The following is a 57671-nucleotide window of genomic DNA, read 5'->3' as shown; positions in this document are numbered from 1 at the left end:
CGCTGCCGACTCGCTTTGCATTGCCATCTCGCAATCGGGCCGTTCGCCCGACCTGCTGGCTTCGGTTGAGGCCCACCGCAAGGCCGGCGCCTATGTCGTTGCCCTGGTCAACGATGAGGACTCACCGCTTGCCGCCCTGGCCGATGAACTGCTGCCGCTGAAGGCCGGACCGGAAAAATCGGTCGCCGCCACCAAGTCCTACATCACCTCCCTGGCCGGACTGGCCGCCATCGTCGCTGCCTGGTCGGACGACCGTGACCTGTCGGACGGCCTGAGCCACCTGCCGGGCCAGCTCGACAAGGCGTTCGCGCTCGACTGGTCGGCGGCCCTTCCGGCGCTGACCCCGGCGCGCAACCTGTTCGTTATCGGCCGCGGCTATGGCTTTGCCGTTGCCCAGGAGGCAGCGCTGAAGCTGAAGGAGACCTGCGCCCTGCACGCTGAGGCCTTCTCGGCTGCCGAGGTCCGCCACGGCCCGATGGCCATCGTCAATGACGGCTTCCCGATCCTCGCCTTCGCCACCTCCGACACGGCCGGCGACGGCGTACGCGACGTCTGCGCCGAGTTCGCCCAACGCGGCGCGTCGGTCCTGCTGGCCAATCCTGCCAAAGACCTGGACATCGGGATTGCCGGCACCACCCACCTGCCGGCGCTCAGCGCCGTCGCCGCTCTGGAACCCATTCTTCAGATCGCCAGCTTCTATCGCCTGGCCAACAGCCTGTCCCTGGCGCGCGGCCTCAACCCCGATTCTCCGCCGCACCTCAACAAAGTGACCAAGACCGTATGAGCAATTCAGGAAAAGTGGTCGCCACGTTTACGTCAGGAATTGCGACCCGGAAACAATCATGGGCATTTTCGCCCGAAGGCGAAATATGCTCATGAGCTCTGTAACCTTCACCAACGCGCAGGTCGTGACACCGGTTGGCATTGTCGCCGGGTCGCTGGTTTGCGACGGCGAGACCATCGTCGACATCGGAGACGTGCGTGCGCAGGGTCGAATCATCGACGCCGGCGGCGGCTATCTGCTGCCCGGCTTCATCGATACCCAGGTTAATGGCGGCGGTGGCGTGCTGTTCAACGACCAGACCGATGTCGACGGCATCGCCGCCATCGGCCGGGCCCACCGCACCTATGGCACCACCGGTTTCCTGCCGACCCTCATCAGCGACGAATTGAATGTCATCGACAGCGCCATGCGCGCCGTCGAGAAGGCCATGGCTTCGGGCGTGCCCGGGGTACTGGGCATCCATATCGAAGGCCCCTTTATCAGCAAGCAGCGCAAGGGCATCCATAACCCCGAGATGTTCCGCACGCTCGACGCTGAATCCAAGGCCCTGCTGAAAAGTCTTAAGGCCGGCAAGACTCTGGTCACCCTGGCGCCCGAAAACTGTACGCCTGAGGATATTCACGAACTGACCACAGCCGGGGTGATCATCGCCGCCGGCCACACCAATGCCACCTACGACCAGACGGTATCGGCGCTAAAGGCCGGGGTGACCGGTTTCACGCATTTGTTCAACGCCATGTCGCCACTGACTCACCGGGCCCCGGGCGTGGTCGGCGCGGCTTTGGAAGACCCCGACAGCTGGTGCGGTCTGATCGCCGACGGCCGCCATGTCGACTGGGCGGTGCTGCGCATTGCCCTGCGCGCCAAGCCCTTCGACCGCTTCATGCTGGTGACGGACGCCATGCCGACGGTAGGTTCGGACACCAAGACCTTCGTGCTCAACGGCCAGGCGATCCATGTCGAAAACGGCGTCTGCATCGGGCCGGACGGGACGCTTGCCGGTTCGGACCTGGACATGGCGACGGCCTTGCGCAACACCGTGCAAAAGGTCGGCGTGCCGATCGAACAGGCGGCGGTGATGGCAGCGGGAGCTCCGGCGGCTTTCCTGGGGCTTCAGGCGGCGCGTGGCGCTTTGGCACCGGGCCAACGGGCGGATATCGTGTGGCTGGATAGGGATCTTCAGGTCCGTGGCACCTTTATCGGTGCAAAAACCGACGAAGCGGTGGCGGCTTAAGCAAAGGAAAGCTGGTCCACAGATTTCACAGATTTCACAGATTTCACAGATTTCACAGATTTTTTCAGATTGAGTTCTCTCCCTGCAAGTCTACAGGGCAATCCGCTAAGGTGGACGCCGCCGCACGTGCGCTCCCGTTTTCGGATAAATTGCGCGACAAAAACGAAAACGTAGAGCCGGGTTTTGATTCCATCAAAACACATTCCACTCAACTGCGAGATGGAAAGTCTACCAAAAGCCATTCCGCTCCAGGTAGCGGCATTTCAAATGCGCGAAGCGCAAATCTGTGCAATCTGTGTAATCCGTGGATCGACTTACTGAAGACCCGGGGCCGTCGACGTATCAGGCAATAATATCAGGACGGATCTTGTCTTCGAGCGTCGACATCCTGTCGCGCAGGGCCAGCTTCTTGCGCTTCATCCGTGCGATCAGGATCTGATCCGGCACCGGCATGGTCTCCAAAGCCTGGATGGCGTCGTCGAGATCCTTGTGCTCCTGGCGCAGCAGGGCCAGTTCGCCGCGCCAGGCGACGGTCTCGGCTGAGATCGGCAGTTCCCGTACCCGCGGATCCAGGTCGTCCGGCTGGATATCCGGCACCAGTTCCAGGCGCGATTCGCCGTCCTGGCGCTGGGCCACCCGGCGTTCAACGTCCCCCTTCGTCACGTCGCCATCCGTCTTGACCAGATGCAGCCCGTCGCCGCCGCGCAAGGATCGGATGTTTGTGTCGTCATGCATGTGGAACGACTCCCAGCTTGCCCAAGAGTTAATGTCTGCTTAAGGGGTTGATGCGCAAGGACAATCGGAAAAGGTCCGACGGCCGCCAGCCGCCACACTATAGCGCAAATTTTAACCCTTGGTAAGGGCCTGACTGAGTTGCACCAGGGCTTTGTCATCACGGTCTGGCGACCACGCCCCTGCCACCGGCCTCAGTGCCTCCGAAATGGCCGTCGCCTGGTCGCCGGGCGGTAGCAGGGCGCCGGGAACCACCAGCTCTGTCAGTTGCGCCATAAGGGCTTTTTCGGCTTCGAGCTCAGTTGCCTTGACCAGATTGCGCACCGTCATCCGATCGCGGTCATCGCCATCATGGAGCGCCGCCTTCATCCGCCGCCTGACCTTACGTAAAGGAACAATCACCTCGTCCGACCAGACCCGGGCGATGGCGGCGGCCTGGCTGGCCAGGTCATCACCGATTCGCACCCCGTGAACGCCAGCCCAGGCGGCCCACAGCAGCAGCGGAACATTGTGCCCGCCTTCGTCCTGCAGACGCAGGCAGGCCTCAGCGACGCTGCCCCGGCCATAGACGGCAACCGCCCAATCCCAGAAGGGCTCAGCCATCACCGCGCATACCCTGCCAGCGCTTGATATCGACGTCGATACCAAACAGGTCCAATACCCGACCGACGCTCTGGGTGACGATCTCGTCGACCGTCTGCGGGCGGGTATAGAGGGCCGGCATCGGCGGGGCGACGATCGCACCCATCTCGGTCACCGCCGCCATGGAGCGCAGATGGCCCAGATGCAGGGGACTTTCGCGCACCATCAGCACCAGCCGCCGGCGCTCCTTCAAACAGACATCGGCCGCCCGCGAGACCAGGCTGGACGTCACGCCCGTGGCGATTTCGCTCAGAGATTTAATCGAACACGGCGCCACCAGCATACCCAGTGTACGGAACGATCCTGAGGCGATGGTTGCGCCAATATCGCCCGGTTTATAGACCACATCGGCAAGGCCCTGGATATCGCTTAAGGAAAAGTCTGTTTCGGCGCTGAGACTTAACGCGGCAGCCCGGGAAACGACAAGGTGCGTTTCTACCCCAGCGTGTTTCAGCAGTCTCAATGCAGTTATACCGTACACGGAACCTGAAGCACCGCTTATGGCAACAATAAGTTTTTGATTGTGTTCGACTTTGGACAAGATTTCAGCACTCCGCTACCCAAGGCAGCCTTAATAAGCCATGCACCGTGTATCTCAAGCATCTGTGAACGAATGTAACTTATCGTGACTTCACATTCGCCTCCCGCGGGTGTTCCAATAGCCGCTTCCGGACACGGGGTCCGGAGCCCCCCTGAGACATGAGGATCCGCCGTATGTCCATCGAAGCGAGAGTTCGTGAACTCGACCATCGTCACCAAAACCTGAAAACGATTATTGCGCGTGAAGAACGCAGTCCTTCCGTTGACTCCTTATACCTTACGGAGTTGAAGCGGAAGAAGCTTAAGCTCAAGGAAGAACTTGAACGCATGAAGGCCCACATCCGACAGGATGTCGACGTACCTATGCTGCAGTGACGGCAGCGGCGCCGGGATGGCGCCGCCCTGGAGCAGGGTTTTGATGGAATCAATGCCCCGCTCCAGGTTTTCTTCGCGCAATTTTTCCGAAAAGTGGCGCCCCCTTATCGGACTGCGCTCTGGAATTTGAAAGACGAAAGACCCCCGGAGCGAAGACGCTGCCGGGGGTTTTTATTCCGTGTACAAGCTCCGCATACAAACGTGTCAGGTATACTTGACAGCCCGGCGACGATCTGTCAGGTTAACCTGACAGTCAACGTTACAGGGGAGCCGTTATGCCGGCCTTTATTGTTAAACCGACCTTTCTCGATCACGCCCTCGAGGGCCGTCACGCCTTTTGGCGCTACCTGGTCGCCGTTCTGATCGCTTTTGTCATCCAGACCGTGGTCTCGGTGGTTTACGTCATGGTGGTCGTCGCTTCCGGCGTCTCCATGGCCGACCTGCAGTCACGATTGACAGATCCGTCCCAGCCCATGATCTTTTTCCCGTTGATTGCCATCAGCTTCGGCGCATGGCTGATCGGCTTTGGTCTTGGCGTTATGTGGCTTCACCGCAAAAGCCCGATGCGCCTGCTGGGCAACTGGACCTGGGCCGGTTTCGTCCTGGGCCTGGTGGTCTGGCTGGTTGTGCTGATCGCAAATGTTGCCGTGGACTATGGCTTGCGGCCTGAAGGCTTTACCCTGCGGCTGACTCCGGTGGATCCCATCGTTATCGGCTTGATCGTCGTCGCCCTTTTTATTCAAACCTTCGCGGAAGAATACATTTTTCGCGGCTACGTGACCCAGGGCCTGTTGAAGATCAACCGCAATATCTGGTTCGTCACCCTGGTCGGCGGCCTGATCTTCGGGGCCCTGCATATTCCCAATGGCATCCCGCAAGCCGTCTCAGCCGGCGCCATGGGCATCGCCTTTACCTGGATCACGCTGCGAACGGGCAGCATCGCCTTTGCGGCCGGTGCCCACTTTATCAACAACCTCTTTGGCGCCGTGATTGTGGTCTCCGGTGTAGACGTCTTCAAGGGTGCGCCCGGACTGATCACGCAAACGACGCCAGATCTGTTGTGGTGGGATGTCGGCTTCGCCGCCGTGGCCATGGTCTTGATCGTCCTGGTGCTGGCGCGACGCCTCCCCCCCATGGTCGACGTCGCGCCAAAATCCGGTGCGCTGGGCGAACTCCAGACTGACAAGTAAATGCGCAACACCGTCAGGGACTTACGCATGCAGCGCGGCTGGAGTCAGGGCGAACTGGGCGAGCGACTGGGGGTATCACGCCAGGCCGTCAACGCTATTGAAGTGGGCAAGCACGATCCCAGTCTCGAGCTTGCCTTCAAACTGGCCTACCTTTTCAATCTGCCGCTGGAGGCGCTCTTCCAGCCGGCCTTTACTGCACAGGACATCAAAGATGCTCAAGGAGAATGAAGCAGGCGAAAAGCCTGCGCTGTGGAAGCGTTTCGCCCTCATCGCTGTCATGGCCGGCTCGGGCGCCCTGGTCGGATTTGGTGGCGGTCGGTTCCTCAAGACCTCGGCAAGTGATCGACCCTGGTCGGACGAGTTGTCGCTGGTCATTGCCCTGGCCCTGTGCGGACTCGGTGTGCTTACCCTCATAAGCCGGGGGATCGAGCCGTTGGGCTGCCTGATAACCCAGTCGGACTCAAAGCGGCTGGAACCCTTGATGAAGCGGCTGTTGTGGCTACAGGGCCTGACCCTCGTGCTGGCCGGTCTGGTGTTGGGCGCTGTGCCGCTCCTATCGAAGGCAGCCATCGAAAACGGCATGGCGATCGGGCTGTATGCGGTATTGGCGCTGGTGTTTGCCGCCCAGAGCGGCGTCAACCTGCTTTTGTGGCGGCACGGTGACGAATTTCACCGTCGCACCATGCTGGAAACGGGCGCCGTCAACTTCTGGGTTTTGCAGGGCGCCCTGTTCTTGTGGGCTGCCGCCGAACGGCTAAGCCTTGTGCCGCCGCTGAGCAGCTGGGACCTGATGACGGTGACTATGGCTGTCTATCTGGTCCTATCGTCCTACATTGCCTGGCGGTTGGGCCGGAGTTGATCGCCCCCGAATGCGGGCGGCATGAAGACTGCGCCGCAGATAAATCACTTCGCGCCATCCGGCTGACTTTGGAAGGTGCAGGCCAAAAAGTACGGCAGACCAACGGCCGTTACCTGTGATCAATCGATAGTAAGAGGCCCCCTTGTCTTATGCCTATCAACGAAAAGATTGACACATCGACAGTAGGGAGACCCCTCCGCCTCGACGCGCTTCGCCCTTTGGGCTCGCTTGCTCGGCACCTCCCCATTTGAAATGGGGAGGAGAAGAAACCATTGAACATATTCTTTTTCTCCTCCCCATCCCTTCGATGGGGAGCGGGGTGGCCCGTGCCATGGCGAGCAAGCGGAGATCGAAGATCGTAGCGCTGCCTGCCGGCGAGGCTCGAGACGGAGGGGTCTCCTTGCGGAAAGAATGTCAAAGTCAAAGTGGGTTGGTATTACTGTAGATGTCTCAGTGTTTTCGTTGGTTGGTACGACATCCAGGTCCAGATCCGCCCAAGCCAAGGTCAGGCCATCTTCACGGTGCGAATGGAGAACTGCGACACCAGTTTCGACACGCCCGGCATGGTCGACAGCACGTCGCGGTGCACATCTTCATAGGACAGGCTTTCACGCAACACGATCTTGAGCAGGTAATCGGCCTCGCCCGACATCAGATGGCATTCCTCGATGGCGGCGCAGGCGATGGCGGCGCGTTCGAACTTTTCAAAGGTTTCGCGGCGCTGGTCCTGCAGCGTGACATGGACGAAGACCGTCCCCTGCTTACCCTGGACGTTTTCGGCGATCACGGCGCGATAACCCGCGATAACGCCTTTCTGTTCGAGTATCTTGACCCGGCGGTGGGCGGCCGACGGCGACAGGCCAACGGCCTCGCCCAGGCCGGCCGAAGTGGCGCGTGCATTACCACGCAGAACCTTGATCAGTTCACGGTCAAAGGAATCGAGATCGGAAAATTTATCGCTACCCGCCATGATTTTGAATTTATATCCAACGTGCTGGCGAGGCAATGCTAAAAATTTCGAGGATTTACCGCTTATGACGCGATATAATTGACTTCAAGGGAAACGAAACGATCGTCAGAAGATCGCGAAGAAAACTCTGTCCGGTACGTAGGCGCGTACCGGGCGGCATAATGCAAAAGTCAGGCCGTCAAACAGCCAAGTCGTTCAACAGCCAAGACTTTAAATTGTAAGCGTAAAGCCCATTGCCGCCTGAGGCGTACCGGCGCCCGCGGTAAATATTTGTTTTTTCGCACTTCTAACCGAAAGTGGCAGCCACGTTTCGGGAAGTGCTCGCCCAGGAGCCACACCATGAAGATCAGCGTCCCCAAGGAAATCAAGAACCACGAATACCGCGTCGGCCTGGTACCGCACGCCGTCGCCGAACTGACCCACCAGGGTCATGAGGTCTTCGTCGAAACCCAGGCCGGGGCCGGGATCGGTTTTTCTGACCAGGACTATAGCGACGCTGGCGCCACCATCCTGGCCACCGCTGAGGAGACTTTCGACGCCGGTGAGATGATCGTCAAGGTCAAGGAACCGCAACTGCACGAATGCGCCCGCCTGAAGCCCTCCCAGACCCTGTTCACCTACCTTCACCTCGCGGCCGACAAGCCCCAGGCCGAGGCCCTGATGGCGTCCGGCGCCACGTGCATCGCCTATGAGACCGTCACCGAGGCCGCCGGCGGCCTGCCGCTGCTGCGCCCGATGTCCGAAGTCGCCGGCCGCATCTCGGTCCATGTCGGCGCCACATATTTGCATAAGGCCTTCGGCGGCCGCGGAGTCCTGCTGGGCGGCGTGCCGGGCGTGGCGCCGGCAAAGGTCGTTATCATCGGCGGCGGCGTTTCGGGCATCAATGCCGCCCAGATGGCGGTCGGCCTCCACGCCGATGTCACCCTGTTCGACATCTCCGGCGCCAAGCTGATCGAGATCGACCAGCTGTTCCACGGTCGCGTCAAGACCGCCTATTCGTCCAAGGGCGCCCTCGCGGAAGCCATCCGCGACGCCGATCTGGTCATCGGCGCCGTGCTGATCCCGGGCGCGGCGGCACCGAAACTGATCACCCGCGACATGCTGAAGACCATGAAGCAGGGCGCGGTTCTGGTCGACATTGCTATCGACCAGGGCGGCTGTTTCGAAACCTCGCATCCGACGACGCATCAGGATCCAATTTATCTGGTCGACGGCATTGTCCACTACTGCGTCGCCAATATGCCGGGCGCCGTGGCGCGAACCTCGACCCTTGCCCTCAACAACGCCACGCTTCCATTCGTGCTGAAGATGGCGCGCATGGGCGTGTCGGCGGCGCTGGCAGCCGATCTGCACCTGCGCAACGGCCTGAACGTCGCCAATGGCAAGATCACCTATCAGGCCGTCGCCGAAGCCCTGGACCTGCCGTTCGCGGCCTGAGGCCGACAGCCGGCGTTCTTTGCCGAAACAAAAAATGCGCCTCGCATGATCCATCTGCCGACGGCGTTCGTAAGGCAACTGCCCAACAAGATCCGGCCCTCCCTATTCTGGCCGGTGATGGCGCCCAGGGACGTCTCCCCTCCCTGGGCGCGTTTTTTATGCCCCCGGTTGCGCCGGACTCTTGCGAAAATTTAGCTTGGAAAAACGCCGTTTCTGCAACATAGTCTTGCGTTAAGCCGCAAAAAGACGGCTGTCGATTCGAGAAAAGGGGAAACAATGGCCCGACCGCCTCAGATACGCCGGATCGGCGTCGACGAGCTGGAGATCGTGCGCGAACTGGCGCTGGTCATCTGGCCCAAATGCTATCGCAACATCATCGCGCCCGACCGGGTCGACGCCATGCTGGCCGTGCTCTACGCCGCCGAAAATCTGGAAGACGAGATGATCCGCCAGGGCCACGTCTTCTGGGTCGTACGCTATGGCGACCTCGATGTCGGCTATGCCTCGGCCTACAAGGAAGGCGACCGTCTGTGGCTGAAAAAGCTGTATGTTCGCGATGACCACCGCGGCCTGGGCCTTGGCAAGGCCTTGATCCAGGCGGCCCTCGACCACTTCCAGGCTGACCGGATTTCGAGCTCGCCGCCGGTCGAGCTGGCGCTGTATGTCAATAAGGACAATACTCCGGCCATTGACTACTACCTGCGCTCCGGCTTCCAGGTCGAGGCCGAGGTCCCCGTTCAAATGGGGCCCTATGGCTTTACCGACTATGTTATGCACAAGGCAATTTAATCGCGCTTATGCTGCGCTTATGATTTGAGTACAGAAGCTTACATGTTTCAAACTTTACTTAAACGACAATCATAATCATTATCGATTCATTAATTATGCACGCAGATCGGGAGATTTGCGCGGTCAATATCGCGTTATCGGGTAGACCTGCTCTTTTTGCCGCCGTATTTTCATGCTACAAATATTAATGCTGCATTCATTACAGTTAACACTTTGTTACTGCGGCAAGGCAGGCGTCAGACCTGCTGTTATAGCATTTACTGTGCCGGGACAGATCAGCTCCGGACAGACCTCATAGCCAGTCGCCCAGCCAATCCACCCCACCCAAGAACGTGGAGCCCTCTGATGTCAAGTCATGCCCAAGGACCCGTTCAGGTCCGATCCGTTACCCTCGACGAACTCGACGACGTCCGCGAACTCGCCATGATCATCTGGACAAAACACCACCGTTGCACCATCGCTCCGGTCGATATGGACGAGACCGTCAGCACCCTGTTTGATCTCGATCAGATGGAAGAGGACATGCGCGACCGGGGTTTTGCCCACTTCATCGCCCAGGTCGGCCGCGTCGATGTCGGCTTTGCCTCGGCTCACCTCGAGGGCAGCCGCGTGGTCATCACCCACCTCTATGTCATGAACGATTTCCGCGGCTACGGCCTGGGAAGAGCGCTGGTCCGCGCCGCGCAGGATCACTTCGCCGCGGCCCGAGACGTTGTCATTCTGGTTCATAAGGGCGACGACGGCTCGGTAGATTTCTGCCTGCGTTCGGGCTTCGCCGTGGCGCGTGAGATCAGCAGCGAATTCGGTGACTATGCCTTTACCGACTACGTCATGCACAAATACCTTAAACCTAGCCATATGGTCTTGGCCGCATGAGAGACTGTTTGTAAAAGGGTGACGCTGGCCTGCAAACGGCGGTTTTCTTCGCTTCCGGTGCTCACGTACTTGGGTACGCTCCGCTCCGGGTCTCGGAACCAGCCCTTTTTGGCTCAGCCTGACCCATTTTCAAAACAGTCTCGAAGCTCGGCCGCTGTCGGCCCATCGAACATTCCGTGCCATGCCAGAAAGTGCAGTTGCAGGAAGAGCGCCGCGCCCGGCAGGAAGGTCAGGGCCTCGACCACATGCTACAACATGACGACCACAATCCGGCTATTGAGCTGAAGTGAGCGAATACCCAGCGTCATTTTTGATGCTGACGCCGGGTATTCGTCCCGTTTCTACCAGACGATATGCCCCAGGACATCGGCAGTGTTCACGCCTTGCAGGGTGATGACATTGCCGCCGCCCAGATTGATGACGGTATCGCTGCCGACCTGGGTGACCAGGCCGTTATTGGCGACACCGTGCGTGTAGGCATTGATGTTGAGGCTATCGCCGTCTGCACCATTGAAGTCGGTCACCGTGTCGGCACGGCTGCCGGCTTCGAACAGGAAGATGTCCGCACCCTGCCCGCCGGTCAGGATGTCCGCCCCGCCCTTGCCGTTAAGCGTATTGTTACCGGCGTTGCCAATCAGGCTGTTGAACTGACTGTTGCCGGTGGCGTCGATGTTGTCGGCGCCGGTCAGTTGCAGGGTTTCGACCAGGCGCCCCAATAGAGAGTAGCTGACACTGGAGAAGATCAGGTCCGTGCCTTCGCCGGCATTTTCGACAACATTGTCGGCCGTGTTCTGAACATAGTAGGTGTCGTTACCCAGGCCGCCGGTCAATCTGTTGATCCCGTCATTGCCCATCAGGACGTTGTTCAGCCCGTTGCCCGTGGCTCTGATGTTGGCTGAACCCGTCAGGGTCAGGTTTTCCAGGTGATCGCCCAGGGTGAAGGTCGCCGAGGACAGGACGGTGTCGGTACCCTGATTGAGCCCTTCAGTCACGGTTTCCGACGACAGGTTGACGACATAGGTGTCATTGCCGTCGCCGCCGGCGAAGGTATCGTAGCCCGCGCCACCATCCAGCAGATTGTTGCCGGCATTGCCATTCAGCATGTTGGCCACGCTGTTGCCGATGGCGTCGATATGGGCCGAACCGGTCAGGGTCAGGGTCTCGACATGGCGGCCGTTCAGGTCGTAGCTGACCGAAGCGAAGACGACATCTGCGCCCTCACCCGAGACTTCGACGACATCGTCACCCACCGTCTGGACGTAGTAGCTGTCGTCACCCAGACCACCCGTCATGACGTTGACCGCGCTGTTGCCGGTCAGGCTGTTACCCAGGCTGTTGCCGGTGCCATTGATCGTGGCGACTCCCGTCAGCACCAGGTTTTCGAGGTTGGCGCCCAGGGAGAATGTCGCCGCCGAGCGCACAGTATCGATACCCTCATCGGCGTTTTCGTTGACGACATCGCCGATGGTGTTGACCGAGAAGGTGTCGTTGCCCGCTCCGCCCGACATAGTGTCGTTACCCGCGCCGCCGTCGATCAGGTTATGGCCGGCATTGCCATTCAGGGTGTTGGCCAAGCTGTTGCCGGTAGCGGTCAGATCGGTCGATCCGGTAAGGGTCAGGGCTTCGACCGCGCGTCCGGCCAGGCTGTAGCTGACCGAAGCGACGATCGCGTCCGTCCCCTCGCCCGATGCCTCGACGACCGTGTCGCCAGCATTCTGGACGACATAGGTGTCGTTGCCCAGGCCGCCGCTCAGCGCGTTGTTACCCGCGTTGCCGGTCAGAACATTGTCGCCAGCGTTGCCGGTGCCGTTGATGGCCGCCGCACCGGTCAGGGTCAGGTTTTCAACATGGGCGGTGAGACCATAGGTGATCGAAGCCTCAACCGTATCCGTGCCTTCGTCGGCAAGTTCCACCACGGTATCGCCGTCAGCGATGACATAGGTGTCGTTGCCGGCGCCGCCGGACAGGGTATCAAGACCCGTGCCGCCATCCAGGCTGTCGTGACCGCTCAGGCCGCGCACAACCTCATCCAGACCGGAGCCCGTCAGGGTATTGTCACCGCCGTCACCCTGGACCAGGTGATACAAGGTCAGCGAGACCGTGGCGACATTGCTGTCGGCATAGCCGTCATTGGCGCGGAAGGTGAAGCTGTCCGGACCATAGTAGCCAGCGTCCGGCGTATAGGTGAAGGCGCCGGTCGCCGCATCAAAGGCCGTGATCGTGCCATGAGCCGGTCCGGAGACGATGCTGTAGGTCAGGGCGTCGTTCTCGGCGTCGCTCGCGGCGATGGTGCCTGCGATGACTTCGCCCTCGACGCCATTGCCGATGGTCTGGCTGGCGGCCACCGGAGCGACCTGCAGAATGGCTGCGATATCGAAGGTGCCATCTGCAAACTGAATGTTCTCGACGCCGCTGACCGTATCGACGCCGTCGGTGCCGTGGACGGTGTAGACACCGCCCGAAACCGTGACGTGATAGGCGCTGCGCAGACCACTGACCGCAACCGTGTCGTCGCCCAGTCCACCGGTGAGGGTGTCATCGCCCGCACCGCCGCTCAGGAGGTTATCGCCGTCATTGCCGGTGATCAGGTTGTTCAGCGCATTGCCAGTGCCGTTGATATGGCCGGGCCCTTGCAGGCTGAGGTTCTCGACGTGAGCCGCCAGGACGTAGTCGGCCGCATCGGACAGGACCAGATCCGTCCCGCCGCCGTCGCTCTCGACGATCAGGTCGGCAGCGTCGTCAACGGCATAGGTGTCGTTTCCGCTGCCGCCGGCCAGGTTGTCCGCCGCAGAACCCCCGTTCAGAACGTCTTCGCCATTGCCGCCTGACAACTGGTCGGCGTCGTCATCACCGATCAGGGTGTCATTGCCGTCGAAACCGGTCAGGGTGTCCTGGCCGCCGAAGCCACGCAGGAAGTCGTTGCCCGATGTGCCGGTCTTGTTGTCGGCGATCGCGCTGCCGTCGATAATGATGCCGAAGTTCGAGGCCGTGACATCGATCAACTGGTCAGCGAACTGCAGGTACTCGACGCCCGAGAAATGGTCGGTGCCTTCGTCGCCATTTTCCGGGAAGTTGTCGACGATGATGTAGCCGCCGGCCTGGTCGGAAACGATCGTGTACTGATCGCGCGCCCCGGCGAAGATCGCCGTATCGCTGCCGTCGTCGCCCGACAAGGTGTCATTGCCGGCACCGCCGGTCAGGACGTCGTCGCCCGTACCGCCAGTGATGTCATCATGGCCGCCGTTGCCGGAGACCGTATCGTTATCAGCCCCACCACTCAGCGTGTCGGCACTGCCGCCGCCCGTCACGACGTCCGCGCCGGCGTCGCCGGACAGGGTACCGCTGCCCGAAAGCGAGTCGTTGCCCTCTGCGCCAGTGAGCGTGCCTGAGCCGCTGATGGCATCATGACCGTCGCCGCCGTCCAGCGTACCGGTGCCGGACAGGGTGTCGTTGCCAGCACCACCGCTTAAGGTGTTGTCGCCGCTGGCATCGCTGAGGTTGTCGGCACCGTCATCGCCGGCCAGGCCGTCGTCGCCGGTTCCACCGCTGACGACGTCATCGCCTTCACTGCCCCAGATAAAGTCGCTGCCGGCGCCCCCGTCCAGCGTGTCGTTGCCGGCATCGCCGTTCAAGACGTCGCTGCTGTTGCCGCCGAACAGGTTGTCATCGCCATCGTCGCCATGCAGGGTATCGACGCCGTCACCGCCTTCGGCCCGGTCATCGCCGTCGCCGCCGCTCACCGCGTCGTGGCCCAGGCCGCCCAGCAGAACATCGCTTCCGAGGCCGCCGGCCAGGCTGTCGTTACCGGCACCGCCGTCGCCATGGTCATGGCCGTCTCCGGCCGCGATATCGTCGTTGCCGTCACCGCCGAACAGCAGGTCGTTGCCGGCCAGACCCGTGACTGTGTCGTTGCCGAGGCCGCCCGAGATCGAGTCGTCGAAGGCCGTACCCGTCAGGTCGTTGTTGTCGTCCGTTCCGGCAACAATATCGCCGCCCGACAGCGCCGCTTCACCGTCGGCAAAGACCAGATGTTCGACCTCGCTGATCAGGTCGGCCGACAGATCCGCCAGGCGCACGACGGCATAGCCGCCGCCATCAACCGCCATCAGGGCGTAGCCGGCACGGTCACCGCTCATGACGACCGTATCGTCACCGAGACCACCGTCGATGGTGTCGCCAAAGGCGCTCGCCGTGATCAGGTCATCGCCGTCGCCGCCTTTGAGGTCGCCAGAACCACTCAGGGAGTCGTTGCCTTCGCCGCCGCTCAGGCGGGTCAAAGCACCGCCGGTCAGGACGTCGTCACCGGCCTCGCCGCGCAGATCGCCCGTGCCGCTGAGGGTGTCGTTGCCGTCACCTCCCAACACCAGGTTGTCGCCGTCGCTGTCAGAGATGAGATCGTGGTCGCCTTCACCGTACAAGGTGTCGGCACCGCTGTTGCCGGTCAGGGTATCGCTGCCGGCGCCCGCTTCGATCAGGTCGTCCTGATCGCCGCCTGCCAGATTGTCGTTGCCGTCACCGCCCAGCAGGTAGTCCTCGCCGCCGCCGCCGGTGAGGGCGTCATTGTCGGCGCCACCGTCGAGGCGGTCGTCTTCGTCGCCGCCATTCAGAACATCACTGCCGGCTTCGCCGTAGATCAGGTCGGGTTCGGTCCCGCCGTCGACCGTATCGTTGCCATCCTCGCCGTGGATTTCATCGGCGCCCGCCAGGCCAGAGATGGAGTCGTTTCCGGCGCCCGCCCGGATGGTGTCATCCCCGGAGCTGACATCGTTGGAGCCCGGACGGTCAGAGACAACGCCGTCGCTGGAATGGTCGGTGATGGTGTCGTTGAGCGCCGAACCGGTATAGCTATAGCCGTAGTTCGGTGTGCCCTGATAATCGCCGTCGGAAAACACCAGGGTGTAGACGCCGTAAAGCGTATCCTGGCCTTCCGGTGCGCCGCCGCGGTTGTCGGTGACGATAATGACGCCATTATCCTCGACGATCGTATAGTCGTTGCGGTTGCCGCTGTAGTGGGCAACATCGACTCCGCCGCCGCCATAGATCTTGTCATTGCCGCCCTGGGCATGGAAGACATCGTTGCCGGCCTGGCCGAACAGCCGGTCATCGCCCGCACCGCCAAGGAGGGTGTCATTGCCGTCGCCGCCTTCGATGCGGTCATAGCTGTTGCCGCCGTCCAACTGGTCATCGCCGGCGTCGCCCGCCAGGCTGTCGTCATTGTCACCACCGCCCAGCGTATCGTTGCCGATACCACCGCTGAGCGTGTCATTGCCGTAGCCAGAGTTGATGACATCGTCGCCGGCTTCGCCAGAGATGGCGTGGTCGGCGAAATAGGGCCACAGCTCCGACACCGTGTCGTTGCCGGCGCCACCAAACACCGTGGCGCTGCCCGTCAGTTCGAGGCTGTCATCGCCGCCGTCGCCGTACAGCGTACCGCTGCCGCGGACCAGGTCATTGCCTTCGCCGCCGCTCAGGGTGCCATTGCCGAAAAGCTGGTCGGCGCCATCGCCGCCCGACAGGCTGTCCGTGCCTCCGTCGCCATAGACAGTATCATTGTCGCCTTCACCCAGCAGGGTGTCGTCACCCGCGCCGCCACGGACCTGATCTTCTCCGGCACCAGCCGCGACCTGGTCATCGCCGGCATCGCCATAGACGACGTCATAGCCGGATCCGGCCAGGAGGCTATCGTCACCGTCACCGCCGCGGACGATGTCGTTGCCATTGCCGCCCGACAGGGTGTCATTGCCATCGAGACCGACCAGGCTGTCGTCGAGACCACCGCCCGACAGGCTGTTGCCATCGCCGTCGCCGGTGTGAATTTCGCCCGCCGTGCCGGCGCCGAGCGCCAGACTCAGGTCGTTGAAGGCTGCGGTCTCTATGCCGTTCAGCGCGTCCTCGCCTTCGCCGGAGCGATTGGCGACGACGGTGTAGCCGGCAAGGCCATCCTGAACGACGGAATAATAGACGCGGTTACTGCCATAGCTGGCAGTGTCGTTGCCGAGACCTCCGGAGATCGTATCGTCGCCGGCGCCACCGTTCACGAGGTCGTCGTCGTCACCGCCGTCGATGGTGTCATTGCCGGTCCCGCCAGACACCGTGTCATTGCCGGTGCCGCCCAGAAGGCTGTCGTCGCTGTGATTGCCGGAAACGACGTCGTCGCCGGTCGAACCATCAAGGGTTTGCGCACCGTCCGAGCTGTACGGATCCCAGCCTGCCAGGGTGTCGTTGCCGCTGCCGCCATCGCCGGTGCCGCCGCTCACAACGTAGAGGACGTCCGCTTCGGAATCGCCGAAACCCTCGCTCCAGGCGTAGAGGGTGTCGTTACCGGCATCGCCGAGCAACTGCCCATTGCCCCACAGCCAGTCATCGCCAGCATTGCCAGACGCCAGACCGGTACCGCCATTGGTGATGGAGTCGGCACCTTCGCCGCCGGAAAGAAGATTCGCGCCGTCACCGCCGGAAAGGGTGTCATTGCCGTCTTCGCCCAGAACGATGTCGTCGCCGGTTCCGCCCAGCAGGCTGTCATCGCCCAGGCCGCCACCCAGCGTATCGCCGCCGTGACCGCCATCGATCGTATCGTTGCCGTCACCGCCGCCGGCGGCATCGTTACCTTCGCCAGCATAGAGGTGATCCTGGCCTTCGCCACCGGCCAGGTTGTCATTGCCGCCGTCGCCGTAGAGGACGTCATTGCCGTCATTACCCGACAGGGAGTCGTCGCCCTGGTCACCGGTCAGGCGGTCATGGCCGCCGTTGCCGGCCATGGTATCGTTGCCGATATCGCCGATGATGATGTCATCGCCGGAGGTGCCGTTCAGCTCCAGCCCGACATTGCTATAGGGCAGCAGGGCCAGTTCGGTGTCGCCAAACACCAGGGCTTCGACGCCGTACAGCACGTCTGTGCCATCGTAGCCGGTGACCACCGCCGCACCGACGACAAAGCCGTCTTCGTCAACCGTGTAGCTGATGGCGTAGCCCTGGCCGGCGATCGAGACATGGTTATCCTCGTCCGTGGTGACCGTGTAGCTGCCCAGATTGCCGGCAAAATAGGCGCGGTCAGCGCCCGAACCGCCGTAAAGGATGTCGTTGCCGGAACCGCCCGACAGGGTGTCGTCGTTCTGGCCGCCGATCAGGGTGTCGCTGCCGCCGTAGCCGTACAGGGCGTCCTGGCCAATGCCGCCGTCGAGATACTCGTCGGCCGACTGGCCCGTTTGAGCCGCATAGCCCTGCAGCGTATCGTTGCCGTCACCACCACGGCCGGTACCGCCATAGCTGCGGACCTGGTCGTCACCCTCGCCACCATCGGCGATGCCGCCGGAACCCGCGACCGTGTCGTTGCCGGCGTCGCCGGACACCTGGCCGGAGCCGTCGACGCTGTCATTGCCGTCGGCGCCCGACAGGGTGCCATTGCCAGTCACCGTGTCATTGCCAAGGCCGCCATCAAGCATGTCGGTGCCGGCGCCCCCGCTGACCACGTCATGGCCGGCCCCACCGCTGGCCGTGTCATCTCCGGCTGCGCCCGAGACGGTGTCGGCATCGTCGCCGCCATCGAGGACGTCATTGCCGTCGCCGCCCAGGACCGAATCTTCGCCTGTGCCGCCGACGATGCTGTCATGGTCGGCGCCGCCGTCCAGAACATCGAAGCCGGCGCCGCCGTCCAGGCTGTCGCCACCTTCGCCGCCGCTGACGATGTCGTTGCCGGCTGCGGCCACGATCACGTCGGCCGCCGTACCGCCGGTGAGGCTGTCGTCCCAGGCGCTGCCGGTCAGGGTTGACGGCGAATTGTCGGCGGTCAGAATCGCGCCGGTATTGGCGCTGCTAACCACCAGGTCACCATCGGCAAAGCGAACGGTTTCGATTGCCGTCAGCCGGTCGCTGCCATCCGAACCGCGGTTGTTGACGATGTGATAGCCACCGGCACCGTCCTGAATGACGCTGTAGACGGCGCGATTGCCCGACAGCATGGCCACATCCTGGCCGGCGCCGCCGTCCAGGGAATCATTGCCCAGAGCCCCGGTCAGGGTATCGTCATCGCCATTGCCGCTCAGCGTATCGTCGCTGTCGCCGCCGGTAAGCTGGTCATTGCCATCGCCACCCGACAGGCTGTTATTGCCGCTGATGTCGCTGATGGTGTCATTGCCGGCATCGCCTTGCAGGGTGTCGTGGCCGTAGTAACCGGTCATGACGTCATCACCGTCACCGCCCGAGGCGCTGTCATCGCCCCAGTTGGCGGCGATGGTGTCGTTACCCGCGCCGCCCAGCAGGGTCTGGCTGCCATCGATACCGCCCGGCGACGCTCCGGACAGATAGTCACCGCCCTCGCCGCCCTCGGCCGTCGCGCCGGTATAGGCGTTGATCGTATCGGCCCCGGCCTCGCCCTTCAGGCTGCCGTAACCGGTGATGTTGTCACCACCGGCGCCGCCTTCCAGTGTGCCATTGCCCAGCAGGTTGTCGCCGTCATCGCCGCCCTGGAGCAGGTTGTTGCCCACCCAATCCGTCAGGCGGTCCTCACCATTGCCGCCGATCAGGGTGTCATTGCCCTGTCCGCCGTCCAGGCTGTCGCGATCGAAGTCGGGATGACCGTCGGTATTGCCGTCGGCATCGTCGCTGTAGCCGCCGGCCGAACCGTCGCTACCGTACAGCACATCGTGACCGGTATCGCCCAGCAGGGTGTCGTCACCGGAACCACCGATGAGGGTGTCGGCGCCGTAGCCGCCTTCCAGAACATCATTGGCCAGACGGCCCAGGACGACGTCATGGCCGCCGCCAGCTTCGACCCGGTCGCCGCCGGAACCGGCATCAACCGTATCATTGCCGTTCAGGTTCAGATCGTGGAACGGTGTCGGCCCCGGAATGACGTCATCGGCACCCGTGCCGGTGACGACGATACCGGTCGCCGTTGCGATCAGTTCGTACTCGCCATCGTCGAACATCAGCAGCTCGACTCCGGTCAGGACGTCCGTGCCTTCAGGCGCGCCGGGGCGGTTGTCGGTGACCGTGGTCACGCCGGCGACGGTCGAGATGGTGTAGTCTGCTGCATTGCCGGAATAGATGGCGACGTCGTAGCCGCTGCCGCCGGCGATGGTGTCGTCGCCGTCCTGGGCGCTGTCGCCCTGCAGGATGTCGTTGCCTTCACCGCCGTCGAGATAGTCCGCCCCCGCCATGCCGCGCAGCTTGTCGTCACCAGCGCCGCCATAAAGGCTCTGGTCGCCGCTGACGCCATCGATACTGTCATTGCCGGCATCGCCATAGCCCGTGCCATAGACCGTAACCTGGTCGTCGCCGTCACCACCGGACAGGGTGCCGTTGCCGTACAGGGTGTCATTGCCACCGCCGCCGGCAAGGGTGTTGCTGCCCGAACTGTCGTTGAGGTAGTCGTTGCCCTCGCCTCCGACCAGGGAGTCATTCCCGGTTTCGCCGTAGAGGGTGTCATGGCCTTCACCGCCAGTCAGGGTATCCGATGCCACCCCGCCCCACAGGAGGTCCTGGCCGGTGCCGCCGTCCAGGCTGTCCTGGCCACGGTCCCCGATAAGCTGGTCATTACCTTCGCCGCCCAGTGCCGTGTCATTGCCGTCGCCGCCATAGGCCAGGTCGGCGCCGTCGCCACCGTCGATCAGGTCATTACCGACGCCCGCGGAAATCTGGTCGCCGCCTTCGTAGCCGTACAGGCTGTCATTGCCGAGACCGCCGCTCAGGACATTGGACACGCCATCGCCGAGCACGACCACGCCGGTATTGCCGGCCAGGGCGACATATTCATCGTTGAAGCGGATCAGTTCAACCCCGATCAGGGTGTCTTCACCGACGGGCGAGCCGTCACGGTTGTCGGTCAGGGTGACCGCGCCGCTCAAGGTATCGACGCTTACCGTGAAGTCCGCGGCATTGCCATTGACCGATACGGTGTCGCGGCCCGTGCCGCCATCCACCTGGTCATCGCCGGCTTCAGCGCCAATCTCATCATCGCCAGCGCCACCGGACAGGCTGTCATGGCCGCCTTCGCCCAGCAACAGGTCATTGTCGTCGCCGCCGGCCAGGCTGTCGCCGCCCGCACCGCCGTAGAGGCTGTCATTGCCGGCGTCGCCGCTGAGGCTGTCGCGCCCGCCTTCGCCTTCCAGGCGGTCACCGCCTCCAGCGCCGTTGATGGTATCGCCAGCGGCCGAGCCGGTCATAGTCTCGCCCGTACCGTCCCCGTTCAAGGTCAGGCCCTGGTAGGACACATCCTGGTCGTTGAAGCGGATCACTTCAATGCCCGTCAGGGTATCTGTGCCGTAGTTGGGCTCCGGCCGATTGTCCGTGACGATGACGTCACCTTCTGCGGTTTCGGTGACGGAGAAGTCGGCGCGGTTACCGTTGATATAGAAGATGTCGATACCGCTGCCGCCGTCGACCGTGTCATCGCCGCCATAGCCATAGATCGCGTCGTCACCGGCACCGCCGACCAAGCTGTCACCCGCGTTGCCGCCAAGAACCGTGTCGTTGCCGGCACCGCCATCGATGAGGTTCACTGTCGCGGAGTTGTTCTGCGTTCCCAACAGATAGTCGTCGCCGGCGCTGCCGCTGAGGGTCGCACCGTAGTCGACCGCCTGATCTGCATTGATCACGTCGGCACCCTCGCCGCCGTCGGCGGTGCCTGTGGCATAGATGGTGTCGTTGCCGTCTCCGCCGGTGACCTGATTCAGGCCCGGGCCGGCATGGATGTAGTCGCCGCCGTCACCGCCCGACACCGTATCGTCGCCGCTATAGCCCCAGAGGCTGTCATTGCCTGTGCCGCCGACCAGGCTGTCGGCCTGATTGCCGGCCTGGATGTAGTCATCGTCGGCCCCGCCATCGATGATATTGATGGTGCCGGTGTTGTTCTGGGTTGCAACCAGGTGGTCATTGCCCGCTCCACCCGAAATCGTCGCGCCAAAGCTGACCGCCTGGTCGGCATTGATGTAGTCGGCGCCCTCGCCCCCCTGGACTGTCCCGGAGGCATAGATCGAGTCGTTGCCCAACCCGCCGTCGACCAGATTCAAGCCGGCGCCGACGCTGATATAGTCGCTTCCGTCGCCACCGGTGACGGTGTCGGCGCCGCCTCCGGCATAGAGGCTGTCGCCGCCCGTTCCGCCATCGACGTTGTTGTCGCCTTCGCCAGCCGAAACCGTATCGTTACCGTCGCCGCCCAGGACATCGTCGCTCTGATAGCTCAGCGACACGTAGTCATCACCGGCACCGGCATCGACCGAATCCGCCCCGCCATTGCCGTTGATGGTGTCGTTGCCGCCCAGGCTGGATATCGTATCGTTGGCAGCGGAACCGGTGATGGTTTCACCGGCTTCGGTTCCTGTCAGGCTGCGACCTTGATAGGTCACGTCCAGATCGTTGAAGCGCAGGACCTCGGCGCCGGAGATCGTGTCGACACCCTGCGGCGCGCCATCGCGGTTGTCAGTCAAGGTGACGACACCGGTCTCGCTGTCGCGGACCAGGGTAAAGTCGGCGCGATTGCCATTGATCAGGATGGTGTCCAAACCGGTACCGCCGTCCATGACGTCGTTGCCGCCGTCGCCGCGGATCTGGTCGTCGTCGTCACCACCGCTAAGGGAGTCGCCATAGGCGCCGCCGGTGATCGAGTCCGCGCCGACGCCGCCTTCGATGATATTGATCGAACCGTCGCTGTTACCCCCACTGGCCAACATAATGTCGTTGCCGGCGCCGCCGGTGAGCGCCCCTGCCGTGCCGCCAGCCTGGGCCGTCGCGTCCACCAGGTCGTCGCCGTCACCGCCACTGAGCATATCGCCGCTGCCGCCGCGCAAGGTGTCATTTCCCGAGTCGCCGCTAAGGCTGTCTGTGGTCGCAACCGTCCCGACGACGGAGTCGTTGCCGTCACCGCCATCGACTGTGCCGCCCGAAACGATCGTGTCGGCCCCCGCTCCACCGTCGACGGCATTCACGCCATCCGTATCTGACACACTGTCATTGCCGTCCCCGGCCACGACCGTATCGTTGCCCGCGCCACCATCGACCGTATCGTCACCGGCGCCCAGATCCAGGCTGTCGGCACCAGCTCCGCCATAGACAACATCGCGGCCAGCGCCCGCCGTGACGACATCGTCGCCATCATAGCCGTAGATCGAGTCACCAAAATCGCCACCGTTCAGGGTGTCGTTGCCGGCCGTACCGATCCGCGTCACCGGTCCGGTAGCAGCGTCCTGCTCGGCGAACTCGATCAGTTCTACACCCTCCAGGGTGTCGGTGCCGTTGGGGCTGCCATCGCGGTTGTCCGTGACGGTGGTCGTGCTGCCATTGACGACAATTGTGTAGTCGCTGGCCTGGCCGTCATACAGGGCGACGTCGATGCCGCCGTAGCCATAGATCAGGTCGTTGCCCAGACCACCCGTGATGGTGTCGTCACCTTCATAGGCGTAGATCGTATCATTGCCTTCCAGGCCGGCGATCCGATCATCGCCGTTTGAGGCCACGACGGGGTCGGCACCTGCCGTCCCGCGAAAACTCAGGCCATCGCTGAGGCTATAGGTGACACCGCCCACGATCAGCGTATCGATCCAGTTGTAATCCGCCGTGCCAGAAATATCGTTACGGAACTGCTCAACGAGCAGGATGGAGTCCGTGCCCTCGCCATAGTGCAGGACCAGATCCTGCCAGACATTGCCATACCAGGGGTTATAGGAGACGGTGCGTTCGAACCAGATTTCATTGATCGTCAGGTCGCCCAGGAGTTCGATCGTGTCGGAATCGGCGGCTGCCGAATTCTGGACGGAAATTGTGTCGTTGCCGTCACCTTCGGTGAAGCGGAAGATATCATCGCCCGACCCGCTGTAGAGCTGATCGTTGCCCGTACCGCCGATCAGGGTATCGACGTCTTCGGCGCCATAGACCGTGTCGTTTCCAGCGCCGGCATCTACGCTATCGTTTCCGGTATAACCAGCCAGATAGTCATTGCCACCAAAGCCGGTCAATGTGTCGTTGCCGCCATTGCCCAGAACGGACTCGCTGGCTTCGGTGCCGCGCAGATTCAGGTGAGCGACGATGTTATAGGCGATACCTCCCACGACCAGGGTCGCAATCTCGTTGTAGTTGGTGTTGCCGAAATACTGGCGCTGAAACTGACCGCTCAGATAGATGGTGTCGCCGGCGTCGCCGTAATGGATGATCAGGTCCTGCCAGACATAACCAAACCAGGGATTGTAGGACTGGGCGCGCTCGAACCAGACATCGTCAATCGTCAGGTCGCCTTCGATAACGATAACATCTTGGTCACCTGCGGCGTAATCCTGAACAAGCAGGGTGTCGTTTCCGTCGCCTTCGGCAAAGACAAAACTGTCATTGCCTTCGCCGCCATAGAGCTGGTCGTTGCCAGTACCGCCGGTGACGGTGTCGGCGCCGGCGGCGCCGTAAACCGTATCGATGCCGGCGCCGCCGTCTGCAACGTCGTTACCTTCATAACCGTAGACATAGTCGTTGCCGTCGAGCGCTGTCAGGGTGTCGTTGCCGTCATTGCCCAGAACATACTCGCTGCCATCGGTGCCGCGCAGATTGAGGTGATCGACCAGATCATAGGCCACTCCGTTGATCACCAGGGTGGTGATTTCGTTGTAATCCGTCGATCCGAAATACTGACGCTGGAACTGACCGCTGAGATAGATCGAGTCGCCGCTGTCGCCGAAATGGATGATCAGGTCCTGCCAGATATAGCCGAACCACGGGTTATAGGACTGAACGCGCTGGAACCAGACGTCATCAATCGTGATGTCGCCGGTAATCTCGATGACGTCCTGGTCGCCGGCGCCATAGTCCTGGACATTGATCGTGTCGTCGCCGTCACCCAAGGTAAAGACGTAACGATCGTCACCCGCGCCACCGTAGATCTGGTCGTCGCCGGTACCACCGATCAAAGTGTCAGCGCCCTGATGACCGGACAGCGCGTCATTGCCGCCGCCGCCGTTGATACTGTCGTTGCCGACATAGCCATACAGGCCGTCATTACCGTCAAGACCCGCCAGAGTATCGTTGCCGCCATTGCCCTGGATCGTTTCGCCCGCCGCCGTGCCGCGCAAATCCAGGTGGCTGACGATGTCGTACGCGACGCCGCCAACGATCAGCGTACGAATTTCGTTGTAAGTCGCAACGCCGAAGATCTGATTATAGTACTGCCCGACCAGGGTAATAGAGTCACCCTGGTCACCATAGTGGATGATCAGGTCAAAAAAGGCGTAGCCGTAGCTCGGATGGTAGGACTGGGTGCGCTGGAACCAGACATTGGTCAGGGTCAAGTTGCCGAGAATTTCGATAACATCCGCATCGGCAACGTCAGCATCGCTGACATAGATTGTATCGTCGCCGTCACCAACGCGAAAGACCAGGCGATCATCGCCCGACGATGCGTAGATCAGGTCATCCCCTGTGCCAGCCGTCACGGTGTCATTGCCCGCCCCGGCGTAGACGACGTCATTGCCACTGCCGGCGTCGATCAGGTCATGCCCGCCATAGCCATAGATCGGGTCGGCGCCATCCTCACCCCATAGGGTGTCATTGCCGTCGGTGCCCTGCAAAAGCGCGCCAATATTGCCGCCGAACAGTTCCAGGTCGGAGATAAGGCTGATGGTCTGGCCACCGATCGTCAGGGTCTGGACAGCGTTATAGGTGGTCACGCCGAAGAGCTGATTGTTGAACTGGCCGCGCAGGGTGATGGTATCGCCCTGGCTGCCATAGTGGATCACCAAGTCGAAATAGCCGTAACCATAGCTGGGATTATAGGACTGAACCCGCTCCATCCAGACATTGTCGATGGTCAGGGCGCCTTCGATGACAATGGTGTCGACATCTGCCGCGGCGAAGTTCTGGACATCGATCAGGTCGTTGCCATCGCCCTCGGCAAAAACGAAGACGTCATTGCCGGCGCCCCCGCCCAAGGTATCATTGCCGGCATTGCCGCGAATGGTATCGTCTTCGACGGTGCCACCGAAGTTATCGTTGCCCGAAGTCCCGTTGTAATCGACCATGTCCATTCCCGTTGCAAAGCACCGACGGGCAAGGATCTGCGCGCACAAAAACCCAACCGTCGACAGGCCCGTGATCGGACCCTATTTTTCAAGACGAAATACCAGCGCCATTTAGGCACTTTAACAAACGCTTAATATTTACAAATGCTGTAACCCAATTGATCCCACATCCCCTGAACAGGGGAACGGCCACTGGATGCAGTCTGAACTGAATGAAAAAATGCCCGGCTACTTTTGGCAGCCGGGCATTCCATGCAGATCTCTTGCGATTGCCAGCCTACCAGACGATATGCCCGAGAACATCCGCGGTGTTGACACCTTGCAGGGTGATGACATTGCCGCCGCCCAGATTGATGACGGTATCGCTGCCGACCTGGGTGACCAGGCCGTTATTGGCAACGCCGTGCGTGTAGGCGTTGATGTTGAGGCTATCGCCGTCTGAGCCATTGAAGTCGGTCACCGTGTCGGCACGGCTGCCGGCTTCGAACAGGAAGATGTCCGCACCCAGCCCGCCGGTCAGGATGTCCGCCCCGCCCTTACCGTTCAACGTATTGTTACCGGCGTTGCCGATCAGGGTGTTGACCTGGTTGTTGCCGATGGCGTCGATGTTGTCGGCGCCGGTCAGTTGCAGGGTTTCGACCAGGCGCCCCAGCAGAGAGTAGCTGACGCTGGAGAAGATCAGGTCCGTGCCTTCGCCGGCATTCTCGACAACATTGTCGGCCGTGTTCTGGACATAGTAGCTGTCGTTGCCCAGGCCGCCGGTCAGGGTATTGATACCGCTGTTGCCGGTCAGGACGTTGTTCAGCCCATTGCCCGTGGCTCTGATGTTGGCTGTACCCGTCAGAGTCAGGTTTTCCAGGTGATCGCCAAGGGCGAAGGTCGCCGAGGACAGGACGGTGTCGGCGCCCTGGTTGAGCCCTTCGGTCACGGTTTCCGACGACAGGTTGACGATATAGGTGTCATTGCCGTCGCCACCGGCGAAGGTATCGTAGCCCGCGCCGCCATCCAGCAGATTGTTGCCGGCATTGCCGTTCAGCATGTTGGCCAGGCTGTTGCCGGTGGCATTAACATTGGCTGATCCGGTGAGTGTCAGGGTCTCGACATGGCGCTTATTGAGGTCGTAGCTGATCGATGAGAAGACAACATCATTGCCTTCACCCGAGACTTCGACGACATCGTCACCCACCGTCTGGACGTAGTAGCTGTCGTCACCCAGACCACCCGTCAGGACGTTGACCGCGCTGTTGCCGGTCAGGCTGTTACCCAGGCCGTTGCCGGTGCCATTGATCGTGGCGACTCCCGTCAGGACCAGGTTTTCGAGGTTCACGCCCAGGGTGAAGGTCGCCGCCGAGCGCACAGTATCCGTACCTTCATCGGCATTCTCATTGACGACGTCGCCGATGGTGTTGACAACATAGGTGTCGTTGCCCGCCCCGCCGGCCATGGTGTCGTTGCCTGCGCCGCCATCGATCAGGTTGTGGCCGGCATTGCCGTTCAGGGTGTTGGCCTGGCCGTTTCCGGTCGCGGTGAGATCGTCCGAGCCGGTCAGGTTCAGGCGTTCGGCAAAGCGGCCAGCCAGGCTGTAGCTGACCGAAGCGACGACCAGGTCATTGCCTTCACCATTGGCTTCGACGACATTGTCCGTCGCGTTCTGGACCCAGAAGGTATCGTTGCCCAGGCCGCCCGTCAGGACGTTGATGCCGGTGTTCCCGATGATGACGTTGTCGCCGGCGTTGCCGGTGCCGTTGATATTGGCCGAACCGGTCAGGGTCAGGTTCTCGACATTGATCCCCAGGCTGTAGGTGATCGAGGCTTCGACCGTATCGCTGCCCTCGTCGGCCGCTTCCACGACCGTATCGCCGTCCGCGATGACGTAGGTGTCGCTGCCGCCACCTCCGGTCAGAGTATCGAGACCGGCACCACCGGCCAGGGTGTCCTGGCCGTCCAGGCCGCGCAGCACCTCGTCCAGGCCGGAACCGGCCAGGCTGTCGTTGCCGCTGGTGCCCGCAATCAAGTGATTCAGGGTCAGGCTTACCGTGGCGATATTGCCGTCTGCGAAACCATCATTGGCGCGGAAGGTGAAGCTGTCACTGCCGTAGTAGCCGGCATCGGGCATGTAGGTGAAGGCACCCGTCACCGCGTCGAAGGCCGTGAGGGTACCGTGGGCCGGACCGGCGACGATGGCGTAGGTCAGGATATCGCTGTCACCGTCGGTGGCCGTGACGGCGCCCGTCATGGCCTCGCCCTCGATGCCGCCGCCGATAGCCTGGTCGGCCGCAACCGGCGCTACCTGAAGCACGGCGGCGATCTCGAAGGTGCCGTCGGCGAAGCGGATATATTCAACGCCGCTGACCGTATCGGTGCCTTCTGGTCCGTGGACGGTATAGACCCCGCCCGAGACCGTGACGTCATAGGCGCTGCGGGCGCCGCTGAAGGCCACGGTGTCGTCGCCCAGACCGCCCGTGAGGGTGTCGTTGCCGTCACCGCCCGTCAGGAGGTTGTTGCCGCCGTTGCCGGTGATCAGGTTGGCGAGCGCATTGCCGGTGCCGTTGATATGGCCGGGCCCTTGCAGGCTGAGGTTCTCGACGTGAGCCGCCAGGACGTAGTCGGCCGCGTCGGACAGGACCAGATCGGTCCCGCCGCCGTCGCTCTCGACGATCAGGTCGGCAGCGTCGTCAACGGCATAGGTGTCGTTACCGCTGCCGCCGGCCAGGTTGTCCGCCGCAGAACCCCCGTTCAGAACGTCTTCGCCATTGCCGCCTGACAACTGGTCGGCGTCGTCGTCGCCGATCAGGGTGTCATTGCCGTCGAGACCGGTGAGGCTATCCTGGCCGCCGAAGCCACGCAGGAAGTCGTTGCCCGAGGTGCCGGCCTTGTCGTCGGCGATCGTGCTGCCGTCGATAATGACGCCGAAGTTCGACGCCGTGACATCAATCAACTGGTCAGCAAACTGCAGATACTCGACGCCCGAGAAATGGTCTGTGCCTTCGTCGCCATTTTCGGGGAAGTTGTCGACGATGATGTAGCCGCCGGCCTCGTCGGAGACGATCGTGTACTGGTCGCGCGGACCGGCGAAGATCGCCGTATCGCTGCCGTCGCCGCCATTCAGGGTGTCATTGCCGAAGCTGCCGGTCAGAACGTCATCGCCTGTACCGCCAGTAATGTCATCATTGCCGGCGTTGCCGGAGACCGTATCGTTGTCCGTGCCGCCATCCAGCACATCGGCATTGCCGCCACCGGTGACGTTGTCATTACCCGCGTCTCCCGAAAGGCTTCCGCTGCCGGACAGCGCGTCATTGCCCGCACCACCGATGAGCGTGCCTGAGCCGCTGACAGCGTCATGACCGTCACCGCCGTCCAGCGTGCCGGTGCCGGACAGGGTGTCATTGCCAGCACCTCCGCTTAAGGTGTTATCGCCGCTGGCGTCGCTGAGGTTGTCGGCACCGTCATCGCCGGCCAGGCCGTCGTCGCCGGTTCCTCCGCTGACAACGTCATCGCCTTCACTGCCCCAGATAAAGTCGCTGCCGGCGCCCCCGTCCAAAGTGTCGTTGCCGGCATCGCCGTTCAAGACGTCGCTGCTGTTGCCGCCGAACAGGTTGTCATCGCCATCGTCGCCATGCAGGGTATCGACGCCGTCACCGCCTTCGAGCCTGTCGTCATCGCTGCCGCCGCTCACTGCGTCGTGGCCCAGGCCGCCCAGCAGGACATCGTTTCCGAGGCCGCCGGCCAGGCTGTCGTCACCGGCACCGCCATCGCCATGGTCATGGCCGTCTCCGGCCGCGATATCGTCGTTGCCGTCACCGCCGAACAGCAGATCATTGCCGGCCAGGCCGGTGACCGTGTCATCGCCGAGGCCGCCCGCGATCGAGTCGTCGAAGGCCGTCCCCGTCAGATCATTGTTGTCGTCCGTTCCGGCGACGATATCGCCGCCCGACAACGCTGCTTCACCGTCGGCAAAGACCAGATGTTCGACCTCGCTGATAAGGTCGGTCGACAGATCCGCCAGGCGCACAACGGCATAGCCGCCGCCATCGACCGCCATCAGGGCGTAGCCCGCGCGGTTGCCGGCGATGTTGACGCTATCGTTGCCGTCACCGCCGTTGATGCCGTCGGCCGCGCTGCTGCTGTTGATGACGTCGTCGCCCGCGCCGCCACTCAAAGTGCCGGAACCGGAAACCGTATCGTTGCCGTCGCCGCCATCCAGTGAGACCGTGCCCGAACCGTTCAGGACGTCATCGCCACCGTCGCCGCGCAGATCTCCGGTGCCGCTGACGGTGTCATTGCCGTCACCGCCAAAGAGCAGGTTGTCGCCCTGGCCATCGGCGACCAGGTCATCGCCCTCGCCGCCATAGACGCTGTCCGCGCCAGCATTGCCGTTCACGGTGTCGTTGCCGGCGCCGCCGTCCAGCAAATCGTCCTGATCGCCGCCCGCCAGATTGTCGTTGCCGTCACCGCCCAGCAGGTAGTCCTCGCCGCCGCCGCCGGTGAGGGCATCGTTGTCGGCCCCACCGTCGAGACGGTCGTCTTCGTCGCCACCGTTCAGCACATCGTTGCCGGCTTCGCCATAGACCAAGTCGGGTTCGGTACCACCGTCAACGGTGTCGTTGCCGTCCTCGCCGTGGATTTCGTCGCCACCGGCCAGGCCGGAGATCGAGTCATTGCCCGCGCCGGCCCATATGGTGTCGTCGCCTGAGCTGACATCGTTCGAACCCGGCCGGTCAGAGGTCACATCGTCGCTGGACTGGTCGGTGATGGTGTCGTTGCCGGTGCTGCCGGTGTAGGTATAGCCGTAGTTCGGTGTTCCCTGATACGCGGCGTCGGCAAAGACCAGACTGTAAACACCATAGAGGGTGTCCTGGCCTTCCGGCGTTCCGCCGCGGTTGTCGGTGACGATGATAACGCCGGCATCCTCAACAATGGTGTAGTCGTTGCGGTTGCCGCTGTAGTGGGCAACATCGACTCCGCCGCCGCCATAGATCCTGTCGTTGCCACCTTCAGCATAAAACGCGTCGTTGCCGGCATTGCCGAACAGGCGGTCATCGCCGCCGCCGCCGTGGAGGGTGTCGTTGCCGTCACCGCCTTCGACGCGATCATAGCCATTGCCGCCGTTCAGCAGGTCGTCGCCGTCGTCGCCGGCCAGGCTGTCGTCGTTCTCGCCGCCGCCTTGCGTATCGTTGCCGATGCCGCCGCTCAGCGTATCATTGCCGTAACCGCTGCTGAGCAGGTCATTGCCGGCCTCACCGGAGACGCTCTGGTCGGCGAAGTAGGGCCAGATTTCGGAAACGGTGTCGTTGCCGTCGCCGCCAAAGACCTGGGCCGCACCGGTGAGTTCGATGGTATCGGCGCCGTCGTCGCCCGACAGGGTGCCGGAGCCGCGGATAAAATCGTTGCCCGCGCCGCCGCTGATCGTGCCGTTGCCGTAAAGGGCATCGGCGCCGTCGCCGCCCGACAGGCTGTCCGTGCCACCATCCCCGTAGACGGTGTCGTTGTCATCCCCGCCCAGGACGGTGTCGTTGCCATCACCGCCACGGACCTGGTCTTCTCCGGCACCCGCGTCGACATGGTCGTCGCCATCGTCGCCGTAAACCACGTCATAGCCGCTGCCGGCCAGAACACTGTCATTGCCATCGCCACCACGAACGATGTCGTTGCCATTGCCGCCCGACACGGTGTCGTCCCCGCCCAAGCCGACGAGGCTGTCGTCGAGACCGCCGCCCGACAGGCTGTTGCCATTGCCGTCGCCGGTATGGATGTCGCCGGCCGTGCCCGAATTAAGGGCCAGATTCACATCGGCAAAAGATGCTGTTTCGACGCCGTTAAGTGCGTCTTCACCTTCGCCGGAACGATTGGCGACAACGGCGTAGCCGCCGAGGCCATCCTGAACGACGGAATAGTAGATGCGGTTCCCGCCATAGCTGGCGGTGTCGTTGCCGAGACCGCCCGAAATCACGTCGTCGCCGGCGCCACCGTTTACGAGGTCGTCGTCGTCACCGCCGTCGATGGTGTCATTGCCGGTCCCGCCGGACACCGTGTCATTACCGGTGCCGCCCAGCAAGCTGTCGTCGCTGTGATTGCCGGAAATGACATCGTCGCCGGTCGAACCATCAAGGGTTTGCGCGCCGTCCGAGCTGTACGGATCCCAGCCTGCCAGGGTGTCGTTGCCGCTGCCGCCGTCGCCGGTGCCGCCGCCGACGATGTAGAGGACGTCTGCGTCGGAGTCGCCGAAGCCCTGATTCCAGGCGTAGATGGTGTCGTTGCCGGCATCGCCGAGCAACTGACCATTGCCCCACAGCCAGTCATCGCCGGCATTGCCGGACGCCAGGCCGCTACCGCTATTGGTGATGGAGTCGGCACCGTCGCCGCCGGACAGCAGGTTGGCGCCATCGCCGCCGGAGAGGGTGTCATTGCCGTCTTCGCCCAGAACGATGTCGTCGCCGGTCCCGGCCAGAAGGCTGTCATCGCCCAGGCCGCCACCCAGCGTATCGCCGCCATGGCTGCCATCGATCGTGTCGTTGCCGTCACCGCCGCCGGCCGCATCATTGCCTTCGCCGGCATAGAGGTGATCCTGGCCTTCGCCACCGGCCAGGTTGTCATTGCCGCCGTCGCCGTAGAGGACGTCGTTGCCGTCATTACCCGACAGCGAATCGTCGCCCTGGTCGCCGGTCAGGCGGTCATGGCCGCCGTTGCCGGCCATGGTATCGTTGCCAATGTCGCCAAAGATGATGTCATCGCCGGAGGTGCCGTTCAGCACCAGGCCGACATTGCTGTAAGGCTGCACGGCCAGTTCAACATCGCTGAACACCAGGGCTTCGACGCCGAACAGGGTGTCGGAACCGTCAGGACCATTGACGACGATCTCGCCGGTAACGAAGCCATCACCGTCAACATCATAGGTAATGACGTAGGAACCACCGGTGATGGTGATGTGGCCCGCGACGTTGTCGATGACGTAGCCGGCGATATAGCCGCTGAAGTAGGCGCGGTCGGAGCCGGAACCGCCATAGATGGCGTCATTGCCAACGCCGCCGCTCAGGGTGTCGTTATTCTGGCCACCGATCAGGGTGTCGGCGCCACTGGAGCCATAGAGCTGGTCTTCGCCGAGGCCGCCGTCGAGATAGTCGTCGGACGACTGGCCGTACAGGGTGTCGTGGCCTTCCCCGCCGCGACCGGTGCCACCATTGACGTAGACGGCGTCATGGCCTTCGCCGCCATCGGCGGTGCCCGACGATGTGACGACGGTGTCGTTGCCGGCATCGCCGAACAATTGGCCCGTCCCGGAGACAGAGTCGTTGCCGTCGCCGCCCGACAGGTCGCCATTGCCGCTGATCGTATCGTTGCCGAGACCGCCATCCAATACATCCGTGCCGGAGCCGCCGGTGATGGTGTCATTGCCGGCACCGCCCGAGACGGTGTCGTCGCCCGCGCCGCCGTTCAGGGTGTCGGCGTCGTCGCCACCGTCGACCACGTCATTGCCGTCACCGCCGAGGATCGTGTCCTCACCGGCATCGCCCGAGACGCTGTCATTGTCGGTACCGCCGTCCAGGACGTCGAAACCCGTGCCACCGGTGACCGTGTCGGCACCGCTGCCGGCGCTGACGATGTCGTTGCCGCCACTCGCTGCAATGTCTTCTGCCGTCGCGCCGCCGGTGATGCTGTCGTCATAAGCGCTGCCAGTCAGGGTGACATCGCCGCTGCCGATGATGATGGTACCGGTATTGCCGGCCGAGACGACCAGGTCACTATCGGAAAAGCGGACGATTTCCACCGTCGAGAGTTGATCGCTGCCGTCCGTGCCGCGGTTGTTGACGGCGTAGTAGCCGCCAGCACCATCGCGGATGACGCTATAAAGGGCACGGTTGCCTGAAAGGCCGGCCACGTCCGCGCCGTCGCCGCCGTCGATAACATCGTTACCCAAACCGCCTGTCAGAGTGTCATCATCGCCGCCGCCGCTGAGGGTATCGTTATCCTCGCCGCCGCTCACCACGTCGTTGCCGGCGCCGCCCGACAGGCTGTTGGCGCCACTGTTGTCGCTGAGCGTGTCGTTGCCGGCATCGCCGCTCAGCGTATCATTGCCGTAGTAGCCGGTGATCTGGTCATCGCCCTCGCCGCCCGCAGCGCTATCGTCGCCCCAGTTGGCGGCGATCGTGTCGCTGCCGGCACCGCCCAACAGGGTCTGCGCGCCGTCGAATCCACCTGCACCATAGAGATAGTCATTGCCCTCGCCACCTTCGGCGGTCGCGCCAGCATAGGCGGCGATGGTGTCGGCTCCGGCCTCGCCCTTCAGGCTGCCGGTGCCGGTGATCTGGTCACCGCCAGCGCCGCCTTCCAGCGTACCGTTGCCGATCAGGACATCGCCGTCGTCGCCGCCCTGCAGCAGGTTGTTGCCGGCCCAGTCGGTCAGGCGGTCTTCACCATTGCCGCCGACCAGGGTGTCATTGCCGGCGCCGCCGTCCAGGCTGTCGCGGTCGAAATCGGGATTGCCGTCGGTATTGCCGTCGGCATCATCGCTGTAGCCACCGGCTGCGCCGTCGCTGCCGTACAGCACGTCATTGCCCGTCGCCCCAAGCAGGGTGTCGTCGCCCGACCCACCGATCAGGGTGTCGTTACCATAGTCCCCTTTCAAAACATCATTGGCCAACCGCCCCAGCACAACGTCATGGCCTGAACCTGCCTCGACCTGGTCGCCGCCGGAACCGGCATCGATGGTGTCGCTGCCAGTCAGGTCCAGCGCATTGAACGGCGCCGGTCCCGGGATGACATCATCGGCGCCAGTGCCGATTACGACTACACCCGCCGCCGACGCGCTCAGCTCGTACTCGCCATCGTCGAACATCAGCAGTTCGACTGCGGTCAGTTCGTCGCTGCCTTCGGGTGCGCCAGGCCGGTTGTCGGTGACCGTGGTCACGCCGCCCACCGTCGAGATAGTGTAATCCGAAGCATTGCCGGAATAGATGGCGACGTCGTAGCCACTGCCGCCGGCGATGGTATCATTGCCGTCCTGGGCGCTGTCACCCAACAGGATGTCGTTGCCGTCGCCGCCGTCCAGCATATCGGCGCCTGCCATGCCGCGCAGCTTGTCGTCGCCGGCGCCGCCATAGAGCGATTCCGCGCCCGCGCCGCCGTCGACACTGTCATTGCCGGCATCGCCGAAGCCTTGGCCTGCCACGGTGACCTGGTCGTCGCCCTCGCCGCCGGACAGAGAGCCCGAACCGACCAGGGTGTCGCTGCCCGTACCGCCCGCCAGCGTGTTGTCACCGGTCGTGTCGTTCAGGTAATCGTTGCCGTCGCCGCCCGCCATCGAGTCGTCGCCGCTCTCGCCGTACAGCTGATCATTGCCGTCACCGCCATCGGCGGTGTCGTCGCCATTGCCGCCGGCGAGATAGTCATTGCCGGTGCCGCCGCTCAGCTCGTCCTGGCCGGTTTCGCCATAGAGGGTGTCGTTACCCTCTGCGCCTGACAGGCTGTCTTCGCCATAGTTGCCGTAGACGATGTCGGCGCCGTCGCCGCCGTTGGCCGAGTCGTTACCGATACCGGCAGTGAGGGTGTCGGCGCCTTCCAGGCCCGAAATCGTGTCGTCGCCAGAGGTGCCAGCCAGGGTTTCGGACACGGCCGTGCCGGTGACGGGGCTGCCGGTATTCAGCGGCGTGCTGACAATATCATCGTAGAAGCTGAGGATTTCGATGCCGGTCAGGGTCTTGGTGCCCTGTGGCGAGCCGACGCGCAGGTCGGTGAGCGTGATGACGCCGGTGCCTTCGTCATAGCTGACGCTGAACTCGCTGCGGTAAGCGGCGATGACCAGGGTATCGCGTCCGTCGCCGCCGGCAACCGTATCGTTACCGCCATAGACATGGACCGTATCGTCGCCGGTGCCGCCGTCGACCGAGTCGCTGGCGCCCGAACTGTAGATCAGGTCGGCCCCGGCCCCGCCCAGCAGGGTGACGGCCTGGCCGGCATAGTAGGCGTTGAGTGTGTCGTTGTTGTCGCCGCCATCCAGGGTGCCCGCGCCGGTCAGGCTGTCGCTGCCCGCCCCGCCCGACATCGTGTTCGTGCCACTATAGTCCTCGACCGTGTCGTTGCCCGTGCCGCCCGACAGCGAGTCGTTGCCGGCTTCGCCGTACAGCAGGTCGTTGTCGGCCCCGCCGTCGATCGTGTCGGCGCCATTGCCAGCGTAGACCGTGTCGTTGCCGGCGCCGCCTTCGACGCTGTCGTCGCCCTGGTCGGCCGACACGGAATCGTTACCGCCCAGCGCCAGGATGATTTCACCCGCCGCCGTGCCGGCGATGGTTTCGCCGTCTTCGGTACCGGTGATGGTCTCGACCTCGTTGGTGACGTCCTGGTCGTTGAAGCGCAGGGTTTCGACGCCGGTGATGATCTTGGTCTCGCCCTCAAAGGCGTTCCGCAGGTCAACCAGGGTGACTGTGTCGCCAACGCGCTCGAGGGTGAAGTCAGCGCGATTGCCCGAAATGACCGCAATGTCGTTGCCGGCGCCGCCGTCGATGGTGTCGCTGCCAGTATCGGTGACCATGGTATCGTCGCCGGCGCCGCCGGTGATGATATCCTCGTGGCTGCCGCCGGTAATCGAGTCGTTGCCCTCGCCGCCTTCCAGGGTGTTGGGCAGGGTGGTAATGGCCGAAGAGACACCGCCGCCGGTATTGCCGGAGTGGCCGATCAGGGTATCGTTGCCGTCACCGCCGATCAGGTGGCTGCCCACCGAAGTATAGCCGCCCCAGAAATAGTAGTTGGTCTGGACATGGTCGTCGCCGTCGCCGCCGTCCAGCGTTCCCGCGCCATAGAGGGTATCGTTGCCGGCATCGCCGGTGACCGAGTTGCCATCGCCGTAGCCCGCATCGATATAGTCGTCGTCAGCGCCGCCGCTGAGGGTGTCGTCGCCGTCGTCGCCATAGAGCGTGTCGTTGCCGGCATCGCCGGACAGGGAGTCGTCGCCCAGTTCGCCATAGACCTGGTCGTTGCCTTCGCCACCGGTGACGGTGTCGTGCGAGCCGCCCCCGCTGACATAGTCAGCCCCTGCGCCGGCGTCGACACTGTCCTCGCCGCCACCGGCATAGACCGTATCATTGCCGTCGAACCCGGTGATGGTGTCGTCGGCTATGGTCCCTACCAGTTGCTCGGAATCCGCCGTTCCGTCGATAACTTCACCGTCAAAAACAGCTTCTCCGTCATAGAACTGGATGACCTCAGCACCGGTAATGACGTCGGTCGCGCCGTTCATTCCCGAACGGTTGTCGGTGATGGTGACGACGCCGGTCACGTCATCACGGTCCAGCGTGAAATACTCCATATAGGACTGGATGATGACTGTATCGAAGCCCAGACCGGCATCGATCGTATCATTGCCGTCGCCGGAATAGATGGTGTCGTCGCCGTCGCCGGCATCGATGACATTGTCGCCGTCGGCATTGCCGCCGCCGATATAGTCGTCGCCGTCGCCGCCCGACATCACATTGGCGCTGTCGGTGTTGTTCTCGTTGCCATACAGGCTGTCATTGCCCGCGCCACCGGTCAGGGTCGCGCCTAAGGTGCTCGATGACGACCAGCCGTAATTATCGAGATAATCGTTGCCTTCGCCGCCATCCAGCGCCCCCGCGCCGTAAAGGCTGTCATTGCCTTCACCACCGGACATGCTGTTGTTGCCGCGGCCGCCGTAAACATAGTCGTCGCCGCTGCCGCCCTCGGCCGTGTCGTTGCCGTCTTGAAGGTAGATGTAGTCGTTATCGGCACCGCCCGAGATGCTGTTGTTACCATGACCGGCGTCGATATTGTCGGCGCCGTCACCACCAATGACCGTATCGTTGCCGCTGCCGCCGTAAAAGGTGTCGTCACCGGTGCCGGCATCGACGGAATCGGCCCCGCCATCGCCATAGATGTAGTCGTTGCCGCCGAGGGCGGTGATGGTGTCGTTAGCACCCGTTCCTGTCAGGGTTTCGCCGTCATTGGTACCGGTGAAGACCTTGCCTTCTCCGGTAATGGCGCGATCATAGAAGGCAATGATCTCGACACCAGTAATCGTATCACTGCCGGCGCTCGACCATTCGCGCGTGTCGGTGATGGTATAGCTGTCGGTCACTTCGTCGTAGGTGACATCGAAATCTTCGTAGTCGCCGCCGATCGATACGGAGTCGAACCCGAGTCCGCCATCGAGCGAGTCATCGCCGTCGCCGCCGTACAGCGTATCGTCACCGGTACCCCCTGTGATGATGTCGGCGTTATAGCCACCCTGAAGGCTGTCGTCGTCTGCGCCGCCATCAATGGTGTTGGCGCTTAGGGTGTTGTAGGCATAGGCCTGAATGTAGTCGTTGCCGTCCCCACCGCTGACGCTGTCGCCATTTTCGCCCGAGCCGCTGTAGCCGTAGATGGTGTCGTCTCCGGCGCCGGCATCGACCTGGCCGCTGCCGTAGATATAGTCGTTGCCCTCACCACCCGAGATCGTGTTACGACCGGAGGTGTTGATGTCATCATTACCCAGGCCGCCATCGATTACATCACCGCCATCCTGGGCGTTGATGTAATCATTGCCATCGCCGCCCGTGAGTGTATCAGCCCCGTTTTCGGCATAAAGGTTGTCGCTGCCAGCGCCGCCGGTCATCGAGTCGGCATTGGCCCCACCCTCGAGGCTGTCATCACCCTCGCCACCGATAAGCGTATTGGCGCTGTCGGTATTGTTGTCATTGCCACTGAGATAATCATTGCCGTCGCCGCCGTCGAGGCTGTCGCCGGCCGTGCCGATATGGGCATTGTAGACGGAGTCATTACCAAGGCCGCCGATGATCGTCCCTGAGGCTTCGATATAGTCGTTGCCGTCGCCCGCCGTGATATGGCTCAGGTCATGGTAGTCGGCGATGGAGTCATCGCCCGCGCCGCCCAGATAGGTGTCAAGTCCGAGGTCGCCGCTCAAGCTGTCGTTGCCCGCGCCGCCGTCCAGGCTGTCGTCACCGCTCCCGGCACTGAGACTGTCGTTGCCACCCAGGCCACTCAGTTCATCATTGCCATCATAGCCATAGGCGGTGTCGTTGAAGGCGCCGCCTGTCAGGGTATCGTTGCCGTTCGTGCCAATAATGGCAACGGGACCGTCGGCCGGATCGGGCGTATAAAACTGGATGGTCTCAACGCCGGTCAAGGTATCAATCCCGCCCGGCGCATTGTCGCGATTGTCGGCGACATAGGTATAGACGACGCCTTCGATGGTCTCTTCGGACACCGTATAGTCGGATTCCAAGCCGTCGAAGCGTGCGACGTCAGTGCCGTCGCCACCCGCCAGACTGTCATTGCCCAGACCGCCGGTCAGGGTATCGTCACCCAGCCCCCCGGACAGGGTGTCATTGCCTTCGCCCGCCGACAGGGTATCGCCCGAGTTGGTACCTAGCAGGTTGTCGTCATAGACCGTGCCCAGGAAGTTGAAACCACCCGCCAGGCTGAACGGTGTTGCATTGACGATGATTTCCGACTTCTGGGCATAGTCGGTTGTCCCGCTCATTTCGTTGAGGAAATGCCCGACTAAATAGACGGAATCGCCGTCATTGCCATAGTGCAGGATCAGGCCACTGTTCACATAGCCCAGGACGTCATCATATTCGAACGTGCGCTCGGCCCAGATCGACGGCAGGGCGACCGGTACAGCAAATGTGACAACATCGGCGTCACCCGCTTCGTCTCCGCCAATCGTGTCTTGCCCGCCTGTAATGACGTAGGTGTCATTGCCGGCACCGCCCAGCATGTTGTCGCCGTCGACGCCACCGGTCAGGCTGTCATCTCCGTCATGACCTTGCAGACTGCCGCCGCCGTCAAAACCTTCGATCGTGTCGTTGCCGTCAAAGCCCTGCAGATCGTCGTAGTTTTCGCTGCCGCGGAAATGCCAGTCGGCCAGGTTCAGGCCATAGGAGATGCCGCCGACAATCAGGGTGGTAACGGTATTGTAGTCCGTGGTGTCGGTGACCCGGTTGCGGAATTGCCCGATCAACTGGAGGCTGTCAGTGGCACCGTAACGGATGATCAGGTCATAAAGGCCATAGCCCAGCATGCTATCGTAGCCGGAGACGCGCTGGAACGAGATATCGCTATAGTCGACATCGCCCGTGATCTCGACGACTTCGGTGTCGGCGCCACCCCCGTTCGACAGATGAACGCGGTCATGGCCATCGCCCGCTGCAAAGACGTAACGGTCGCTGCCTGCCTCACCAAAGAGATCATCGCTGTCTCCGCCGCCGGTCAGGGTGTCGTTGCCGTCGCCGCCGTAAAGGTAGTCGTAATCTCCGCCGCCAATGATCTGGTCGTCGCCGTCCCGGCCGCGCAGCGTGTCGTAGCCCAGCAAGCCGTTGATCGTGTCATTGCCGGAGGTGCCCTGAATGTTATCGGACCAGTCACGGCCGGTCAGCGCCATCCCGCCCGTCAGGCTGTAGGTCTGGCCGCCAATGATCAGGCTCTGGATCTGGGGTGAGCCGGTCGTCCCCCAAACGTCGTCATTGAATTGATTTTCCAGCACGATGACGTTTTCGTCGTCACCTTCGCCGCCATAGCGGATGATCAGGGTGGTGTAGCCGTAACCATAGCCCGGGGTATGACCCTGGGTAATCTCGAACGTCACATCGTCGATGGTAACGTCGCCCAGGATCTCGATGACATCACTGTCGCTTACACTGCCTTCCGAAACGCGGATATAGTCATAGTCCGTACTGTCGCCGAAGGTAAAAACAAAGCGGTCATCGCCACTACCGCCGTGCAGGACATCCACGCCGACACCGCCGACCAGGGTGTCATTGCCTGTGCCGCCGTAAAGGTAATCGCCCCATTCGCCACCCAGCAAGCTGTCATTACCGCCGTCGCCGTGGAGATAGTCGCGATTTTGCCCCCCCGACAGGGTGTCATTGCCGTCATTGCCGCGGGCACTGTCCTCACCGCCCGCGCCGGCAAAGGTGTCGTCGTTCTCGGTACCGATGTAGTTGACCATGTCCGTTCCCACTGCAAAGCACGGCCTGACAAGGGTTTGCGCTCAACAAGAGCCCCCGCCGCCGGTCGGTCCGTCTCGGGACCCTGTTTATGAAGACGCAAACTCCGCCCGTTTTACCGTTTTTAACAAAGGCTTAATATTTACAAATGCTGTTAGGGAAGGGTGTTCGGCAACCCCTGAACAGGGGAGATCGCCGCCGGAACTGTCTCCGCGCACGGTATCATGTGCAAGGTAGAAAAGGGAAAGGCGAAAGGCGAAAGGCCTTCGCGTCTTAAGCGCTTTGGGCCGTCTTCAACACCACCGGCATGCGGCTGACGCGTTCGATCATCTGGAGTTGCTTTGGCACGCAGGTTTTCAGATCATAACAGCCGAGGATGGTTTCACGTGCGGCGGCGCGGATGGCGGGCGCGTTCGGATCTTCCAGGGCACGCACGACGTTCACGACCAGGTCGCCCGGGTCGAAGAAGTCCGTCAGCCAGCCATTCTCGCCGTCCTTCAGCACCTCCAGCACCGGCGCGGTATTCGACGCGATCAGGCGGCAGCCGGCCGACATGGCCTCCATGAAGGACCAGGACAGAACGAACGGATAGGTCAGGTAAATGTGCGCACTCGACACCTGCAACAGCGAAATATAGCGGGCATAGGGCAGATGGCCGAGGAAGTGGACGCGGCCAAAATCCGGGTGGGATGGCAGTCCGGTTTCTTCCAGCATGACATCTTTCCAGGTGTCGCCCCTTTTCGGCTTGGATCCGTAGGACACGCCGGTCGCGCCGCAGACCAGTAAGGTCGCGTTCGGCCGTGCCTTCAGTAACTCCGGCAGAGCGCGCATAAACGTCGGGAAGCCGCGATAGGGTTCGAGGTTGCGCGCCACGTAGGTGATGACCTCGTCCTGGGGGGTCAGGACACGGCCATCGGCCAGGACGAATTTCGCATTGGGATTCGGCCTGGCCGTATTGGTGTCGATGCCGTCGAAAATGACGTTGATCTTGTCCTGGAAGGGCTTGGGGTGGCGTGACATCTGCCACTGGGTCGGGCTCCAGCCGGCATCGCACAACTCAAGGCTCAGCAGGAGGTGGGCGTTGCGGGCGCGGATACGACAGTGGTCGTCGAAGGTGGTCGAGGTCGCCGGATCAAAACCGAAATCGGCGCCCTTGGACGCGTAGTAGAACTCGCAATAGCTGATCAGCGGCGAATTGGGGAAACTCTCCTTGACGAACAGGGTCTCACCCCAACCGGGGTGCGCCATGACCAGGTCCGGCCGCCAGCCCTCCTTGCGCAGATCCTGGCAGATGCGCGTCACCGCCTGACCGTGCAGCAAGCCATTTTCGAACTGGCGCATATAGTGGTGGGTGTTCTCGCGAACCTCGCGATGCGGCTCATACAGCAGCTTCGTCACGCCCGGGATCTCGATCTCCTTGCGCTTGGTAATGAAGCGGACGTCGTGACCCGCCGTCGCCAGCAAGGGCGCCAGGTGTTTGAACTGGCCGGGCATATTCTGATGGATGAGGAGAATTTTCATGGCCGGTAAAATGACGGTGGGTCGGGCCGGCTGTCAAGGCACTCCCGGACAGTTCAAAACACTCAACCGTTCAGTTGACGAGTCTTGTCGAGGCAGGTTTTGGACTGAAATTCACTGCGCAGCTAAAAAAGTGCATCACTCTCAATATCTTATACGCCATCTCCACGCTGGGGAGGTGGAGGCGCGCATAGCGAAGCAGACGGTGGGGTCTTCTTGCTTGCGCCAGCCTGGAGCGCAATCCGATAAAGTGTGACGCACTTTTCGGATAAATTGCGCGACAAAACAAAAACTTAGAGCGGGATTTTGATTCCATCAAATCTCATCCCGCTCTGGAAGAGTCAAATCCAGGCAACGTTGCTACAATACCGGATCCTGGCCGTCCCGTGAGCCCGCAAAAACACCTGGCGACACCGCCGGAGTGTCTTTACGGCGCAGGAACAGGTTTTTTCGGCAGATGTTCAACCACCAGCCAGATCAGGATTGCCAAAAGCGGAAACACCATGGGCGCGTACTGCCAGAAGGTGCCGACCATGGCTGGCGGCAGAATTTGCTGCTGACCCAGGAAAAACGAGCCGGAGGCGATGAACAGCGACATGCACATCCGCCACAGGTGACGCGAGATCCGCGACACGCCAGCTATGCTACGCCGGATAATGACGTGGATCTCACCTGCCGCCGCGAACAGACCGGCGACAATAAACAGCGCGAAGGCCTGGGGCGGCGATCCATCCACGGTTCCGGACGGGTCGTTCGCCCCCTGCCACATGAAAAGCCCACCGGCAGCAACGATCGCCAGAGCCGTGGCCAGGCCGCCATATTCGATCCAGCCGACCTTCGGGTCGCGGCGCCGCGCCGCCAGAAAGGCCGTGATCAGCAGGTATAGCGCCAGGATACCGGCGACGAAGTTCGGTCGCTGGCCCTCGGTCAGGAAGGGTGCGACACCGGCGCCGATGGCGTAGGTGACGAACATGGCCACGAAGAAGACTTTTCCCGCCGCGCGGTGAATGGTCCGGCCCTTGCGAGTCAGGATGGCCACGGTGCCCGACAACAGGCCCAGGGTACCGCCGCCAATATGGGCCCACAGCAGCGCGGCAGCGCCCCAGTGCAGCCAAAAGGGCGCGTCGGGGGCCGCCTGCAGGTTTTCGGCCCAGGCTGGCCCCGCAGCAAGACCGGTCATGGCTGCCAGCACACCCGTGCAGATGACGACCCGGTTCATGCTGTCACTCGCCAGCGTTCGACGCCGCCCACATAGGTTTTAAAGACATAGGACCACGGCACGGCGAACACGAACGGCGCCACCAGGGCACAGGCAAACACCATGTTTGCGGTCTGGGCATCGATGGTGCCGGCCTGCCAGCGCGGCAGGGCCACCGCCAGCATCCAGATCAGTTTCCAGGCCAGTTCGAACAGAATCAGCGGCAGGAATTTAAGCGGAGCCAGCACGCCCAGCACCGACAGCAGACCCAGGGCGCTCAGCATGGCGGTGACGGCCGCTTCCATCAACGGCAGTGTGGTGGCCGTCGGCAATTTCGTCCAGAACTGCCATGCAAGCCCAACAACCAAAACCAGATAACACGCCCGCAGCAGGTACAAACGCACCAAGGATACCTCTTTCAAGCAACGCTTCCCTATTCTTTTTCTGTTAGAGCGAGATGAGTTTTGATGGAATCAAAATCCCGCTCTAAGATTTTGTTTTGTCGCGCAATTTATCCGAAAAGTGCGTCACACTTTATCGGATTGCGCTCTGGCGAACAGCGATATCATGTAGCGGCAGACAGGCGAAGGCAATGACCGCCGGTGACACGGTAATTGACCACACGTAACAAAAGGGGTGTTTGGGCATGGAAGCAACCGTTTCAGCCGGACTGGCATCGGGACTTATCGATTTTGCGTCCGGGCGCGGGGCCGCCCGGGACGGCCTGATCAAAAGTGCCGGCTTTTCGGTACACAAGCTTAAGAATCCGGACAACCGCATCCCCTTTCGTCAGTACACGGACCTGATGCGCGCCGCCCAGAAGGCAACCGGCGACCCCGCCCTGGCCCTGCACTATGGCGAACAGGTCGGTATGTCCGAGGTTTCGGTCCTGGGGCTCATCATGGAGGCTTCGGCCACCATGGGCGAGGCTTTCCTGCAACTTCAGCGCTACGGCCGGTTGGCGACCGAGTTCGTCGATAGCGATCCCGGCCCGCGGGTCATGCTTATGCTGAAGGACGGCAAGCTGTTCATGGTGTTCAACCGCAGCCATCCCAACGACTTTCCGGAAATGACCGAGGAATCCTTCGCGCGCCTGGTCTGCGGCCCGCGCCGGTTCCTGGCCCAGCCCCATGTCCTGGCTATCCATGTCAGCCACCCGGCGCCCACCTACCGGGCCGAATACGACCGCATCTTCCAGTGCCCGGTGCATTTCTCCGCCGACTGGAACGCCATGGAACTGCACCCGGAGATTGCCGGCTGGACGGTGGCGCAAAACCCGCGCTACGTCTTCGGGCTCCTGACAAAACATGCCGATGGCCTTCTGGCCGAGCTGGACGGCGCGCGCACGCTGAAGGGCCGGTTGGAAGCCCTGCTGGTGGCAGATCTGCACAAGGGGGATGTCAGCATCGAAACCATCGCCGCGCGGCTCGGCTTCAGCCGGCAAACCCTGTTCCGCAAGCTGAAGGACGAAGGCACGACATTTGCGGCCGTGCTGGATGGCCTTCGGCAGCGGCTGGCGGAAGATTACCTGCTCGGCGGCAAGGCCTCGATACACGAAACCGCGTATCTGGTTGGTTTTTCCGAACCGGCCGCCTTCGCCCGCGCTTTCAAGCGCTGGACCGGACAGACGCCGGGCCAGTTCTGCCGGGCCTGCCAAGCCCTCCAGACAAATACCAAGCCTCATAAAGAATGATTCTTGGTATTTGCATTTTTTCAGCTCAGGCGCCGGACTAGGCGTCCCCCATGGCTCCTCGCACAAGCTCGGGCGCGCAGTCGCGCTTGCCAACCCGCAGTGTGTTAAGAATTTCGCGGGTTGGTATAACCGGGCGCGTCCTTATCATATATTGATTGGAGCCGCCTGTGCTGCAACGATATTACTTATGTTTGGCCTGTTAGTGTGCATCGCAACAACGCCCTCAAAGGAGCCTGACGATGGACACTCTTGACAAGCTTACCAACACATCTACCCCGACGCAGCCACGGGCCGACATCTACAACGATGGCGAATTCGGCATCGCGGCCACTGCCACGCTCGAAGCCAAGGCCGAAGACATCTTCGAAGACGTCAAGTACGCCGCCCGCAAGATCAACTGGATGCAGGTTGCAGGCTTCGCCGCGGCAGGCCTGGCAGTTGCTGCCGCCGGTTACGCACTGTACCGCAGCCAGTAGAGAACACCGGCCAGCCACCTGGAACGCCTGCGCGATCAATTGGGCCTGAACGATGTTGACGTCCGCCATCTGCGCTCGACCTATAACAGGGTTGATTTCGACAAGCTGAACCAGACCCGCCACGATCTGGCGCAGGCCGCCAGGAAGGCCACCCACACCAGCGCCAAAAAGGTCGCCGAGTGGACGCGATAACCCTATCGTCCGACCACGCTCTATTGCCCCGGCTGTCACCGCCGGGGCTTTTTTGTGTCGCACAGACCGCCAAATCTCCCGTCCGGTATCTGATCGCGACGGTTTGCTGTTGAGTCGGTGACAGGCAATTCGACGGAAACAACGCGCGCCTTCTTTTCGCGCCTTCGCGTCTTCGCGTGCTGCTTATGTCTCACGCGAAGACGCGAAGGCGCGAAGAAGAATTCATACCTATTCCGGCCATCCGGCGGGCCCAGCCCAAGCCTGTGCTTAGCACAAAGCCCTTCTCTTTCTTTTCGCGCCTTCGCGCCTTCGCGTGCACCAACCTTCGCCCTGACTGGATGCATGGATCAGGATATCCTGCGCGAACCATGTCGCTTCCGGCCTTTGCATGCTGCTTATGTCTCACGCGAAGACGCGAAGGCGCGAAGAAGAATTCATACCTCTTCCGGACAGCCGGCGGGCCCAGCCCATGCCTGCGCTAAGCACAAAGCCCTTCTCTTTCTTTTCGCTTCTTCGCGCCTTCGCGTGCACCAACCTTCGCTCCGATTGAATGCATGGATCAGGATATCCTGCGCGAGCCATTTCGCAGCCGGCCTTTGCGTGCTGCTTATGTCTCACGCGAAGACGCGAAGGCGCGAAGAAGAATTCATACCTATTCCGGCCATCCGGCGGGCCCAGCCCATGCCTGTGTTCAGCACAAAGCCCTTCTCTTTCTTTTCGCGCCTTCGCGCCTTCGCGTGCGCCAACCTTCACCTGACCGGGTCTCCGGATCAGGACATCCTGCGCGAACCACCCCGCACCCGGCCTTCGCCTGCAGCTTATGTCTCACGGGAAGACGCGAAGGCGCGAAGAAGAATTCATACCTATTCCGGGCGTCCGGCGGGCCCAGCCCAAGCCTGTGCTCAGCACAAAGCCCTTCTCTTTCTTTTCGCGTCTTCGCGCCTTCGCGTGCACCAACCTTCGCCCTGACTGGATGCATGGATCAGGATATCCTGCGCGAACCACCTCGCATCCGGTCTTCGCGTGCAGCTTATGTCTCACGCGAAGACGCGAAGGCGCGAAGAAGAATTCATACCTATTCCGGCCATCCGGCGGGCCCAGCCCATGCCTGTGTTCAGCACAAAGCCCTTCTCTTTCTTTTCGCGCCTTCGCGTGCACCAACCTTCACCCTGACTGGATGCCTGGATCAGGATATCCTGCGCGAACCATGTCGCATCCGGCCTTCGCGTGCAGCTTATGTCTCACGCGAAGACGCGAAGGCGCGAAGAAGAATTCATACCTATTCCGGCCATCCGGCGGGCCCAGCCCATGCCTGCGCTCAGCACAAAGCCCTTCTCTTTCTTTTCGCGTCTTCGCGCCTTCGCGTGCACCAACCTTCGCCCTGACTGGATGCATGGATCAGGATATCCTGCGGGAACCACCTCGCATCCGGTCTTCGCGTGCAGCTTATGTCTCACGCGAAGACGCGAAGACGCGAAGGCGCGAAGAAGAATTCATACCTATTCCGGCCATCCGGCGGGCCCAGCCCAAGCCTGTGCTCAGCACAAAGCCCTTCTCTTTCTTTTCGCGCCTTCGCGTGCACCAACCTTCACCTGACCGGGTGACCGGATGGTCGAGGTCATCCGTAGCCTCAACGACAGTGCCGTCGGATAGACCAGGTTTATCCACGGATAAGGCACCGATATCAGCGTGGCCGGCGCACGATCCGGCTCTGGTCGCCGCTGGACTCCGAGCGCTTTTCGCTCAAAAGGGGTGAGCTGTGACGCTGATGTCGACATGTCAACAATATCGTTTTTCTCTAACATGTGGAGATCGTCATGTTAAAAAAATTCGATTTTCTTAACATGTCGGTCCGCATGTGTTAAATCTCTTCACATGTTGAAGCCGACCTATGTCATCACTGACCTGCCGCCGCCCGTCGACTTGGAGACAATTCGCGTCTACAAGGCGCTGAACGTCGCTAGTCGCGCCCTGGCTGACCTCAAGGGCCAGGCCAAGACCATCCCCAATCAGGGCATATTGATCGATACCCTGGCCCTGCAGGAAGCCAAGGCGTCATCAGAAATCGAAAACATCGTCACGACGCAGGACGAACTGTTTCAGGCCGAACTGTTTCCCGAGGACGCACCGTCACCGGCGGCCAAGGAGGTTGCGCTCTATCGCGACGCACTGCGGCTCGGATTTGGGCGGCTTACCCAAACGGGCGGGCTTATTCCCAATGCCTGCCTTATCGACATGTTCCGGCTGCTCAAAGGGCGCGACGACGGCTTTCGGGTAATGCCGGGTACAGCGCTCAGGAATGAAGCCACAGGCCAGACTGTCTTTGTCCCGCCTCAGGATGCCCGTGACATTGTTGAGCACATGGCGCGACTCGAACGCTTCATCAACGACGACGAAATCTCGTCCCTGGACCCGCTGATCAAAATGGCGCTCATTCACCACCAGTTCGAGAGCATCCACCCCTTCCCGGACGGCAATGGACGTATCGGGCGTATTCTGAACGTGCTCTATCTGACTCGAACAGGTCTGCTGGACATTCCCATCCTCTATCTGTCTCGCCACATCACCCGGCACAAAGGTGACTATTACCGGCTGCTCCAGGCCGTGCGCGACGACGACGCGTGGGAAGACTGGGTTGTTTTCATGCTTGAAGCCATCGCGGAAACCTCATTGACCACGGTAACGCTCGTCGAAGGAATCCGGGAACAGATGGCCGATGTCAAACGTCGAATGCGCGTTGATATGCCGAAGCTCTACAGTCAGGATCTGCTGAACAATTTGTTCCGTCACCCCTATACACGCATCGAATATGTGCAGGATGACCTTGGCGTCACCCGGCAGACAGCCGCCAAATATCTCGATACGCTGGCTGAACATGGCTTTGTGTCCAAACATCAATCCGGACGCAGTAACTATTACATAAACCGAGACCTGGTGCGTATGTTCCTTGACGTATCCGGAGAGGCCAAAGACTCTGGCAAATCGTAAGAAGGACGTCGCAAATCCGATACGGCACGGGCGGTCAGCTTAACGCGGAAGGTCATAGTCGGCGCGCAAGTCGTTGAACACGTCCTGCGCCGGTCGCGTCCGTCCCATGGCCACGTCTTCCAGACCTTGTCGTAGGCCTTCTTCGGCATTGGCCGCGGCCGCCAGGTCCAGCAGGCGCTGATACGATTCGGCGTCCTGCAAGACCGCCGCCGCCCGCCCGTTGACCGTCAACACCATGGCGCGTCCCGTTTCGCGGATATGCTGCAGGAATTCCGCAGAATGATTGCGGAACGTCGTCATCGACTGGATGTCCCGGGTGATGGCCATGGGTGGCGACCTCGTCATGAGTAAGCTCTGTGACACCTTTCGGAATGCCAGATTTATTCGAATGCGTCACCAGAGCGCAACCCGATAAAGTGTGTGGCTCCGGCACGGGCCCTCCCGTTTTCGGAAAAATTGCGCGACAAAACAGAAACTCAGAGCTGGGTTTTGAGTCCATCAAAACGCATCCCACTCTAAGCCTTCGCGGCGATGACCGCGCCCTGATAGGTGGCGGCAATAAAGTCGCGCACCTTTTGCGATGTCAGGGCCACCGCCAGGGCCGCAATGCGCGGGTCAGCCTTGTTGTCCTCGCGCGCCACCAGATAGTTGAGATACGGGCTGTCCGGACCTTCGATGATCAGCGCGTCCTTTTGCGGATCCAGCTTGGCGTCCAGAGCATAGTTGGTGTTGATCAGGGCGAGATCGACCTCACCCAGCACCCGCGGCAACGACGGCGATTCCAGTTCCTTGAACACAAACCCCTTCGGATTGGCGACGATGTCCTTGGGTGTGGCGGCGATATTGCCCGGATCCTTCAAAGTGATCACCCCGTTCTTGTGCAGCAGGATCAGGGCGCGGCCGGTATTGGTCGGATCGTTGGGCACGGCGATGACCGCGCCAGGCTTCAGCCCGGCGATGGTCTTGACCTTGCGCGAATAGGCGCCGAACGGCTCGACATGGACGCCGACCACTGGCACCAGCCTGGTGCCGCGCTCGGCATTGAAAGCGTCGAGATACGGCAGGGTCTGAAAGTAGTTGGCATCGATCAGCTTCTGGTCGACCTGCAGGTTGGGCTGGACGTAATCGTTGAAAACCTTGATCTGCAGATCGATCCCCTGCCCTGCCAGGTCCGGCTGGATGGCCTTCAAAATCTCGGCGTGGGGCACGGCGGTGGCCGCGACGGTCAGGACATTGGCCTTGGATTGCGGCTGAGCGCAGGCGCCGACGGCCAGGCCCGACAGGACAAAAAGACGGCGAGACAGCATGACGAACTCCTATCGTTTATGGAAACGCGCCACGAGGGCGTCGCCGAACATTTGCAGCCCCTGGACCAGGACAATGATCAGGGCAACCGTGACCACCATGACGTCGGTCTGGAAGCGTTGATAGCCGTAGCGCACGGCCAGGTCGCCCAGCCCGCCCGCCCCGACCACCCCGGCCATGGCGGTATAGGACACAAGGGCAATGGCGGTGACGGTGACCGCGGCGATGAGGCTGGGCATGGCCTCGGGCAGCAGGGTGTGCAGCACGATCTGGCGCTTGCTGGCGCCGAGCGCCTGGGTCGCTTCGACGACCGAACGATCGACTTCACGCAGGGCCGTCTCGACCAGGCGGGCGAAGAAGGGCGCAGCGCCCAGGACCAGGGGCGGAATGGCGCCGCGCACGCCCAGCGACGTCCCGACCAGGGCCAGGGTGACGGGAATCAGCAGGATGAACAGGATGACGAAGGGGATCGAGCGCAGCACATTGACGACCAGGCTGAGCAGGCCATAGGTCAGGCGGTTCGGCGCCAGGCCGGTCGGCGAGGTCATCGACAGCCACACACCCAAGGGCAAACCCAGCGCAACACTGAGCGCCAGCGAGCCGATCAGCATGGCCACAGTTTCCCAGCTGGCCAGGGCGATTTCACCAGGGTCTATGTTGCTGAAAAAAAGCGCGAGGTCGTTCATGCTGCTGCCTCCACGCGCACGCCGCGTTGTTGCAAACGCTCGATAACCAGAGCGCGGTCGGGGCCGGCAATATCGACAATCAGGTGGCCGTAGGGCACGGACTTCAGCGCCGAGACCTGGCCGGACAGGATGCTGAAGCGGACATCGGCCCCCTGGGTCGCAGCGCTGAGGGCGTCACCGGTGACCACCTCGCCGAAATAGGTCAGGCGCAGGCGGTCGGCGGACGGACCGGTGCCGGCCGGCGGGACCGGCAACAGATGGCGGCCCAGGCTGCGCGCGGCGTCGCTTTGCGGATCGAAGAGCACCTGGGCGACATCACCGACCTCAGCCAGGCGGCCATGATCCAGCACAGCGACCCGGTCGCAGATGCGGCGCACGACGTCCATCTCATGGGTGACGATGACCACGGTCAGGCCGAGGTCGCGGTTCAACTCGGCCAGCAGGTCCAGCACGCCCTGGGTCGACTCGCCATCCAGCGCGCTGGTCGGTTCGTCGCACAGCAGGATGTCCGGCGAATTGGCGAGGGCGCGGGCGATCGCCACGCGCTGTTTCTGGCCGCCGGACAATTGCGACGGATACTTGTGGGCGTGATCGCCCAGACCAACCCGATTGAGCAGGTCATCGACCCTTGTGTGGTCGCCGGCATCGAGCCTGGGCTTGGCCAGTTCGAGGGCGAAGGCGACGTTCTGGCGGGCGGTGCGCGACGACAGCAGGCCGAACTGCTGGAAGATCATGCCCAGCTTGCGGCGTAACTGGATGAGGTTGCGCGGCTTTAGGCTGGCCAGGTCGGTGCCGTCGATCAGCACCTTTCCACGGGTCGGCGTTTCCAGCCGGTTGATCAGCCGCACCAGGGTGGACTTGCCCGAACCGGAAAGGCCGATGATTCCGAAGACTTCGCCGCGTTTGACAGCAAAGCTGACATCACTCAGCGCATCCTGCGATCGGCCGGAAGCGGTAAATCGTTTGGCGATGGCTTCGAACTGGATCAGGGACACGGCGGCTCGGCGGTAAAGTTGCAGCCGAAACGGATAGGGTGTTACGGCGGCCGTCACAAGCCAGCTTTTTCAAACCTTCGACTTAGGGGAGCTATTGGGTAGTAACGGATGGAACAGCCACGACGGCGCCAGACGTGTCACGAAGATCACGCCACGTCGTTTGGCAACCTCGGGAATACGGTGACAAGAATTCAGTGACAGCAGCATCATGTCCTACCGGCCTGGAACGCGTACTCGGGGTCAAGCCGGGATCAGCCCGTGGATGTGTTGAGACGCTTCATCGTCTTCGCAGCGTGCACTTGCGCCCCCGCTCCAAAAACTACGGTTACCGGGCGGAACCGGGGAAACGCAAACCCGCCCAGGTCGCGTGACACAGATTTTTCACGGGGTATAGGCTGTCACTGTTTTCCCGACCACTTTGTTACGGAAACCGTGGTCGACGATGAAAGCCCTGCCCTCGCGTCCGGGTTTCGTGCTATGGCGTTCGTTAGACCTGGGTCGACTGGACATGTGGGGATTGATGCTGAGCCTTGAAGGTGCAGAACTCTTTTGGCGGCTCGTGCTCAGCTATATGGGCATCGGTCTGGTTGTCGGCATGGCGTTGTGTCTCGGTCTCGTGGGCCGTTTTGACCCCGTAGCCGCCAGGGCGCCCTGGAATGTCCGGCTGCTCTTTTTGCCTGGCATGATCTTGTTGTGGCCTCTCATGATCATCAAAGCCATAAAGGGAAAACGATAGTTATGCTGCGTTCTCACCGCCGCGCCCATTTTTTGATCTGGCTTATCGCCACAGCCATCATTGTGGGGGCTTTGGCGACGGGCATCCTGGTCCGGCCAACGCGTGGAAGCGATCCATCAAAGCCGCTGTCCCAACAACCCATGCACGACACTCCGGAGCACCGCCATGTCTCATGATTACCGCATGGTGCAATGGAACCCGTTCAAGAAGGTTTTCGATGTCTTTCTGGCCATAGGCGTTGTGGCTTTTTTGGCCGTCTATGCCCTGGGCAGTACAATGGCCCAGCCGGCCGGAAATGCGCTTACGCCGATCCAGCTGGGCATCCGCATGTCGGGCACGGCGGCCTTTATACTGTTGACGCTGATCTTGTGCATCGGGCCATTGGCCAGGTTGTCCGTTCGGTTTAATCCAGCGCTCTACAATCGACGGCACGCCGGTGTTTTGTGTTTCTTCCTGGTATGCCTTCATGCCGCCCTCGTCATCTTGTGGTACCACGGCTTCTCAACCGTCAATCCCTTCATTTCGTTATTGATTTCCAATCCTCGCTATGAGTCCATCCAAGGGTTTCCCTTTGAGTCCCTGGGTCTCGCGGCATTTTTTATTCTGTTTTTGCTGGCCGCGACCAGCCACGATTTTTGGAACGCCATTTTAGGCCCTTCCGTTTGGAAGGCGCTGCATATGGGTGTTTATTTCGCCTACGTGCTTGTGGTGGGGCATATCATGCTGGGCGCAGCGCAATCCGCGCGTTTTGATCTCTATGCCTGGCTCGTGGCCGGCGCAGCACTCTTCGTGTGCGGACTGCATCTGTTGGCAGCCGTTCGCGAGCGGGCACGCGACAGCGCCAGGCCCTTGGAAAAAGATGGCTGGATGAATGCTGGGGTGGCCGAAACCATAGACACGGGTCGTGCGCGGATACTGACACCGCCCAAGGGTGAGCGCATTGCCATTTTTCGTGACCAGGAGCGTTTTTTTGCCCTGTCCAATGTGTGCCGTCACCAGGGCGGGCCTTTGGGCGAAGGACGTATCGTTGATGGCTGCGTCGTGTGTCCCTGGCACGGCTTCCAGTACCAACCGCACGATGGCTGTTCGCCACCGCCATTCACGGAAAAAGTATCCACCTATCAAACGCGAATCTTTGACGGGATTTTGTACGTGCATGCACAGCCCTTCCCGCCTGGCACCCCCGTTGCCCCGTCCATTTTCGTTTCGAAGACAAGCCCATGAGCCATGATCCGAACCCAAAAGACAGCTTTTTCATAGGCTGGGCCGCGACGCCAAAACGCGACCGGCGGTTTATGCTGGGTGCAGCCCTTGCCGCGATAGGGGCTGGCACGACCTTGAGTCTTCTGATGGCAAAACAGCACGAAGCCGTAGGCAAAGGTCAGTGGGACCAAGCGAAAAGCGTGACCTTATCTGGTTATTTCATCCGCGATCCCTGGCCCTTGCTTCTGGTCACACAGCCAGACGGGACCCTCGAAACAGTTTTGTTGGTCGGTAATGGCAAGACCGCCATTTTTGATCGCTTGCCCGAGCCCTTGCCAAGTTTTGCGCAGGTTACGGGCACCATGATCCAGCGCGGCGCCCACAGGATGCTGGCCGTGTCAGATAAAAAGGACTGGTTAATCGCCTTATCCGGGGGTGACAATACGGATACCGTCCCCATAAATCAGTACAAGGATGAAGGTTCGGCAACGCTGTCAGGCGAAATTCTTGACGCCAAATGCTGGTTCGGCGCCATGCGGCCCGGCAATGGCAAGGTCCATAAGGCATGCGCTGCCCTTTGTGTCCGCGGCGGACTGCCGGTCGCGTTTTGTACCAACCTCTGCTCGGACTCATCGGATATCTATTTGGTTCTCGACCCTGACGGTAAGCCGCACGGCGAGGATATCCTGCCACTGGTCGCTGATCTTGTTTATGCCGATGGCAGAATTGTTAGTTATGGCGGCTTCAAACAGTTTCGTGTAGCCATCGGTAATATCATACGCCTTTAAGGCTGGGTTGAGCTGCATCACAAACTGGATCGCAATCCGATAAAGTGGACGCCACCGCACGGGCGCTCCCGTCGACCATCGGTCGCAATCTCCGCAAGACCAGGCTTGCCGCACAGGTGCGCATACCGCTCTAATCTATGCGCAAGGCAGGCGCCCCCGCTCCCAAAAGCAACGGTTGCCGGACGGAACCGGGGAAACGCAACCGCGCCCGCGTCGCGTGAAACAGATTTTTCACAGGGTATATTCTGTCACGTTTTTTCAAACGCTGTTTTCCACAACGGCCCTCCCTTGTTCGCATTTTAATATTGCAAGTCATTTGCAACTGGCGTAATTGATCCTCGAATTTTACGAATGTTAATGGTGCCCGCATGAAATCCTGGTTGCTGCTTACCTCTGCCCTTTTTGCTTTTCCCCTTATCGCCCAGGCCGGGGACGGTAAGGATGTTCAGACCATCATCGTCATCGGCAAGGCCAAGGGTTATCTCGCCACCAACTCGGTGACAGCGACGAAGACCGACACGCCGCTGCTCGACGTACCGCAGAGCATTCAAGTGGTAACGCGTCAAAGGCTCGACGATCAGGCTCACTACGCAATGGCCGATGTCGTGCGGTATGTTCCCGGCACAACCATCGGCCAGGGCGAAGGCAACCGCGACCAGATCACGCTGCGCGGGCAGAACACGACCGCCGATTTCTTCCTTGATGGCGTGCGCGACGACGTTCAATACTATCGCGGCCTCTACAACATAGAGCGTGTGGAAATCCTGAAGGGGCCGTTCGCCCTTATTTTCGGGCGCGGGGGTGGCGGGGGCATCATCAACCGTGTGCAGAAGACACCATCGACGGGCGCCTTGTCCGTGGGCGGAGCGGCCAGCCTGAACACGTTCGGCGCATCGAACATTTCGGCAGACATCAACGCCCCCCTCAGCGCCAGGTCTGCTTTTCGGCTCAATGCGAACTACGAAAGCCTCGACAACCATCGTGACTTTTTTGGCGGTGAGCGCTACGCCATCAATCCCTATTTTGCGTTCGATCTGGGCGATTGGAAGCTGGGCCTGTCCTACGAATATGTGAATGATGACCGCGTCACCGATCGCGGCATTCCCTCGATCGCCACTGTAGCTGGCCAGCCCAACCGCCCCATCACCGGCTACAACAGCACCTTCTTTGGCACCCCCGGCGTCAACCGCGCCGGGCTTGAAGCGCACATTGTCAAGGCACGCCTCGACGGCGAACTGGCCGAGAACCTCAACTGGTCAACCACAATTCTTTACGGCGATTACGACAAATACTACGCCAATGTTTTTGCCAATGGCGCGGCCACCGGCCAGACGGGCACCGTCGCGCTCTCGAGCTATATCGATCCGACCAGGCGGCAGAATTTCATCGTGCAGACCAATCTTTTGTGGGATGCAACCGTCGGGCCCTTCGGCAACAAGATCCTGCTGGGCCTTGAGTATGGTGACCAGGCGTCCTCAAACCAGCGGCGTAACGGCACCCTGTCCAGTGCCACGCTCAACCTTGCCAATATCGTCTATCCGACCGTGACCTTCGGCGCGCTTTCCCGAGACACGGTTTCGGATGTTCAGGTCTTTTCGGCCTATGCACAGGACCAGATCAGCTTTGGCGAGCACGTCGATGTCGTGGTGGGGCTGCGGTATGATCGGTTCGAGATCAGGGGCACCGACCGGATCGGCACGCCGCGACCGTTCGCGCGCACCGACGAAAAAGTCAGTCCGCGCCTTGGCGTGGTTCTCAAGCCGCAAGACAACATTTCAATCTACGGTAGCTACAGCCAGTCATTTCTGCCGCGTTCGGGTGACCAGTTCCTGACGATGACGACGTCGCAAGCTAACCTGGAGCCGGAAACCTTCACCAATCACGAGCTTGGTGCGAAGTGGGATATCAGGCCAAATCTCAACGTCACACTTGCTTTGTTCCAGCTTGATCGGACCAATGCCACCACGCCTGATCCGAACAATGTCACCGCCACCATCAACATCGGTGAGACGCAAACCAGGGGTGCCGAGTTTGTGGTAACAGGCCGGATCACGCCCCGGTGGCAAATCAGTGGCGCCTATACGTACCAGGACGCTCGGTTGACAGGCAATGACTTCGTCAAGCTGGCGCAAGTGCCGGAACACCAGCTCGCGGTTTGGAACCGCTATGATGTCAATAGCAGCCTGGGTGTCGGTTTGGGCGCCATACATCAGGCAAGCCAGTTCGCTGCCATCCGCACCTCTGCGACAACCACGCGCTTGCCGGCCTTCACACGCGTCGATGCGGCAGTGTTCTTCAAGGTAAGCGAACGCGTCTGTTTCCAGGTCAATGTGGAGAATGTCTTCGACATTGACTATGTCTCGGACGCGCATAACAACAATAACATTACGCCCGGAGCGCCGCTTAATGCCCGGTTCACCGCGCGGGTAAAGTTCTGATGTGGCAACCGGTGTCGAAAAGGAGCTCCGGCGCAATTTATACCAACCCACGATGACCTTGACTCATCGTGGGTTGGCAAGGGCGCCAAAGAACGCTTCTTGGCCGCCCGAGCTTGTGCGAGGAGCCATCGGGGCCGCCCGTGCGGCGGCGCTTGAGCTAAAAAAAGCGAATACCAACCGCACCTTATCCGGCAGGATGTTTCAGTCTTTATGAGGGTTCGTATTTGCTGCCGACTGGGTGCCGGCTCGTGGTGGTTTCACCTAGGAACCAACACCCTGCAGCACGCCTTTCGACTCCGATCTCGGGCCGGGCGACTAGTGAGAGGACGGCCACGCAAGCAACGTGACGAAGAGGCATCGGAGGATCATCAGACGCCGTTGCTGTAAGTTCCGTAATTGTCTTTGCCCCCTATTCTCGCTCCGGTTCGGACGTCTATTACATCGACGCCACCGACACCCTTACCGAAGACGCGCAGCATCAACATGATGGTCGCTCGTTCTTTTGCCCCCAAGTAGCTGTACAGCTGGCCCATGCGCAAACTCCGCAATCAACCCAGGCATGATCGCCTGTTCTGAATAACGGTGACAGGTTATAGAATGCGGTAATGTTCGTCGGCTTTCCCAATGCCAGTTTCTCGTTAGTCTTCTGTCATGCGCCCCATTTTGACAACAAAAAACCTACCAAGGCGACCTGGTAGGTTGATTTTATTGTTGATCTTGGTTGCGGGAGCAGGATTTGAACCTACGACCTTCAGGTTATGAGCCTGACGAGCTACCGGGCTGCTCCATCCCGCGCCAAGATGGTAAAAGGACCGGACAGCATTTACGCGATCCGGTCCTTAAGGCTTGTATATGAAGGGTTCTGGCAACTGTGTTCAATAGACCTGGCGACGACCTACTCTCCCGCGACTTAAGACGAAGTACCATCAGCCCAGGAAGGCTTAACGACCGAGTTCGGAATGGGATCGGGTGGGGACCTTCCGGCATAGTCACCAGGTCAACTGAACACAGCTGCATTGATTTTGAGAAGACATTGTCAGGACTTACCCGACATTTGTATGTGTTTGCATGTTG

30 protein-coding genes, 1 tRNA gene and 1 rRNA gene (1 of these 32 running past the window's edge) are annotated in these 57671 nt (G+C 61.5%); 17 read left to right on the top strand and 15 right to left on the bottom strand.

Translation table 11 applies throughout. The annotated features are described in order from the left end of the window. Together ABAC402_RS31595 and nagA are read left to right on the top strand one after the other, a co-directional pair. Nucleotides 1-784: the 3' portion of an SIS domain-containing protein gene (locus ABAC402_RS31595; protein WP_023449804.1), read on the top strand. Its footprint begins 290 nt before the window's first position; only the last 784 of its 1074 coding nucleotides appear in the window; the start codon falls outside the window, past its left edge; the stop codon is at nt 782-784. A gap of 91 nt (nt 785-875) precedes the next feature. Then, the gene (nagA, locus tag ABAC402_RS31590) at nt 876-2018 is read left to right on the top strand and encodes an N-acetylglucosamine-6-phosphate deacetylase (RefSeq protein ID WP_023449803.1); all 1143 of its coding nucleotides are present in this window, start codon (nt 876-878) and stop codon (nt 2016-2018) included. A gap of 342 nt (nt 2019-2360) precedes the next feature. On the opposite strand, the gene ABAC402_RS40700 is transcribed toward nagA, so the two are convergent. The 3 genes from ABAC402_RS40700 to ABAC402_RS31580 form a co-directional block, all read right to left on the bottom strand. Further along, nucleotides 2361-2753, bottom strand: a complete 393-nt coding sequence (locus tag ABAC402_RS40700; RefSeq protein WP_023449802.1) for a YdcH family protein — start codon at nt 2751-2753, stop codon at nt 2361-2363. A gap of 111 nt (nt 2754-2864) precedes the next feature. Further along, nucleotides 2865-3353: a TIGR02444 family protein gene (locus ABAC402_RS31585; RefSeq protein ID WP_023449801.1), complete on the bottom strand. Its 489-nt coding sequence runs from the start codon at nt 3351-3353 to the stop codon at nt 2865-2867. Then, nucleotides 3346-3933, bottom strand: coding sequence for a UbiX family flavin prenyltransferase (locus ABAC402_RS31580; protein WP_031235641.1), 588 nt, complete (start codon nt 3931-3933; stop codon nt 3346-3348). The genes ABAC402_RS31585 and ABAC402_RS31580 overlap by 8 nt, the downstream gene beginning before the upstream one ends. A gap of 173 nt (nt 3934-4106) precedes the next feature. On the opposite strand from ABAC402_RS31580, the gene ABAC402_RS0120275 reads away from it, so the two are divergent. From ABAC402_RS0120275 to ABAC402_RS0120270, 4 genes are all read left to right on the top strand, one after another. Next, entirely contained in the window at nt 4107-4307 is a 201-nt protein-coding gene (locus ABAC402_RS0120275; RefSeq protein WP_031235640.1) for a DUF465 domain-containing protein, read from the top strand. A gap of 275 nt (nt 4308-4582) precedes the next feature. Beyond that, nucleotides 4583-5497, top strand: coding sequence for a CPBP family intramembrane glutamic endopeptidase (locus ABAC402_RS31575; RefSeq protein ID WP_023449798.1), 915 nt, complete (start codon nt 4583-4585; stop codon nt 5495-5497). Beyond that, the gene (locus ABAC402_RS31570) at nt 5498-5725 is read left to right on the top strand and encodes a helix-turn-helix transcriptional regulator (RefSeq protein WP_023449797.1); all 228 of its coding nucleotides are present in this window, start codon (nt 5498-5500) and stop codon (nt 5723-5725) included. It abuts the gene before it with no gap. Beyond that, on the top strand, nt 5709-6356 hold the full coding sequence (locus tag ABAC402_RS0120270; protein WP_023449796.1) for a hypothetical protein: 648 nt from the start codon (nt 5709-5711) through the stop codon (nt 6354-6356). The genes ABAC402_RS31570 and ABAC402_RS0120270 overlap by 17 nt, the downstream gene beginning before the upstream one ends. A gap of 505 nt (nt 6357-6861) precedes the next feature. Here ABAC402_RS0120270 and ABAC402_RS31565 read toward each other — a convergent pair. Beyond that, nucleotides 6862-7326: an Lrp/AsnC family transcriptional regulator gene (locus ABAC402_RS31565; protein ID WP_023449795.1), complete on the bottom strand. Its 465-nt coding sequence runs from the start codon at nt 7324-7326 to the stop codon at nt 6862-6864. A gap of 339 nt (nt 7327-7665) precedes the next feature. Between ABAC402_RS31565 and ald the strand changes: the two genes are divergently transcribed. The 3 genes from ald (at nt 7666) to ABAC402_RS31550 (ending at nt 10428) form a co-directional block, all read left to right on the top strand. Then, complete coding sequence (ald, locus tag ABAC402_RS31560; RefSeq protein ID WP_023449794.1) at nt 7666-8763, top strand: alanine dehydrogenase; 1098 nt, start codon at nt 7666-7668, stop codon at nt 8761-8763. 276 nt (nt 8764-9039) lie between these two features. Next, nucleotides 9040-9552 carry a GNAT family N-acetyltransferase gene (locus ABAC402_RS31555; protein WP_023449793.1) on the top strand — a complete coding sequence of 171 codons (513 nt, stop codon included), beginning with the start codon at nt 9040-9042 and terminating at the stop codon, nt 9550-9552. A 345-nt stretch (nt 9553-9897) separates the two neighbouring features. Continuing rightward, nucleotides 9898-10428 carry an N-acetyltransferase gene (locus tag ABAC402_RS31550; protein WP_023449792.1) on the top strand — a complete coding sequence of 177 codons (531 nt, stop codon included), beginning with the start codon at nt 9898-9900 and terminating at the stop codon, nt 10426-10428. 341 nt (nt 10429-10769) lie between these two features. Here the strand turns inward: ABAC402_RS31550 and ABAC402_RS31545 are convergent, their stop codons facing one another. From ABAC402_RS31545 to ABAC402_RS31525, 5 genes are all read right to left on the bottom strand, one after another. Continuing rightward, nucleotides 10770-25421: a cadherin-like domain-containing protein gene (locus tag ABAC402_RS31545; protein ID WP_235079959.1), complete on the bottom strand. Its 14652-nt coding sequence runs from the start codon at nt 25419-25421 to the stop codon at nt 10770-10772. 277 nt (nt 25422-25698) lie between these two features. After that, nucleotides 25699-40383 carry a rhizobiocin RzcA gene (locus tag ABAC402_RS41190; protein WP_023449790.1) on the bottom strand — a complete coding sequence of 4895 codons (14685 nt, stop codon included), beginning with the start codon at nt 40381-40383 and terminating at the stop codon, nt 25699-25701. A gap of 271 nt (nt 40384-40654) precedes the next feature. After that, nucleotides 40655-41902 carry a glycosyltransferase family 4 protein gene (locus tag ABAC402_RS31535; protein WP_023449789.1) on the bottom strand — a complete coding sequence of 416 codons (1248 nt, stop codon included), beginning with the start codon at nt 41900-41902 and terminating at the stop codon, nt 40655-40657. 424 nt (nt 41903-42326) lie between these two features. Next, nucleotides 42327-43118, bottom strand: a complete 792-nt coding sequence (locus ABAC402_RS31530; protein ID WP_023449788.1) for a hypothetical protein — start codon at nt 43116-43118, stop codon at nt 42327-42329. Further along, nucleotides 43115-43504: a hypothetical protein gene (locus tag ABAC402_RS31525; protein WP_155847389.1), complete on the bottom strand. Its 390-nt coding sequence runs from the start codon at nt 43502-43504 to the stop codon at nt 43115-43117. Before ABAC402_RS31525 ends, ABAC402_RS31530 begins: the two co-directional genes overlap by 4 nt. 239 nt (nt 43505-43743) lie before the next feature. On the opposite strand from ABAC402_RS31525, the gene ABAC402_RS31520 reads away from it, so the two are divergent. The 4 genes from ABAC402_RS31520 (at nt 43744) to ABAC402_RS31510 (ending at nt 48446) form a co-directional block, all read left to right on the top strand. Continuing rightward, nucleotides 43744-44790, top strand: a complete 1047-nt coding sequence (locus ABAC402_RS31520) for an AraC family transcriptional regulator (protein ID WP_023449786.1) — start codon at nt 43744-43746, stop codon at nt 44788-44790. Between the two features lie 239 nt (nt 44791-45029). Then, nucleotides 45030-45266 carry a hypothetical protein gene (locus tag ABAC402_RS31515; protein WP_023449785.1) on the top strand — a complete coding sequence of 79 codons (237 nt, stop codon included), beginning with the start codon at nt 45030-45032 and terminating at the stop codon, nt 45264-45266. Nucleotides 45267-45305: 39 nt separating this feature from the next. After that, entirely contained in the window at nt 45306-45458 is a 153-nt protein-coding gene (locus tag ABAC402_RS40240) for a hypothetical protein (RefSeq protein ID WP_023449784.1), read from the top strand. Between the two features lie 1875 nt (nt 45459-47333). Beyond that, nucleotides 47334-48446 (top strand): Fic family protein, encoded by a 1113-nt coding sequence (locus ABAC402_RS31510; protein WP_023449783.1) that lies wholly within the window; start codon nt 47334-47336, stop codon nt 48444-48446. Nucleotides 48447-48485: 39 nt separating this feature from the next. Here the strand turns inward: ABAC402_RS31510 and ABAC402_RS31505 are convergent, their stop codons facing one another. The 4 genes from ABAC402_RS31505 to ABAC402_RS31490 all read right to left on the bottom strand — a co-directional run bounded on the left by ABAC402_RS31505 (nt 48486) and on the right by ABAC402_RS31490 (nt 51426). After that, nucleotides 48486-48791 (bottom strand): type II toxin-antitoxin system Phd/YefM family antitoxin, encoded by a 306-nt coding sequence (locus ABAC402_RS31505; RefSeq protein ID WP_235079958.1) that lies wholly within the window; start codon nt 48789-48791, stop codon nt 48486-48488. A 170-nt stretch (nt 48792-48961) separates the two neighbouring features. Next, nucleotides 48962-49753 (bottom strand): MetQ/NlpA family ABC transporter substrate-binding protein, encoded by a 792-nt coding sequence (locus tag ABAC402_RS31500; protein WP_023449781.1) that lies wholly within the window; start codon nt 49751-49753, stop codon nt 48962-48964. 9 nt (nt 49754-49762) lie between these two features. After that, the gene (locus ABAC402_RS31495; protein ID WP_023449780.1) at nt 49763-50437 is read right to left on the bottom strand and encodes a methionine ABC transporter permease; all 675 of its coding nucleotides are present in this window, start codon (nt 50435-50437) and stop codon (nt 49763-49765) included. Continuing rightward, entirely contained in the window at nt 50434-51426 is a 993-nt protein-coding gene (locus tag ABAC402_RS31490; protein ID WP_031235637.1) for an ATP-binding cassette domain-containing protein, read from the bottom strand. The genes ABAC402_RS31495 and ABAC402_RS31490 overlap by 4 nt, the downstream gene beginning before the upstream one ends. 448 nt (nt 51427-51874) lie before the next feature. Here ABAC402_RS31490 and ABAC402_RS31485 point away from each other — a divergent pair, with 448 nt between their 5' ends. The 4 genes from ABAC402_RS31485 to ABAC402_RS31470 all read left to right on the top strand — a co-directional run bounded on the left by ABAC402_RS31485 (nt 51875) and on the right by ABAC402_RS31470 (nt 56597). Further along, on the top strand, nt 51875-52168 hold the full coding sequence (locus ABAC402_RS31485) for a hypothetical protein (RefSeq protein WP_023449778.1): 294 nt from the start codon (nt 51875-51877) through the stop codon (nt 52166-52168). 102 nt (nt 52169-52270) lie between these two features. Beyond that, nucleotides 52271-53392 (top strand): Rieske 2Fe-2S domain-containing protein, encoded by a 1122-nt coding sequence (locus ABAC402_RS31480; RefSeq protein WP_155847388.1) that lies wholly within the window; start codon nt 52271-52273, stop codon nt 53390-53392. Then, nucleotides 53389-54159 carry a hypothetical protein gene (locus ABAC402_RS39280; RefSeq protein WP_023449776.1) on the top strand — a complete coding sequence of 257 codons (771 nt, stop codon included), beginning with the start codon at nt 53389-53391 and terminating at the stop codon, nt 54157-54159. The genes ABAC402_RS31480 and ABAC402_RS39280 overlap by 4 nt, the downstream gene beginning before the upstream one ends. 368 nt (nt 54160-54527) lie before the next feature. Beyond that, entirely contained in the window at nt 54528-56597 is a 2070-nt protein-coding gene (locus ABAC402_RS31470; protein WP_023449775.1) for a TonB-dependent siderophore receptor, read from the top strand. A 718-nt stretch (nt 56598-57315) separates the two neighbouring features. On the opposite strand, the gene ABAC402_RS31465 is transcribed toward ABAC402_RS31470, so the two are convergent. Both ABAC402_RS31465 and rrf read right to left on the bottom strand, forming a co-directional pair. Beyond that, a tRNA-Met gene (locus ABAC402_RS31465) sits at nt 57316-57392 on the bottom strand. Nucleotides 57393-57479: 87 nt separating this feature from the next. Beyond that, nucleotides 57480-57594: ribosomal RNA gene (gene rrf / locus ABAC402_RS31460) — 5S ribosomal RNA — on the bottom strand. Nucleotides 57595-57671: the final 77 nt, after the last annotated feature.

Source organism: Asticcacaulis sp. AC402 (genome assembly GCF_000495835.1).
GTDB lineage: Bacteria > Pseudomonadota > Alphaproteobacteria > Caulobacterales > Caulobacteraceae > Asticcacaulis.
Note: the sequence above shows the minus strand (reverse complement) of the source record. Positions and strands in the feature narration are given on the sequence as shown.

Excerpts from the sequence above, each read along its gene's own strand:
- ABAC402_RS31570 (WP_023449797.1), top strand. The coding sequence starts at position 5,498 with ATGCGCAACACCGTCAGGGACTTACGCATGCAGCGCGGCTGGAGTCAG.
- ald (WP_023449794.1), top strand. The coding sequence starts at position 7,666 with ATGAAGATCAGCGTCCCCAAGGAAATCAAGAACCACGAATACCGCGTC.
- ABAC402_RS31535 (WP_023449789.1), bottom strand. The coding sequence starts at position 41,902 with ATGAAAATTCTCCTCATCCATCAGAATATGCCCGGCCAGTTCAAACAC.
- ABAC402_RS0120270 (WP_023449796.1), top strand. The coding sequence starts at position 5,709 with ATGCTCAAGGAGAATGAAGCAGGCGAAAAGCCTGCGCTGTGGAAGCGT.
- ABAC402_RS39280 (WP_023449776.1), top strand. The coding sequence starts at position 53,389 with ATGAGCCATGATCCGAACCCAAAAGACAGCTTTTTCATAGGCTGGGCC.
- ABAC402_RS31515 (WP_023449785.1), top strand. The coding sequence starts at position 45,030 with ATGGACACTCTTGACAAGCTTACCAACACATCTACCCCGACGCAGCCA.
- ABAC402_RS40700 (WP_023449802.1), bottom strand. The coding sequence starts at position 2,753 with ATGCATGACGACACAAACATCCGATCCTTGCGCGGCGGCGACGGGCTG.
- ABAC402_RS31505 (WP_235079958.1), bottom strand. The coding sequence starts at position 48,791 with ATGACGAGGTCGCCACCCATGGCCATCACCCGGGACATCCAGTCGATG.
- ABAC402_RS31495 (WP_023449780.1), bottom strand. The coding sequence starts at position 50,437 with ATGAACGACCTCGCGCTTTTTTTCAGCAACATAGACCCTGGTGAAATC.
- ABAC402_RS31555 (WP_023449793.1), top strand. The coding sequence starts at position 9,040 with ATGGCCCGACCGCCTCAGATACGCCGGATCGGCGTCGACGAGCTGGAG.
- ABAC402_RS31565 (WP_023449795.1), bottom strand. The coding sequence starts at position 7,326 with ATGGCGGGTAGCGATAAATTTTCCGATCTCGATTCCTTTGACCGTGAA.
- ABAC402_RS31530 (WP_023449788.1), bottom strand. The coding sequence starts at position 43,118 with ATGAACCGGGTCGTCATCTGCACGGGTGTGCTGGCAGCCATGACCGGT.
- nagA (WP_023449803.1), top strand. The coding sequence starts at position 876 with ATGAGCTCTGTAACCTTCACCAACGCGCAGGTCGTGACACCGGTTGGC.
- ABAC402_RS31545 (WP_235079959.1), bottom strand. The coding sequence starts at position 25,421 with ATGGTCGATTACAACGGGACTTCGGGCAACGATAACTTCGGTGGCACC.
- ABAC402_RS31485 (WP_023449778.1), top strand. The coding sequence starts at position 51,875 with ATGAAAGCCCTGCCCTCGCGTCCGGGTTTCGTGCTATGGCGTTCGTTA.
- ABAC402_RS31470 (WP_023449775.1), top strand. The coding sequence starts at position 54,528 with ATGAAATCCTGGTTGCTGCTTACCTCTGCCCTTTTTGCTTTTCCCCTT.
- ABAC402_RS31585 (WP_023449801.1), bottom strand. The coding sequence starts at position 3,353 with ATGGCTGAGCCCTTCTGGGATTGGGCGGTTGCCGTCTATGGCCGGGGC.
- ABAC402_RS31520 (WP_023449786.1), top strand. The coding sequence starts at position 43,744 with ATGGAAGCAACCGTTTCAGCCGGACTGGCATCGGGACTTATCGATTTT.
- ABAC402_RS31500 (WP_023449781.1), bottom strand. The coding sequence starts at position 49,753 with ATGCTGTCTCGCCGTCTTTTTGTCCTGTCGGGCCTGGCCGTCGGCGCC.
- ABAC402_RS0120275 (WP_031235640.1), top strand. The coding sequence starts at position 4,107 with ATGTCCATCGAAGCGAGAGTTCGTGAACTCGACCATCGTCACCAAAAC.
- ABAC402_RS31510 (WP_023449783.1), top strand. The coding sequence starts at position 47,334 with ATGTTGAAGCCGACCTATGTCATCACTGACCTGCCGCCGCCCGTCGAC.
- ABAC402_RS31550 (WP_023449792.1), top strand. The coding sequence starts at position 9,898 with ATGTCAAGTCATGCCCAAGGACCCGTTCAGGTCCGATCCGTTACCCTC.
- ABAC402_RS41190 (WP_023449790.1), bottom strand. The coding sequence starts at position 40,383 with ATGGTCAACTACATCGGTACCGAGAACGACGACACCTTTGCCGGCGCG.
- ABAC402_RS31575 (WP_023449798.1), top strand. The coding sequence starts at position 4,583 with ATGCCGGCCTTTATTGTTAAACCGACCTTTCTCGATCACGCCCTCGAG.